Below are 44,355 nucleotides of genomic sequence, written 5' to 3'. Positions count from 1 at the left end.
CAGCAAGCTCCTAACCACAGCAAGCTCCCTCGCCACAGCAAGCTCCCTCGCCACGGCAAGCTCCCTACCACGACAAGCTCCCTCGCCACAGCAAGCTCCCTACCACAGCAAGCTCCCTCGCCACAGCAAGCTCCCTACCACAGCAAGCTCCCTCGCCACAGCAAGCTCCCTACCACAGCAACCTCACCGCGAGGGGCGAAGCAGGTCAGATTCTGAACTGACCGACTAACTGCCCCAGGCGCTGGCCCAGATCCGCCAGGCTGCGGGACGTCTGGGCGCCGAGTTGGGTTTCATCGGCCACGTTGTCCACCGCCACGGCAATCTGATGCACGCTGCGGTTGATCTCTTCAGCCACGGCGGTTTGCTCTTCGGCGGCGCTGGCAATCTGCGCGTTCATTGAATTGATGGTACCGATCAACTGGGCCATGGTGTCCAGCGACACGCCGGCCTGGTTGGCCTGGGCCGAAGTGCCGTCACCGGCATCGCTGGAGCGGCGCATGGCCTCCACGGCGGCTTCGGTGCCTTTTTGCAGGCGGTCGATCATGCCCTGGATTTCCTGGGTGCTGGTCTGGGTGCGGCTGGCCAGGGCGCGCACTTCATCGGCGACCACGGCAAAACCACGCCCGGCCTCCCCTGCCCGCGCGGCTTCAATCGCCGCGTTGAGCGCCAGCAAGTTGGTTTGTTCGGCAATCGAGCGGATCACGCTGAGCACACTCACAATCGACGACACGTCTTGCTGCAGGCTGTCCAGGGACACACCGCTGCTACGGATGTCGTTCACCAGCGCATGGATCTGCGCGATGCTGCCGTCCACTACGCGCTTGGCGGCCTGGCCCTCTGCGTCGGTTTGCTGCGCGGCAACGGCAGCGCCCTGGGCACTGCGCGCCACTTCATGGGCGGCGGACGACATCTGATTGATCGCGGTGGCGACCTGATCGGTTTCGTGACGCTGGCGCTCCATGGCGGTTTCCGAGCGCTGGGCTTGCTCGGACACCTGGCTCACCAGCCCGGTGAGTTGCGCGGTCATTTCGGTGATCTGGCGTACCAGCCCGTGGATCTTGTCGACAAACCGGTTAAACGCGCCGGCCAGGTCGCCGAGTTCATCCTGGCTGGTAATGGCCAGGCGGCGCGTCAGGTCACCTTCACCGGCGGCGATATCGTCCAGGTTGGCCTTCATCAGGCTCAGTGGGCGCAGGATCGTGTTGGCCACCAGCAGACCGACGGCGGCAATCACCAGCAAGACCACGGCAGCCACACCGAGAATGCTCAACAGCACGCCTTCCATGCGCGTCTTTACCTTGGCCTCGACCACGGCGACCTGGGCGTCGATGCCATCCAGATTGACCGAGGTACCGATGACCATGTCCCACTTGGGCAGGTATTCGGTGTAGCCGAGCTTGGGTACCAGCTCGGTCTGGCCGGGCTGGGTCGAGCTGTATTGCAGGTAGTGGGTGCCGTCCTTGCCGACTTTGACCAGGTCGCGGTTGACGTAGACGCCGTTGGGGTCGCGATTGTCCTTGAAGCTCTTGCCCACGCCGTCCGGGCTGTTGCCCTTGAACAGGCGGATGGTCTCGGAATCGTAGCCGAAGAAGTAACCGTCCTTGCCGTAGCTGGTGTTGGACAGCAACTTGACCACCTGCGCCCGCGCCGCCGTATCACCAGGGGCGGCCGCGTCGTAGAGCGGCTTGATGGTGGTCATGGCCACCTCGACGTAACTTTGCAGCGTGGCCTTGGCGTTGTTGAGCAGGCGCTGGCGGGTTTCATTCACTTCGTCGCGCGCCTGGCCCTGAAGCATCCACACGGTGGTCAGGCTGATAACCAGGGCGAACAGCAGCACCGGCACGATGGCAAGGGTCAGGACTTTGGCCTTGAGGCTCAGACGCATGGCTTTTTCTCTCTTGTTAGTGGCGACTTGAGAGGTTAACGGCCAATAACGTGGATTCTGTAGGACAAAGCCGCTGTTGAAGCATCGGTCGATGCATTCAGGATCGATATTTTTCCACCAGTGCCAATGCAATCGCCTCGGTCTGGGCATCGGGAACACCCGAAATACCAGCGGGTCGGAAATGCATTTGAAACGCACGGAGAACCTGCCGGGTTTCGTCGTCCAGCACGCCGGTTTGCGGGATCTTGTAGCCATACGTGGAAAGCGCCTTCTGCAGTGTGCCTGCTTCGACGATTTGGGCCTCAGCGCGCCCAGCGAGATGCTTTTGTACCGTAGCAGCGTCTGGCCAGGCACCTATACCCTGCTCGTAAAATGCCTGCCAGGGAAACAACGGGCCGGGATCGGATTTACGCAAGGGGGCGATGTCGCTGTGCCCGACAACATTTTGCGGCGCGATGCCATAACGCTTGACCAAGTCTGCGGCGAGACGTTCGACCAGCGCCAACTGCGCCTCGGTGTAGGGGAACCACAGTCGTCCGGTCGGCCCCTCTATAAAACCTGCGTTGACGATCTCGATGCCGATGGACGTGTCGTTGAGGTCTGTACGTTTACCCCACTGACTCAGTCCGGCGTGCCAGGCCCGCTTGTCCTCCGGCACCAGCTGCAAGGCCACTGGCCGTTTGTCGTAGATCGGCGGGTTGGACAGCGCCAGGTAATGAGCGCTGGCTACGCCGGTCGTCAACGCAGCGAGGGACTTGCTGTCGTCGAATACCGTGTAGTGCATGACTAAAAAGCGGACTCGCTCGTTCTGGCTCTGGGAGGGGTGCGTTGTATCGACGGCATAGCCGTCTTTGAGGGTGAGATGCTTAGGGCCGGTGGCACAGCCTGTCATCATCAGAATGGAGAGCATAAGGGCCAGTTTTTTCAAAGGAAGTACCTGAGCGACGGGTTCGAGGCTCAAAAACTTACTTCCTACTGAGATGGCCTAACTACCGCACAAGCACGCATCAATCCCAAACCAGAAAAACCCTACATAAGCCTGGGGAATGTTCGATGCGATGCCCTGCGGACTTCGAGCGTTCTAAAGTGTCATCGCGGCCAGCCAGCCAAACGCCAGCAGCGGAAGGTTGTAGTGCAGGAACGTCGGCACCACGGTGTCCCAGATATGATGGTGCTGGCCGTCGATATTCAGGCCGGAGGTAGGGCCGAGGGTGGAGTCCGATGCCGGTGAACCGGCGTCGCCCAAGGCGCCGGCGGTGCCGACGATGCACACAATCGCCAACGGGCTGAAACCCAGTTGCACACACAGCGGCACGAAAATCGCGGCCAGGATCGGCACCGTGGAAAACGACGAACCGATGCCCATGGTCACCAGCAGCCCCACCAGCAGCATCAACAGCGCGCCCACTCCACGGCTATGCCCGATGAACGCCGCCGAAGCTTGCACCAGCGAGCGCACATCGCCGGTGGCCTTGAGCACTTCGGCAAAGCCCGATGAGGCAATCATGATGAAGCCGATCATTGCCATCATTTTCATGCCTTCGGTGAACAGGTCATCGGTGTCGCGCCAACGCACGATGCCCGACACCGAGAAAATCAGGAACCCGGCCAGCGCACCGATGATCATCGAATCCAGCCACAGCTGAATGATGAACGCCGAGGCAATCGCCAGGCCGGCCACCAGCAGGGTCAACGGGTTGTACTGCACCGCCACCTGCTCGACCCGTTCGATTTTCTCCAGGTCGTACACGCGTTTCTTGCGATAGCTGATGAACACCGCCACCAGCAGGCCGACCACCATGCCCAGCGCGGGCAGGCTCATGGCGTGGGTCACGTTGACCTGGCTGATGTCCACGCCGCTTTTGGCCACGTTGGCCAGCAGGATCTGGTTGAGAAAGATATTGCCGAAACCTACCGGCAGGAACATGTAGGGCGTGATCAAACCGAACGTCATGACGCAGGCGATCAGGCGGCGATCCAGTTGCAGCTTGGTCAACACATAGAGCAGCGGCGGCACCAGCAACGGGATGAACGCGATGTGGATCGGCAGGATGTTCTGCGAAGCAATCGCCACCGTCCACAGCAGGCCGATCAACAGCCACTTGACGTGGTTGCCGCCGCTGGCTTCCTGGCGATCGACCAGCAATAGCGCTTTGTCCGCCAGGGCATGGGCCAGCCCGGATTTGGCAATCGCCACCGCGAAGGCACCAAGCAAGGCGTAGGACAAAGCCACCGTCGCACCGCCGCCCAGGCCACTGTTAAAAGCCTTGAGCGTGGCGTCGATGCCCAGGCCACCGGTCAAGCCACCCACCAGGGCGCCAACGATGATGGCGATGACCACATGCACACGGGACAAGCTGAGCACCAGCATGGTGCCGACCGCGGCGATAACAGCGTTAATCATGGTTACCTCAAGACAGAAACGTAAAAGACAGGCATACCCGCGCCTCAGCGACCGTTGAAGGGGCTGCCGGCGTACGGGCTCAAAGAGGTCTTATTAGAGGGCGCGCACTTTGCAGCAGCCGGAGGGCCATGTCAAAAAGCTGTCGACGAGCGCAGGTTTAAATTGACTGTTTGAATAAAGAAAACCCACGGGCAGCCGACAACGGTTCTCCACCTGTATTCACGTTAAGGATGTCTCGATGTCGCTCAGGCAGCTCTCCATTCAATGGAAAATCACCCTGCTCGCAGGCCTCTGCCTGCTGGGGATCGTGACCTTGCTGGTCGGTCTGTCGCTGTATCGCATGGCGCAGAGTTCCGAGCAGGTCAAGGCGTCCAGCATGCAGATGCTCGATGAGGCCGCCCAGGCACGCATCGAGGCTCAAGGTGAAGTGCAGGCGCTGGGCATTCGTCGGCAGTTCATGGATGCCTACCAATACGGGCATGGGTTTTCCCGCCAAGTGCTGTTTTTACGCGAGCAGGCGGAAAAACGTTTTCTGGACGCCTTCGACACCCGCGAAGACCTGACCCGTCAGGTCAGGGCCGCGCTCCAGGCCAACCCCGACCTGCTCGGTTTATCCCTGGTGTTCGAAGCCAATGCGCTGGACGGCAAGGATGAGTTGTTCGCCAATCAGGCGGAACTGGGCAGTAACGACAAGGGCCGCTTCGCCCTGTACTGGTCGCAGCCGACGCCCGGCAAAATTACCTCCATGGCCCTGCCCGAAAGCGACATGACCGACACTTCCGTCGGCCCCAGCGGCGAAAAAGCCAACGCCTGGTTCACATGCCCGCGCACCACCCTCAAGCCTTGCGTGATTGAACCCTACTTTTATGTGATCGACGGGCAGAACGTGCTGATGACCAGCATCGTCTTTCCGCTGATCGTCGACGGCAAAGTCATTGCCTCGTTGTCGGTGGACATCAATCTCAACAGCTTGCAGGCCGTGAGCCAACAGGCCAGCCAGAAGCTGTACGACGGCCAGACCCAAGTCAGCATTCTCAGCCCGACCGGCTTGCTCGCCGGCTACAGCCCGGACGCCAGCAAGCTCAGCCGACGCCTGGACCACGTCGACACGGCCAGCGGCGCACAGCTGATCAGCGCCCTGGCGAGCAGCACGCAGACCCGCAGCCTGCGTACCGAGCAACAACTTAAAGTGCTGTCGCCCTTCGCGCCGATCCCGGGCGGTAAGCCGTGGGGCGTGCTGCTGGACGTGCCGAAAAAAGTCCTGGTGGCGCCGGCCGAGGCGCTCAAAGCCCGGCTGGATGCCGACAATACCCGGGGCACCCTGCTGGAACTCGGCCTGGGCCTGCTGGCCGCCGTGGTCGGTCTGATCCTGGTATGGCTGATGGCGCGCAGCGTGACCCGGCCGATCCTCGGCGTGGCGCATATGCTCCAGGACATCGCCAGCGGCGAGGGCGACCTGACCCGCCGCCTGGCCTACGACAAACAGGACGAACTGGGCCAACTGGCCGGCTGGTTCAACCGTTTCCTCGACAAGTTGCAGCCGATCATCGCCGAGGTCAAACGCTCGGTGCAGGACGCCCGTGGCACGGCCGACCGATCCGCCGCGATCGCCAGCGAAACCAGCGCCGGCATGGAGCAGCAGTATCGTCAGGTTGACCAGGTGGCCACTGCCTCCCACGAAATGAGCGCCACCGCCCAGGACGTCGCCCGCAGCGCCGCCCAGGCAGCGCAAGCCGCCCGCGAAGCCGACCAATCCACCCGTGATGGCCTGACCGTGATCAATCAGACCACCAGCAACATCGGCCTGCTGGCCGCTGACATGAGCACTGCCATGGCGCAGGTTGAAGGCCTGGCCAGCAACAGCGAGAAAATCGGCTCGGTGCTGGAAGTGATTCGCGGCATCGCCGAGCAGACCAACCTGTTGGCGCTCAATGCCGCCATCGAGGCAGCGCGGGCCGGTGAGGCCGGCCGGGGTTTTGCCGTGGTGGCGGACGAAGTGCGCAACCTGGCACGGCGCACCCAGGAGTCGGTGGAAGAAACCCGCCTGGTGATCGAACAATTGCAAAGCGGCACCCAGGAAGTTGTCGGTGCCATGGGCAACAGCTATCGCCAGGCCCAGGGCAGCGTCGAGCAGGTCGGCGAGGCGGTGACCGCGCTGCGCCAGATCGGCAACGCCGTCACCGTGATCAGCGACATGAACCTGCAAATCGCCAGCGCCGCCGAAGAGCAAAGCGCGGTGGCCGAGGAGATCAACAGCAACGTGGCGACGATTCGTGATGTGACCGAGTCGCTGTCGGAACAGGCCAATGAATCGGCGCGAGTGAGCCGGGCGCTGAACAGCCTGGCGAATCAGCAGCAGGGGTTGATGGATCAGTTCCGGGTGTAATGGATCAGTTCCGGGTGTGATGGATCAGTTCCGGGTGTGATGGATCGGTTCCGGGCGTGATGGATCAGTTCCGGGCGTGATGGATCGGTTCCGGGTGTGATGGATCAGTTCCGGGCGTGATGGATCAGTTCCGGGTGTGATGGATCAGTTCCGGGCGTGATGGATCGGTTCCGGGCGTGATGGATCGGTTCCGGGCGTGATGGATCAGTTCCGGGCGTGATGGATCAGTTCCGGGTGTGACGGATCAGCTCCGGGTGTGATGGATCAGTTCCGGGTGTGATGGATGACGACAACCCGTCCAGATGAGGGACTATCTCTGTGAGAGCCGGGCTTGCTCCAATGCCGATCAGTTAAGCGCTGGAGCGGACAGCAAATAACCTGTGGCGAGGAGCTTGCTCCCGCTGGGTCGCGAAGCGGCCCCGGAAAATGGGACTGCTGCGCAGTCCAGCGGGAGCAAGCCCCCTCGCCACAGTAGAGCGCTGCTTCTTGACTGACGGGGGTTAGTTTGAGCGGTCAGGTATCAGATCTGCCGGTGCGGCAGCTCGATCAAGGCTTTGAGCCCACCCAGTTCACTTTCCTGCAACTGCAACACCCCGCCCCACACGTCGACGATATCGCGCACGATGCCCAGGCCCAGGCCGTGGCCGTCAATCTGTTCATCCAGGCGTGCGCCACGGCTGAACACCTGATCACGCTGGATCTCCGGGATTCCAGGGCCATCGTCTTCAACGGCCAGCAGGTAACCGTGCGGCGTTTCGCTCACGCTCAGTCGAACTTCGGCGTCCGCCCATTTGCAGGCGTTGTCCAGCAGGTTGCCGAGTAACTCCAGCAAATCTTCACGGTCCCAGGGCAGTTGCAGGCCGGGGGCGACGTGATAGCTGAGGTCCAGGTGTTCGCCGTGGATCATGTTCAGGGTGGCCAAGAGCCCCGGCAGTTCTTTTTCACAGTCGAACAACGCACCCGGCAGGGTTTCGCCAGCCAGCCGCGCGCGATTGAGTTCGCGATTGAGGCGCTGCTGCACCTGTTCAAGCTGATCGCGCAACAAGTTGCTCAACTGCGGATGATCCCTGAGCGCCTCGCTCGACGCGGCACTCAGCATCACCGCCAAGGGGGTTTTCAGCGCGTGCCCCAGGTTGCCCAGGGCATTGCGCGAGCGTTTGAGGCTGTCTTCGGTGTGCGCCAGCAAGTGGTTGATCTGCGCCACCAGCGGCTCCAGTTCCAGCGGCACCTGGGTGTCCAATTGCGAACGCTGGCCCTGTTGCAACTGCGCAATCTGGTTGCGCGCGGTTTCCAGCGGGCGCAAGGCGCGACGCACGGTGATCCGTTGCAATACCAACACCACCAGCAATGCCGCCAGCCCCAGTACCAGGCCGATCTGGCGCATCAGGCGAAAGCTTTCCCGTACTGGCGTGTAGTCCTGCGCCACGCTGATGGAGATCGGTTGGCCGAAGCGTTTGTAGTCCGAGCGCAAGACCAACAGTTTCTGGCCTTCAGGCCCCAGTTGCAGGTTGCCCTTGAGTCCGGCCTCGGGGAGCGTCGGCAATTCCTGGTCCCATAATGAGCGGGAGCGCCAGTGGGTGTCGGCAAAATCAATGCGGAAATAGTGCCCCGAAAATGGCCGCTGATAGGCGGGTGACAGGCGCTGCTCATCCAACTGCACGCCATTGGGCCCACGCACCAGCGCCACCAGCAGGTTTTCACTGTCGTTGCGCAGGCCGGCCTCCAGATAGCGCTGCAAACCCGCTTCGAACAGCCACAGGCTGGTTTGCGCCAGCACTACGCCGACGATCACCATTACGCTGATCAACCCCAGGCTCAAGCGCCGCTGGATCGACTTCATGCAGGGCCGGCGCCAAACCGGTAACCCTGGCCGCGCCGAGTTTCGATCACACTGCGCCCCAGTTTGCGGCGCAGGTGATTGACGTGGACTTCCAGCACATTGGAGTCGCGCTCGGTCTCGCCGTCATAGAGGTGCTCGGCCAGATGGCTTTTGGACAGGATCTGTTCGGGGTGCAGCATGAAATAACGCAACAGGCGGAACTCGGCGGCCGTGAGCTGGATTTCGTCACCGTCGCGCAGCACGCATTGGCGGCCTTCGTCCAAGTGCAGACCGGCGGCCTGCAGGGTCGGTTGGTTGGCGTGGCCGTGGGCTCGGCGTAACAGCGCCTGAATGCGCAGGTGCAGCTCTTCGGGATGGAACGGTTTGCTCAGGTAATCATCGGCACCAGCCTTGAGACCTTCGATGCGCTCCGCCCAGGAATCACGCGCCGTCAGCACCAGCACCGGCGTGGCCAGGGCCGCCGCGCGCCATTGCGCCAGCACTTCAAGCCCCGGCAAGCCCGGCAGGCCAAGGTCGAGAATAATCAGGTCATAGGGTTCGCTGCGGCCCTGGTACGCCGCATCGCGCCCATCGGCCAGCCAATCGACCGCATAGCCTTGGCGCTGCAGGCCGGCCAGCAACTCATCGGCCAGCGGGACGTTGTCTTCCACCAGAAGCAGGCGCATCAGTCTTCCTTATCTTTGATCAATGTACCGTTGGTGGCATCGAGCTTGATTTCGCGCACTACGCCTTCGGTAGTCACCAGCTCCACTTCATAGGCATATTGGCCGTGCTTGAGCTCCAGCTCCGCCTCCAGCAGCCGGGCTTCCGGGTAACGTGACATAGCCTTGTGCAACAGGAACTCCAGAGGCAGGATCACCCCCTGCTGACGCAGCGCCAGGGCTTCATCCTGATTGAGGTCGCGAGCGGCCAGGCTTGAGCAAAAAGCCAGGAGCGCCAGCAGCACCAGAGTCCCGGCGCGTCGATATACCGTCATTACGTGTCCTGATGATTCTTGAGAACATGCCCGGTGAGCGCGTCCAATTCAACGTCCCATTCAAGGCCATGGGCATCTTCCAGTTCGACCTGGTAGATGTACTTGCCGTACTCCTCGTCCAGATCGGTGCCCAGCAGCGTCGACCCCGGATGCAAGGCCAGGGCGGCGGCTTCAAGCTGATCGAAGGCGACAATAGTAACAGTGCCAGGCAATTTCAGTGGTTTGTCGGGGTCCATTGCCAAGGCCGGCGTGGCCGAGAACGCAATGATACCGACGGCGACCAGCGCTGTGAGGCGCTTCATGATAAGTCTCCGTTTCAGGATGTTTTTCCTACAACGGATCACGGTACGCGCGGCAACTTAACTGAACCTGAATTGCCACCATGGCAATTTGCTGGAGGCGCGCGCTTGCTCTTGCAGGCGCAGCGTTTATAAAGGTGCACGCGGTATCGTTGACGTGTTTCGCGAGCCCGCGCCTACAATCGCTTTGACAGAGACCGGTATGACTGCAATCCACATCAAGTTTCCCGCCCTGACGCTCAAGGCCGGCAAACGCGCCTTTGCACGCATTCGTGAGCAAGGCCTTGCCCCTTCTGACGTCGGCATCCTTCCGGGCGCGGCCGGCGGGCCCAAGGCCCTGGGCATACAAGGCCTGGACCTGGCGCTCTTCGGCGACTGGCTGGCGCGCAAGCCTCGGGAGCGGGCGCTGATCGGTGCGTCCATTGGTTCCTGGCGGTTTGCCAGCGCTTGCCTGCCCGACCCGGTGCAAGGCTTGCTCGACCTGGGCCGCCTGTATAACGAACAGCGTTTCGCCAAAGGCGTGACCATGGCCGAAGTCAGCCAGAGCTGCCGGCGCATGCTCGACGACCTGTTGGCCGGCCGCGATGCTCAAGTGCTGAACAACCCCGACTACCGCCTGAACATCATGGTGGTGAAAAGCCATGGCCTGCTTGCCGATGATCACCGGGGCCGGCTGGGTCTGGGGCTGTCATCGGTGATCGCCGATAACCTGCGCGGCCGCGCACGGCTGTCGAGGCATTTCGAACGGCTGATCATCCACGACCCGCGCCAGGCGCCCCCCGTGCGCCCGCTGAAGGATTTCCCGTCGCGCTTCCTTGAACTGGAGATGGGCAACCTGCGCCAGGCGCTGCTGGCGTCGGGCTCGATTCCCATGGTGATGCAGGGCGTACGCGACCTGCCCGGCGCAGGCGTCGGAACCTACCGGGACGGCGGGCTGTTGGACTACCACCTCGACCTGCCCTACCGCGGCGACGATATCGTGTTGTACCCGCACTTTACCGACCGGGTGATTCCCGGCTGGTTCGACAAAGGCCTGCCGTGGCGGCGCAGCAACCAACAGGGGTTGCAGGATGTTTTGCTGCTGGCGCCGTCAAAGGACTACCTGGCCCGCTTGCCTTACGGCAAATTGCCGGACCGTAGCGACTTCAAGCGTTTCATGGGCGATGACCCGAGTCGCCACAAATACTGGCAGACGGCAATGAGCGAGAGTCGGCGGTTGGGGGATGAGTTTCTGCAATTGGCGGACAACGGTGGGCTGGGCGAGCGTTTGCAAGCACTTTGACCCAGTGGTATGCGCGGCGACGGGTCAAGCTGTTAAACTCGCCGCCTGCCAGATACCTGACCGAGCTGAAAATACTGTGGAAATCTTCAAGGAATTTACATTCGAATCCGCCCATCGCCTGCCCCATGTCCCGGACGGCCATAAATGCGGGCGCCTGCACGGGCATTCGTTCAAGGTGGCGATCCACTTGAGCGGCGACCTGGACCCCCATACCGGCTGGATTCGCGACTTCTCGGAAATCAAGGCGATTTTCAAACCGCTCTACGAGCGTCTCGACCACAACTACCTCAACGATATTCCAGGCCTGGAAAACCCCACCAGCGAAGTGCTGGCCAAGTGGATCTGGACTGAATTGAAACCCCTGCTGCCCGAACTCAGCGCGATTCGTATCCATGAGACGTGCACCAGCGGCTGTATCTATCGCGGCGAGTAAGCGATGCAGTCAGTTACGAAGGAGCACTTTACTGTGGCGAGGGAGCTTGCTCCCGCTGGACTGCGCAGCAGTCCCCTTCTTAGAGAACCCCTCTTAAAGAACAGGGCCGCTTCGCCCCTCAGCGGGAGCAAGCTCCCTCGCCACTGATTTTTGGCCACTCGCAACCATCCCCGCCGACCACTTCCCCTGTGTTTGACGCGCCACTGCCGTCCACCCATGAGCCCGCTCCCTGGCAATGGTAACCTGATGGCCTGATTGAATTTAGCCAAGAGGAACTTGCCCATGCACATCATCAATGCCCGCCTGCGCGACCGTGAAGGCCTGCATGATCTGCACCTGGAACATGGCCGGATCGCCAGCATCACTGCGCAAACAGGCGTACCGACGCTGATGCCTGGCGACCTGGATGCCGCCGGCAACCTGGTGATCCCGCCCTTCGTCGAACCGCACATCCACCTCGATGCCACCCTCACCGCCGGCGAACCACGCTGGAACATGAGCGGCACCCTGTTCGAAGGCATCGAATGCTGGGGGGAGCGCAAAGCCACCATTACTCAGGAAGACACCAGGACCCGCGCCAGGAAAACCATCCAAGCCCTCGCCGCCCATGGTATCCAGCATGTGCGAACCCACGTCGACGTGACCGACCCTGATCTCACCGCGCTCAAAGCCATGCTGCAAGTGCGTGAAGAAAGCTCGCATTTGATCGACCTGCAAATCGTTGCCTTTCCCCAGGAAGGCATCGAGTCGTTCCGCAATGGCCGTGAGCTGATGGAAGAAGCCATTCGCCTGGGCGCCGACGTTGTCGGGGGCATCCCCCATTTCGAGTACACCCGCGATCAAGGGGTGAGTTCGGTGAAGTTCCTCATGGACCTGGCCGAACGCACCGGCTGCCTGGTGGACGTTCACTGCGACGAAACCGACGACCCGCACTCACGTTTCCTCGAGGTGCTGGCCGAGGAAGCGCGCAGCCGCGACATGGGCGCCCGCGTCACCGCCAGTCACACCACCGCCATGGGTTCCTACGACAACGCCTACTGCGCCAAACTCTTTCGCCTGTTGGGTCACTCCGGTATCAGCTTCGTCTCCTGCCCTACCGAAAGCATCCACTTGCAGGGCCGCTTTGACAGTTTCCCGAAACGCCGGGGAGTCACCCGCGTCAACGAACTGCTCGAAGCGGGCATGAACGTTTGCTTCGGTCAGGATTCCATCGTCGACCCCTGGTACCCCTTGGGCAACGGCAACATCCTGCGTGTATTGGAGGCGGGTTTGCACATCTGCCATATGCTCGGCTACCGCAACCTGCAGAACGCCCTGAACCTGGTCACCGACAACAGCGCCCAGGCCATGGCGCTCGGCGACCGGTACGGCCTGGTACCCGGCCGACCGGCCAACCTGTTGGTGCTCTCGGCAGACAGTGACTATGAGGTGATTCGCAGCCAGGGCCTGCCGTTGTATTCGATCCGCAACGGCAAGGTGCTGATGAAGCGTCAGCCCGCGCAGGTGGAGTTTGTCTGACCCGCCAATCCCAAGGGAACCCGGCTCGCTCGACGCGGCCTGATGTGCAAGGATGTCGCGCCGGACATCGTTCGTTGAACGCAGCACCAAGGATCATTCATGACTGCCATCCCCACTAGCGCACCCGTGGTTCCGGGGCGGCTGGAACAAATGTCTACCCGTATCGCTTTTTTCATCGCAGGCTTCGGCATCGCGGCGTGGGCACCGCTGGTGCCGTACGCCAAGGCCCGGGCGCACCTCAACGAGGGCACCCTTGGCCTGTTGTTATTGTGCCTGGGGGTGGGCTCGATCCTCGCCATGCCCGTGGCAGGCGTGCTGGCGTCGCGCTTCGGCTGCCGGCGCGTGTTGACCGCCGGCACGATCATGATCTGCCTGGCGCTGCCGATGCTCGCCACCGTGAGTTCGATTCCGCTGCTGATGGCCGGGCTGTTTCTGTTCGGCGCAGGGCTGGGTACTGTGGATTCGACCGTCAACCTGCAAGCGGTGATCGTGGAACGCGCCAGCGGGAAAACCATGATGTCGGGCTTCCACGGTCTGTTCAGCCTGGGCGGCATCGTCGGTGCGGCGGGGGTTTCCGGCTTGCTGGGGCTGGGCATGTCGCCGCTGCAGGCGACCCTGGTAGTGATCGTCATCATGGCACTGGCGCTGCTCAAGGCCGGGCCGCATTTGCTTCCCTATGGCAGTGAAAGCTCAGGGCCGGCGTTTGCCATTCCTCGTGGCGTGGTGCTGTTTATCGGCTGCCTGTGTTTCATCGTGTTCCTGGCCGAAGGCGCGGTACTGGATTGGAGCGCGGTGTTCCTCAGCGCCGAGCGCGGCCTGGACGAAGCCTATGCAGGCCTGGGTTACGCGGCATTCGCCCTGACCATGACCGCCGGGCGCCTGACCGGTGACGCGATTGTGCGGCGCTTGGGCGCTACCCGAGTGATCGTGGCCGGTGGCACGTTGGCGGCGGCGGGTGTGCTCCTGGCCACGCTGTCCCCTGCCTGGGAAATGGCGCTGCTCGGGTATGCGCTGGTGGGCGCCGGCTGCTCCAATATCGTGCCAGTGCTCTATACCGCTGTCGGCAAGCAAAACGTGATGCCGGAACACATTGCCGTGCCCGCGATCACCACGCTCGGCTATGCAGGCATATTGGCCGGGCCGGCCATGATCGGGTTCATTGCCCATGGCAGCAGCATGGCAACCGCGTTCCTGCTGATCGCAGGGTTGCTGGCAGCGGTGGCGATCAGCGGGAAGATATTGCGCGTATAAACGCTCGCCTGTATGAGCGGCCTGATGATTCAATCCGCTCATACGCCTGCGACGTCCTCAGTTACCCTTTTCTTTCTTATCGTTTTCCAGCCATCGATCGATGCTGTAGTTCTTCAGCCAGCCATCAATGTTGTGGCTGCCGAAAATGTTGGTGCCGTTAGCCTTATTGCTGTCCAGCGACTCGAGCAACCCTGGCCGCTCGACAATATTCTTGGCAACGTACACCTGCTGCTCGCTGTATTTTTTCTTGGGAAAGCCAGTCGCCGGGTCCCGTACGACATTACCGTTTTTGTCGGTTTCATCGGGGTCTTTGCTGATTTCGATAAGCGTGTCTGTCTTGACGTACCGGTGCTTCTCGAAAAAGAAGCTGTAGTCTTCGGACGCATCGCGCAATTGGTCAAACATGCCCCTGAACGCTTGAACGACCTGTGCGTTGGTTTTCGAATGGAATGGGTCCGCACTTTGCGTATTGGGGTTGGTGTTACCCACGACCAGGTCGGATGCCTTGGCCAAGCTTTCAGGCGTGATTTTGCCGCCATCCACCAGAATCGCTTCGTTGAGCCTGGGGCGGTTGAGTATCTCCCTGGCCAACATGATGGTGCGTTCGGAGACGCTGCTGGTGTGCACGTCTTCACCGGCAATTTTTTGCAGCCCGCTCTGCGTCAGATGGCCGTCTTTCTTGAACTTGTCCAGCATGGAAAAGTTGCTGTTCAGATCTGTCGCCAGCAAGTGGTCATCCGAACTGACGTAGGGATTTCCCACATTCGTCATTCCGCCATACAACCCTTGAGCATCAAAATGCCGGTTGGCGCCGTTTACCATCAAGCTGTTGGAAACAAGACTCGAGGTCGTTGCGAGCGGCTGCTGGGTACCCAGCGCCTTGTCGACTACGCTGAGCCGCGCGTAACCACCACCGGTTGGAGCAGGCGCCTGATTCGCACCGGCAGGCCAATTGTGCATGGGAGGTAATCCAGCGCCCCAATTAATTCCGTTAGTCATGTTCATTCCCACCTTATTTAGAGTGCATTACTTGAACCTCGAGTGACCCATCTTCAAAAGCGCTTTGACTGTCAGCGCGAGACAAGTATCGAATATGTGGCTACCCAAAAAATAATGGTTCCAACAAGCCCTTCAGCCTGCTCCGGTAAACCTTGAGCGTTTGTAACCAGCCAGGCGGCGGCCCCGGAAAGGTGGGATGAACGTCAGTAACGGCGTGACCATTTACTCCACAGCGTTTCGAGCAACGACAGTGCAGACCGAGGCGCCGGCCCGTCCTCTGCGGTACGCGAGCCCCTGTCGAAATCCTCGGTGGTGGGCGCTTTGAAACTGAATTTGGGCGAAGAGGTGAGGTTGAGCACTTTTGCTTGAGATCTGCTTGGGCCTTGTTCCGTTGTTGCCAGTGCAGACAGGCTTGCAACAGCGTACTGGGAGTGAGACTGGCGAGGTTCAAATGATGTCGAATTCATAGGCCATTACCTGTTCCAGTAGACGAAGGCATCCATGGGGCCGACCGATGGATGCTTTCTTCGTGGTAAATACTTGCAAATGGTTCCAGCTTCGCCAGGGCGGCGATTGCCTGGCCGGGTACTTACCCGCCGATGCAACGCGTTGGGCCAGGGCTTAGCGCAGCAGCCGATACAGGTCGTCCCGGGTGATCTTGCCATCGCGAAGAAACCCGAAGACATTATCCATTGAGCCCTTCAGTTCCGAACGCGCCATGATCTCTCTCGACAGCTGGATGATGCTGTCGGTTGGGCCATGGCCAGTCAGCGAGCGCGACGCGAACCTGGCGAACGTGTTGACGTCGATGGCGTTTCTATCGGCGCTCCACCACGGCCCTTTCAGCGCGTTGAAGTTATTCAAGACATTCTGAGCAAGTTGCCTGTCATCCTGAAGCTTGAGCGGGTTCGACGAAACGATGAATTTACTGATGTCTTCTTTAGACAGGGATTTATCCAAAGCACCCGTTCCGTTATTTCGGTCAAGGGCATCCATCAGACCCGGGCGCTTGAGCAACTCCCTGGCCAGCCTGATATTCGCGTCCCTCTCCGGGTGGCCGGTCAGGGGGCGACTTGCCATCTTATTGATGTGATCCGGCGTGACTGTCGTCGCGTACCAGGGCTTGAACGCGTTGTATTTGTTCAGCAGCTCCTGAGCCAACACCTCGTTGCTTTGCTTGCCATAATACGGGTCCGGCAGCGTGGGATTGGGGCGTGGGGGTGGGCCCGGCAGCGTGGGATTGGGACGTGGGGGTGGGCACGGACAGCAGGCTGATTTCGAACGCTGCGCCGAGCTATCGAAAACCGGACCGGACTGATTTGCCGACTGCTCGAAACTCGGGCCCGCCGCGCCCGCAGCCTTGGCCAAAGGGCTGGGTTGTGCGCCAGCGAGGGGCTGCGGAAGGCTGTCCGTGGGTGAGGCGTACGCTTGATTGGATGCGGATACCGACATGTGGTGCTCCAGTTCTGATTTAGGGCGGTGCCTTGCTGCTGCAGACGTGCCAACGCTAGGTAAACCGTGGCTCAGCTCTGCACCAGCAGGCCTTTGCTGTGTGGCAGAGCGATGGGAATAGATTCCTCAACGTGTTGAAAACCCCCCAATACCGGTAGGAAGGAGGTCTTGAGGGATGAAGATCGAAGCGCGAACCTTTCCCTGCCCACGGCACAACGCACGCGGGGCAATTGCTGCCGGTCGCTCAAACAGGCGATGAACTTGTGCGCCGCCCTGTCAGTCAGCTAATTGAATTCGCACAGTAAAGGTGGGCAACCCATGCAGCTCTCGTTGGAACAACAAGTGGCCCTGGTCACCGGTGCCAGCTCTGGCATTGGCGCGGGAGCCGCCAAGGCTTTGGCCGACGCCGGGGCGGCCGTCGTACTTAACTACAACTCCCAGGCGGCACCCGCCGAAGCCCTCGCCGCACAAATCAACGCAGGCGGCGGTCGGGCGATTGCCCTCGCTGGCGATGTGTCGAAAGAAGCCGACGTTGAACGCCTGTTTGCCCAGACCCTCGATGCCTTCGGTCACCTGGATATTCTCGTCGCCAACTCCGGCCTGCAAAGAGACGCCAACCTGGTCGACATGAGCCTGGACGACTGGAACACCGTGATCGGCGTCAACCTCACCGGCCAATTTCTCTGCGCACGCGCCGCCGTGCGGATTTTCAACCGCCAGGGTGTGCGTGAGGGCGTGTCCCGCGCCGCCGGCAAGATCATCCACATGAGCTCGGTGCACCAGTTGATTCCCTGGGCCGGGCATGTGAATTACGCGGCGTCCAAGGGCGGTGTGGAAATGCTGATGCGCACCCTCGCCCAGGAAGTCAGCGAGCAGCGCATTCGCATCAACGGGATTGCGCCGGGGGCGATTCGCACGGCGATCAACCGTGCGGCCACCGAAGGCGCAGCAGAAAAAGAGCTGCTCAAGTTGATTCCCTATGGCCGGGTCGGCGACGTGGAAGACGTGGCCAATGCGGTGGTATGGCTGGCCAGCGACGCGTCCGATTATGTAGTCGGCAGCACGCTGTTCATTGACGGCGGCATGAGCCTTTATCCGGAGTTTCGTGGCAATGGTTGATTTGAAGAACGAGCCACAAAGCGCCATTGATGCTCACGGCATCATCGGCGACATGCGCAGCGCGGCGCTGGTGAACGATCAAGGCAGCATCGACTTTTTCTGCTGGCCGGAATTCGACAGCCCGTCGATTTTCTGTGCGTTGCTCGACACGCCCGAGGCCGGCACCTTCCAGCTCACCCCCGACCTGCCCGATGCGCGTCGCGAGCAGATCTACCTGCCCGACACCAACGTGCTGCAAACACGTTGGCTGAGCGATGCGGCGGTGGTGGAAATCACCGATTTGCTGGCCGTCAGCGAAGATGTCGACGACCTGCCTTTATTGATCCGCCGCGTGCGGGTTGTAAGCGGCAAGGCGACATTCCATCTGCGCTGCGCGGTGCGTCATGACTACGCCCGCGCCAAAACCCACGCTGAAGCCTGCGACACCGGTGTGTTGTTCAGCGCGGACGGCCAGCCTGGGCTGCGCCTGGTCGGCAGCCACCCGCTGACGCTGGATGAGAATGCCGCAACGGCCAGTTTCACCCTGGCCCAAAACGAAGGCGCCGAATTCATTCTCGGCGGCCAGGACGACCCACGCGTGACGAATGCCTGCAGCGACCTCTACCTGGAACGCACCTCGAAGTTCTGGCGCAATTGGATCGGCCAATCGAACTACCGCGGGCGCTGGCGCGAAGTGGTCAACCGCTCGGCCCTTGCGCTGAAGCTGCTGACCTCACGCAAACACGGCGCAATCATCGCCGCCGCCACCTTCGGCCTGCCGGAAAGCCCTGGCGGCGAACGCAACTGGGACTACCGCTACACCTGGATCCGCGACGCCTCTTTTACCGTCTACGCGTTCATGCGCCTGGGTTTCGTCGAGGAAGCCAACGCCTACATGCGCTGGCTCAAAGGCCGGGTCAGCGACTGTTGCGGCCAGCCGACCAAGATCAACATCCTGTACGGCATCGATGGCCGCCAGGAACTGCCGGAAACCACCCTGGATCACCTCAGCGGCCACGGCGGCGCCCAGCCGGTGCGCGTCGGCAATGAAGCGTTCGACCAGGTTCAGCTGGATATCTACGGCGAATTGATGGACGCGGTTTACCTGGTCAATAAATACGGCGAAGCCATCTCCCATGAGGGCTGGAAACACACCGTGGAAGTGGTCGACCAAGTCTGCGAAATCTGGAACCACAAAGACGTCGGTATCTGGGAAATGCGCGGCGAGCAGCATCACTTCCTGCACTCGCGCCTGATGTGCTGGGTAGCCCTGGACCGCGCCATCCGCCTGGCCTCCAAGCGCTCGTTGCCGGCGCCGTTTGCGCGTTGGGACCAGACCCGCCAGGCAATCTATGCGGACATCTGGAGCAACTTCTGGAACGAAGAACGTGGGCATTTTGTGCAGCACATCGGCAGCACGGCGCTGGACGGCTCGATGCTGTTGATGCCGCTGGTGCGCTTCGTTGCCGCGACCGATCCACGCTGGCTGTCGACACTGGAGGCGATCAAGAAAAGCCTGGTACGCGACGGCCTGGTCTACCGTTACCGCAACGACGACAGCCAGATCGATGGGCTGCAAGGCACCGAAGGCGCGTTTACCGCCTGTTCGTTCTGGTACGTCGAATGCCTGGCCCGCGCCGGCCAAGTGGAGAAGGCCCACCTGGAATTCGAACAACTGCTGCGCTACGCCAACCCGCTGGGGCTGTACGCCGAAGAATTCGACAGCCAGGCCCGGCACCTGGGCAACACGCCCCAGGCGTTGAGCCATTTGGCGTTGATCAGTGCGGCGACATTCCTGGACCGTAAGCTCAGCGGGGAGAAAACGGTGTGGCAACCATGATTTCAGCAATGCTCAGGAGTCGACCATGACCCCCCTCGCCCCGCTGCTCTACGTGCGCACTTCCATGCTCGATATCGCCTATGAAACCCACGGCCCGGTCGAGGGTGAGCCGGTGATCCTGCTGCACGGTTTCCCCTACGACCCACGCGCCTACGACGACATCGCTCCGGGCCTGGCCGAACAGGGTTATCGCGTGCTGGTGCCCTACCTGCGCGGTTACGGCCCGACGCGCTTTATCAACGAGCAGGTCATGCGCTCCGGTCAGCAGGCGGCGCTGGGCAAGGACTTGCTGGACTTCATGGATGCGCTGTCCATTCCCTGCGCCACCCTGGCCGGCTACGACTGGGGTGGGCGCGCCGCGTGTATCGTCGCGGCGCTGTGGCCGGAACGGGTGCGCGGGTTGGTGACCGCAGACGGCTACAACATCCAGGACATCGCCCAGTCACTAAAACCGCGGGCGCCCGCGACAGAACATCGCTTGTGGTACCAGTATTACTTTCACACCCAGCGCGGCGTGGATGGCCTGACCGCCAACCGGCGGGAACTGTGCGCGCTGTTGTGGTCGTTGTGGTCACCGTCCTGGGCGCAGGGGCCGAGCCTGTATGGGCAAACCGCGCCGTCGTTCGATAACCCGGATTTCGTCGAGGTGGTGATCCACTCCTACCGCCATCGGTTCATGTATGCACCGGGGGACCCCGCGCTGGAGTTCATCGAGCAGGCATTGGCCCTGCAACCGCCGATTTCGGTGCCGAGCATTTCGCTGTGCGGTGCCGATGACGGCGTGGGGCCGCCTTCAGAAGAAGATGACGATGTCGCGCATTTCAGCGGGTTTTATCGACGGCAAATGTTGCCCGGCGTAGGCCACAATATTCCTCAGGAAGCGCCGCAGGTTACCCTGGCCGCTTTGCAGGAATTGCTACACCGGTGAAAACCGTTCGCGATAGGCCTGGGGCGTCACCGACAGCGCCCGCAGGAAACTGCGCCGCAAAGTCTCTTCACAGCCAAACCCGCAGTGCACGGCGATGCGTTTGATCGAGGTGGTGCTGTCCGCCAATTGCCGACGTGCGCTTTCCACACGTATCAACTCCACGGCCCGCGCCGGCGTCTGGCCGGTTTCGGCGCGGTAGTGGCGCACAAAGCTGCGCTCGCTCATGCCGGCCTGGGCGGCCAGGGTGGAAATACTCAGGTCCAACGTCAGGTGCTCGGCGATCCAGGCGTGTAACTCGGCAAAGCGGCTGTCGCTCTTTTGCAGGGACAAGGTCACGCTGAATTGCGACTGCCCGCCAGGACGTTTGAGAAACACCACCAAGTGCCGCGCCACTTCCAGGGCGACGGCGCGCCCGAGGTCCTCCTCCACTAAGGCCAGGCACAGGTCGATACCGGCGGTTACACCGGCCGAGGTCCACAGCGCGCCTTGCTGGATAAAAATCGGGTTGGGCTCCACCGTCAGCGCGGGAAACTTGCGCGCCAGTTCTTCGCAGCGGGTCCAGTGCGTGGCCACGCGGCAACCGTCGAGCAGGCCACTGGCAGCCAGCAGAAAAGCACCGGTGCAGACCGACGCCATGCGCCTTGTGTGACGCGATTTTTCCCGCACCCAATGCACCAGCGCCGGGTCTTCGGCGGCACCGTATACGCCCCAACCGCCGGCGATCACCACGGTGTCGCAGGGCTGATCGACGGCGGGCAGCGGGTCGGCCACCAGCGCCAGGCCTGCAGAGGTCATCACCGGTTTCACCTGGTCCGCGATCACATTCACCGCATAGGGCAAAGGCAAACCACGCTGGCGGGCCAGGTCGTTGGCTGAAGCAAATACCTGCAGAGGCCCGGTGACATCGAGCACCTGGGCATTATCGAACGCGAGGACATGAATGATTCTGGGCATGATTGGCGTGATCTGTGGGCTCAATGGCGTATTCGCCAAAGCCTAGGCCTCTACAGTGAAGCCGTCTACCCCTTCACTGGAGCTTCACTCATGACCTTGCATATCGGTTTCCTGCTTTTTCCCGGCATCCAGCAACTGGACCTGACCGGCCCTTATGACGTGCTCGGTTCGCTGCCGGATGTGAAGCTGCACCTGGTGTGGCAAGACTTGGCGCCCGTCACTTCCAGCACCGGCCTGGTGTTCACGCCGACCATCACCTATGCCGACTGCCCGAACCTGGACGTGCTCTGCGTGCCTGGCGGTGCCGGTGTCGGCGCGTTGATGGAAGACCCCACCACGTTGGACTTCCTCAAGGCCCAGGCGCAAACCGTGCGCTACATGACCTCGGTGTGCACCGGCGCGCTGGTCCTGGGCGCGGCGGGTTTGCTGCGCGGTCGCAAGGCCACCACGCACTGGGCCTACCACGACCTGCTCGCGCCATTAGGCGCCATCCCGGTGCACGCCCGCGTAGTACGTGACGGCAACCTGTTTACCGGCGGCGGGATTACGGCGGGGATCGACTTTGCGCTGACCCTGGCGGCGGAGTTGTACAGCGAAGCGGCGGCGCAATTGGTGCAGCTGCAAATCGAATATGCACCGGCCCCGCCATTTGATGCGGGCCGCCCGGAGACCGCGCCGGAGCATGTGCTGGTGGAAGCCAACAAGCGCACGGCGCACTCGCGCAAAGTGCGTGGGGAGATCGTGGCGCGGGCGGCGGCTCGCCTGGGTTGAGTGCCGGCTTTTCTGGGGGCGCTGGCTTGCCTGGGATTTTGCTGTCATTGCCCATTCCTACATCCTACGACTAGAATGCGAAACATTATCAATTAAGACTGCTGCGCCAGGATGCCCATGTCGAGCGATCACCCACTGGACCATGCCGCCATCGGCCAGCTGTACCACACCCATCATGCCTGGCTGCGCGGCTGGTTGAGCCGGCGCACCGGTTGCCGCGAGCACGCCGCCGACCTGGCGCAGGAAACCTTCGTGCGCCTGCTCAACGCGCGCAAGCAGCAGACATTGCAACAACCCCGCGCTTACCTGAGCAGCATTGCCCGCAGCCTAATGATCGACCAATACCGGCGCCGTGAACTGGAGCGCGCCTATCTGGAAAGCCTTGCGTGTTTCCCGCAGGCCGAGGTGCCCTCCGAGGAAACCCGCTTGCTGATCCTCGACAGCCTGGAGCGCATCGACCGTTTGCTCGATCAACTCAAACCGCGAGTGCGTGAGGCGTTCCTGTTGGCTCAACTGGACGGCCTGACCTGCCCGCAAATCGCCCTGCGGCTGGGGGTTTCCAAGGCCACGGTGGAGCGCGACCTGTCCAAGGCGCTGCATGCCTGTTATCGGTTGCGTTATGCCCAATCCTGACCCGCGCCTGGTGGACCAGGCGATCCAATGGATGATCAAACTGCGCTTCAACAGCGCTGACGACGCCAGCACCGCGGCCTTCGAGCAGTGGCTGCACACCAGCACCGCGCATCAACTGGCGTGGCAACAAGTGGCGACGATGAATGACGACTTCAGCCAATTGCCCGCCCGCATCAGTCGCCAGGCACTGGACGGCGCGCGTCAACGCATCAGCCGACGTGAAGGCTTGAAGCTGCTCGGGCTGCTTGCCGGCGCCGCCGGTTTGACCTGGCTGGGCCGCGACTACACGCCCCTGCCCGCGCTGATGGCCGACTACCGCACCGCCACCGGCGAGCGGCGCTGGGTGGCATTGGACGCGGGCAGCAAGGTCCAACTCAACAGCGCCAGCGCGATCGACGTCGCGCTGAACAGCGAACGGCGGCTGGTGAGCCTGCGCCAGGGTGAGGTGATGGCCAGTACCGGCGCCGATACTCGCCCGTTCTGGGTGCACACCCGCGACGGTTACCTGAGCGCCCTCGGCGCGCGCTTTGTGGTGCGCGAAGAATCCCAAGGCACGCTGCTGGCGGTGCAGCAAGGTGTGGTGGCGGTGTTTGCCGACAGCCATGCCGCTCATGCGCGCCAAGTGATCAAGCCCGGCGAGCCGGTGGTGTTCGACCGCAACGGCGTACGCCCTGCCCCGGCCAACGGCCTCGACCCCTGGGCCTGGAGCGAGGGTGTGATCAGCGCCCACAACATGCGCCTGGATGACTTCCTGGCCGAACTGGGCCGTTACCGAAACGGCTTGGTGCGTTGCAGCGAAGCCGTGGCCGCGCTGCGGGTATCGGGCACCTATCAACTGGACGACACCGATCAAGTACTCACATTGCTGGCCCAGTCGTTGCCGGTCAACCTGACCTACCGCAGCCGCTATTGGGTGACGTTGTCGTCGCGGGCTTAACCGTAAAAATAAATGAGGTGAATTCTCATTGCCGCTCGACCTGTAAGGAAAGGCCGATCAACAGGCCGGATTTTATCCACTTCTTCAGGAGCATCCGCGGTCATGCAAGCGTTCCCCTCCACACGTTTATCCCTCAAGCACGCGGTACAGGCCGCCCTGTTCGGTGTCTGCCTGGGCGGTGCCAGCCTGCCCCTGGCGGCGATGGCCGACAGCGCTGCCGATACCCAGGCCCGTGACTGGCGGATCGCCCCCGGCCCGCTCGCCTCGGCCCTTGACCAATTCGCGCGCCAGGCCGGCATCAGCCTGTCTTACGACGCTACCAGCGTGGCCGGCAAGAACAGCAGCGGGCTCAACGGCAGCTTTGACCGTGAACACGCCTTGGGCCAATTGCTGCGGGGCCAGGGCCTGCAAGCCCAACGTCAGGGCAGCAGCACCTGGCTGCTGCTACCGCAAACGGCCGAGGCCGGCGCGCTGAACCTGGGCGCCACGCTGGTCACCGGTGAACGCCTGGGAGCAATCACCGACGGCACCGGTTCCTACACCACCGGTGCGGTCACCATTGGCAAAGGCGAACACAGCCTGCGCGAAACACCGCAGTCGGTGAGCGTGATGACTCGCCAATTGATGGACGACCAGAACGTCACCACCATCGACGACGTAATGGAGCGCACGCCGGGGATCACCACCTATGAATCGCCCATGGGTGGCAAGTATTTCTATTCCCGCGGATTCAAGATGCTCGGCCAGTACCAATACGACGGCGTGCCGCTGGACATGGGTAAAGACTACGTGCAGGCCGACAGCTTCAGCGCCAACATGGCGATTTATGACCGCGTGGAAGTGCTCAAAGGCGCGGCCGGCATGCTCAAGGGCGCCGGCACCGCCAGCGGTGCGGTGAATTTCGTGCGCAAGCGGCCGCAGGCCAGGCCGACGTCCAGCCTGTCGCTGTCCGCCGGCACGTGGGACAACTACCGCGCCGATGTCGACACCGGCGGCCCGCTCAATGACAGCGGCACGGTGCGTGGCCGCGTGGCATTCAGCCAACAGGATCGCGGCGCCTATATGGATATTTCCAAGCGCAAGGACCGGGCGTTTTACGGCGCGCTGGACGTCGACCTCGATACCGACACCACCCTGGGCCTGGGCGCCAGCTATGAAGACGTTGACGCCAGCCCGTGCTGGGGCGGCTTGCCGCGCTACAGCGACGGGAAAAGCGCCAAGCTCAGCCGCTCCACGTGCCTGGGCCAATCCTGGAACGACTGGCAAAGCCGGCGCGCCACGTTCTTCGCCGACCTCACTCATCACTTCAACGATGACTGGAAAGTTAAAGTCGCCGCCGTGCACAGCCGTAATCTGCAAGACACCAAGTACGCCGCCAGCGAGGGCACCATCGCTTACGGCGACCCGCTGCCCACCGCCAATTCCTATGCGGCCCTGATGGATTACGACCATAAAGACTTCGGCCTCGACGCCTACGTGGACGGAAAATTCGAAGCCTTCGGCCTGGAACATGAGTTGATCCTCGGAGCCAACGGCAGCCGGGGTACCCAGGACGACATCTATGCCATCCAGAACCTGCCCGGACGCCAGAGCATCTACCAGCCCGACCACCACTTTCCGGAGCCGGCCAATGGCACCTTCTGGCCGAACATGTACCGCGGCGGCACGGTCAAGGAAACCGCCACGCAATACGGCACCTACGCCACCCTGCGCCTGCGCCTGGCCGAGCCGTTGATGTTTATCGTGGGCAGCCGCGTGAGCTGGTACGACAATCGCCGCCAGTCCAATACCCTGGGCTGGGGCGAATGGAGCGTGCAGGACGCGCATACCCGGGAGACCGGCGAAGTCACCCCTTTCGCCGCGCTGATCTACGACCTCGACGAGCACCTGTCGGTATACGCCAGCTACGCCGATATCTTCCAGCCGCAGAGTTCCTATGCAACGGCCGATGGCGCGGCGCTCAAACCGAAAATCGGGAACAACTACGAGCTGGGCATCAAGGGCGAATGGTTCGACGGGCGCCTCAACAGCTCCCTGGCGCTGTTTCGTGCGGTCGAGAAAAACGGCGCCGAGACCGACTTCCTGAGTTCTTGCCCGACCTCCGCCGATGGTTATTGCTATACCGACACCGGCAAAGTGCGCGCCCAGGGCGTCGAAGCCGAAGTCAGCGGCCAAGTGCTCGAGCGCCTGCAGGTTTCCGGCGGCTACACCTACACCCAGACCAAATCGCTGAAGAACATCGACAGCAGCCTTGAAGGTGGCGCCTCCAATACCTATGTGCCCCGGCACATGCTGCGCCTGTGGGGCGATTACCAGCTTGAGGGTGCACTGGCCAAGTGGAGCGTGGGGGCCGGCGTCAATGCACAGAGCAGCAATTATCGGGTGCAGGGCATCAAGCTCGAGCAGGCCGGTTACACCGTGTGGGATGCACGCTTGGCGTACCGTGTGGATGACACTTGGACCATCGCGCTGAACGGCAAAAACCTCTTCGATAAAAATTACTATCAAACCGTGGGCACAGCGTCCTGGGGTAATTTTTATGGCGAACCGCGCAATTTCACCGTCAGTGTGAAAGGCGCGTTCTAATCCTCCCTCCCAAGGGCGATTGCTTTACGCAATTCGCCCCTGCGTGTCCCCTTTTTCTGCCACACGAAAAAACCTTTTCGCAGCCGGCAGGAAAATTCTCACATTTGTTTCTACACTCAAAATCACCTCCCCAAAGCCAAGTGCCAGCACCAGGAACGTCAAGCATATGACATGCAAAAACCTGATCTACTCGACAACAATGCCGAACCCACCGGCCCGTCAATGTATTGACTGATCCGCACAAGGAGTCTCTTTTAGCCATTTTTCCCGCAAAACTTCCTTCATTTGGATGGATTCACTTGGATGATGGTTGCGTTTTAACCAGATTTAGTTCGCCGCCTGCTCAGTTGAACAGTCGCAAAGCGGACTTGGTATGCAATGAGGGACGTTTGTATGCGAGAGAAGTCATCAGTTGTCAGTTTGTTTTTGACTCGTGCAGGTTTCGTTGAATTTTTTGTTATTTTTGTCAAGTTGATCCATGGCCTGACCGCCATTCTGCCACCGCTGGTGCTGGCGTTTTTGCTCGACCCGATGGCGCTCGAGATGCGCTCGCGCTTTCTGGGTCTGTTGCTGTTTTTCGCCTTCCTGACGATTATTTTGTTCCAGGCCCTGGGCATCTATTCCGAAGAACTGTTCAGCAACCGCCTGCGCTTGCGCGCCAAAATCGTGGCCTGGTCGTCGGCGTTCTGCATTCTGCTGTTCATGTACCAGATCCTGCAGGTGTTCCCGCAATTGAACCCGCGCAATCTCGTGGCCTGGTACTTCGCAAGCCTGGGGCTGTTCTGCCTGGAGCGCATGATGATGCTGCGCCTGTACCGCAGCCTGATGCGCAGGGGCAAATTCCTGCAACGCACGGTGCTTCTGGGCTTCACCGACACCGCCGTGCATATCGCCGACCACCTGCAACGCAATGGCGATATTCGCTCCGGCCTGATCGGTTTTATCGACGACCGCACCGAACGCATACCCAAGGAGCTGAGCAACCTGCCGCTGCTGGGCAACACCCGCGACCTGGAAAAGTTGATTCGCGCCGAGCAGGTCAACCAAGTGATGATCTGCCTGCCTTGGTCCGCCGAGCAGCGTATCCTCGGGCTGGTCAATCGCCTGCGGCAGATGTCGGTGAACGTGATGCTGGTGCCGGACATGGCCGCCCTGCGCTACGGCCACAGCCACATTACCGACGTGGGCGGTATCCTGATGTTCAACACCTCGCAGTTACCGCTGCGCGGCTGGTCGCCCTTTATCAAGCGCTGCGAAGACCTGTTGCTGGCCAGCATTGCTTTGGTGGTGCTGTCGCCGTTGATGCTGTTGACGGCCGTCGCGATCAAACTCGATTCCAAGGGCCCGGTGCTGTTTCGCCAGAACCGCTATGGCTACAACGACAATGAAATCCGCGTGTTCAAGTTCCGTTCGATGTTCACTGACCAAAGCGACTTCACCGCCGAACGCCAGACTACCCGCCAGGACCCGCGTATCACACGAGTCGGCCGCATCATCCGCAAGACCAGCATCGACGAGCTGCCCCAGTTGTTCAACGTACTGCTGGGCAACATGTCCATGGTCGGCCCGCGCCCCCACGCCACCGCCACCAAGGCAGCGGGCATTCCTTTTGAAGTGGCGGTGAGCGAATACAGCTCACGGCACCGGGTCAAGCCAGGCATCACCGGTTGGGCGCAGATCAACGGCTACCGGGGCGAAACCGATACCCTGTTCAAAATCCAGAAACGCGTCGAGTACGACCTGGAGTACATCTCCAAATGGTCGGTGTGGTTTGACTTGTACATCGTTTTCATGACGGTCCCGGCCGTCCTTTCCACCAAGGAAGTCTATTGATGAACACCCTCAACGGATTGATTCCCTGCATTATTTCCGGTGGTTCGGGCACACGCTTGTGGCCGGTGTCCCGGCAGAACATGCCCAAGCCGTTCATGCGCATGCGCGACGGCCAGAGCCTGCTGCAAAAAACTTTTCAGCGTGCCGCCCGCCTGCCCGGCGTGGAGAGCGTGCTCACGGTGACCAACCGCGACCTGCTGTTCCGCACCCTGGATGACTACCGTGGGGTCAACAAGGCCCACCTGCCGCTGGACCTGCTGCTCGAACCCTTCGGGCGCAACACCGCAGCGGCGATCGCCGTGGCGGCGCTGCATGTGCAGGAACATTTCGGCAGTGACGCGCAACTGCTGGTGATGCCCGCCGACCATCTGGTGCTCGATGAAAGCGCATTCGCCGCCGCCGTTGCCCAGGCCCGCGACCTGGCCGAAGCCGGCTACCTGGTGACGTTCGGCATTCAACCCGACCACCCGGAAACCGGTTTCGGCTATATCGAAAAAGGCGAAGCGCTGAGCGTGGGCAACCGGGTCAAGCGCTTTGTCGAAAAGCCCGACCTGGCCACCGCCCAAACCTACCTCGACGGCGGCAAACACCTGTGGAACGCGGGCATGTTCTGCTTCAAGGCCAGCACCCTGGTGGCTGAACTCAACACCCATGCGCCCGACGTTCTGATCGCCGCGCGTGCCGCCCTCGAACACAGCCAGCACCTGCAGAACAAAACCTCGCGTCAGCGCGAACTCGACAGCGACGCCTTTGCCAGCGCGCCGGACATTTCCATTGACGTGGCGCTGATGGAAAAGTCCGGGCAAGTGGCCGTGGTGCCGTGCGACATCGGCTGGAGCGACATCGGTTCCTGGGAAGCCCTGCGCCAGCTCACTCCCAGCGACGCCCAGGGCAACCAGGTCAATGGCGAAGCGATTTTGCATGACGTGCACAACTGCTACATCGACTCGCCCAAGCGCGTACTCGGTGCGGTCGGCGTGCGTGACCTGATCATCGTCGACACCCCCGACGCGCTGCTGATCGCCGACGCCCATCGCAGCCAGGACGTGCGCTACATCGTGGCCGAGCTCAAGCGCCAGAACCACCCGGCGTTCAGCCTGCATCGCACTGTCACCCGGCCGTGGGGCACCTACACCGTGCTGGAGGAAAGCAGCCGCTTCAAGATCAAGCGCATCGTGGTCAAGCCCCTGGCGTCGTTGTCGCTGCAAATGCACCATCACCGCAGCGAGCACTGGGTGGTGGTCAGCGGCGCGGCGCAGATCACCAATGGCGAGCGCGAATTCCTGATCAACGCCAACGAATCCACCTATATACCGGCCGGGCACAAGCACCGCCTGACCAACCCCGGCATCATCGACCTGGTGATGATCGAGGTACAGAGCGGCGAGTACCTGGGCGAAGACGATATCGTGCGTTTCGATGACATCTATGGGCGTGCGCCCGCCGACGTGAAGAAGTGACATGCGCACCTCGTTGATCATCCCGACCCGTAACGCGTCCAGCCATTTGGCGCGGCTGCTGCCCGCGCTGAAGATGCAGACCCTGCAGCCGGACGAGATGCTGGTGGTCGACAGCGCCTCGAGCGATGACACCGCAGCGCGCTTTCGCGAATACGGCGCGCGGGTCGAGGTGATCGATGCCCGCGACTTCAACCACGGCGGCACGCGGCGCTGGGCCAGTGAACAGGTGAACGGTGACGCCTTGATTGTGATGACCCAGGACGCCATTCCCGCCGCGCCCGAGACCTTCGCCAACCTGCTCGCTGAATTGCAGCAAGACCCGCTCAACGGCGTGGCCTACGGCCGGCAACTGCCGCACCCTGGCGCCGGTGTGCTGGGGGCGCAGTCGCGACACTTCAATTACCCGGCCCAAAGCCGCAGCAAACGCCTGGCCGATGCACCGGAACTGGGGATCAAGACCTGTTTCAGCTCCGACTCGTTTTCCGCGTACCGGCGCAGCGCCCTGCACGCCGTGGGCGGCTTCCCCGCCGACGTCATCGGCAGCGAAGACGCCTACGTCGCGGCACGCATGCTGATCGAAGGCTACACCGTGCGCTACGCCGCGTCGGCCCAGGTGTACCACTCCCACGATTACCGACTCATGGATGAGTTTCACCGCTACTTCGACATCGGCGTGTTCTACGGTCGCGAACCGTGGATACGCCAGGCCTTTGGCGATGCCGGCGGTGAAGGTAAACGCTATGTACTGGCTGAACTCGCAGCATTGCGCGCAGCCGGTGCATTGCACCGCGTACCCGAAGTGCTGGTGCGCAGTGCGTTCAAGTTGCTCGGCTATCGGCTGGGGCATCAGGAACGCCGGCTACCTCTCGCCCTCAAGCGGCGCATCAGCATGTTCCCCGGTTATTGGAGGTGAGCATCATGACCTACAGGAAATCCTATTTGATGAAACGAACCGTGCTCGTCCTGGCCATGATGGCCTTGGCCGCCTGCAATACACCCGCGCGCATCGTCGCGCCTGACGACAAGGCCGTCGAGGAAGGCAAGCGCGCCCTCGACCAACTGGCCCAACTGCCACCGGCAGTGGAGCGCATCCGCGTCGGCGATCAGTTGCGCATCGTGCGCGACGCCGGGGAAATGCCGACACTCTCGGCGTTCAACGTCAGCACGATCTATGAGCTGACGCTGTACACGGTGCAAACCGACGGCAAGATCAACTATCCGTTCCTGGGCCCGATCCAGGTGGCCCGGCGCACTCCGTCCGAGGTGGCGAGCGAGCTGAGCAACAAGCTCGCGCCGGTGTATCGCGAACCGCGGGTGACGGTGAATATCAACCAGGCGCCGGCCAACTCGATCATCGTCGGCGGTGCGGTGAACAACCCGACCGCCGTGCAGATCGCCACGGCCAACACCCTGGAGCAGGCCATTATCGGCGCCGGCGGGGTCAACCCGGCGGGCGACGCCAGCATGGTTGCGCTGCTGCGCGAAGATGCCCAGGGCTACTATCGCGCCTACTTCCTGGACTTCAGCCAATACCTCAAGACCGGTCCCAACGGGCGTAAACAAGTGCCGCTGCAACGCGGTGATGTGGTGTTCGTGCCCAAATCCAATGTGGGCGAGCGCATCCAGGGCGTGGATACCTACCTGAACCAACTGATCCCATTCACCAAGTCGATCGGGGTTGGCTACAACTACACCCGAACCAGCGGCGGCAGTAACTGAAGGAGCGACATCCATGATCGAGATCCGTTCTTTTCGCGATCTTCTGCGCCTGTTCTTCATCTTTCGCAAGGAGTTCAGGCTGGCGGCCATCGCGGCGCTGGTGATCATTTTGCTGGGGGCTTTCCTGCTGCCGGCCAAGTACGAATCCACCGCGCGCCTGTTGGTCAAGCCGGGGCGGGACTCGACGCTGCCGATCGAAATCAGCAACCGCCAGGCGCTGGTCATGCCCAGCACCCAGCGCGACCCGATTGTCGATGAGGAACGCCTGCTGACCGGGCGCCCGATCGTCCGCGCGGTGGCCGAGCATTACCTGGAAGTCATCGACAAAATGCCGCCGCCGGAAGGCTTCTGGAAGCGCACCAAGTCCTATGTCAAAAACGGCATCGGCGCGGTGTTCGACGGCATACGGGTGGTGCTGGAAACCGTGGGCGTCGTCGAAAAGACCACACCGGTGGAGCGCCTCGCGGCGAGCCTGGAGAAGAACTTCGAAGTCAGCCACGCGGCGGGCTCCACGGTGATGGACATCAGCTTCAAATGGGGCGACCCGGAAATCGCCCAGGCGGTGGTCAAGAGTTGGGTCGAGACCTACATCAACGAACGCACCCAGGCCCTGGGCCGCAAGAGCCTGTATGCCTTCTATGAAGGCCAGGCGGCCAACAGCGCGACCGAAATCAAGAGCTACAAGGAGCAGATCCTCACCCACTTGAACCGGATCGGCGCGGCGAGCATCACGGATCGCCTGGAAGATTTATCCGAACGCATCAACGTGCTGCGGGGCGAGACGTTCAACACGAGTCGCTTGATCGCCTCGTCCGACAGCGCCATTGCGAGCACGCGCACCCAGCTCAAGACCCAGCCCAAGGAAGTGACCACGGTTCGCCAGATTGCGCTGAACCCGCAGCAGCAGGATTTGCGTCGTCTGCTCAACCAGAAGCTGCTGGAAAAGGCCGACATGATGCGCACCTACACCGACAACGCGCCGCCGGTCAAAGCCCTGGATGCGTCGATTCGAGCGATGCAGGTCCAGGTCTCGAATGAAAGCAACACCGTGCAAAGCTCGGAAAACCGCGCGCCGAACACCCTCGAGATCCACTTGCAGCGCGTGCTGCTCGACGAGTCCAGCAACAACCTGGCGCTGCGTACCCAACTGGTGCAACAGCAGAAGCAACTGGTCAATCTCGAAGCGCAACGCAAGGAAGCCCTGGAGATTGAACCGGAGCTGGCGCGCCTGTCCCGTGAGCTGAATACCACCGAGCGTAACTACGCGCTGTACGTGGACAACCTGGAAAAATCGCGCATCGACCGTGAGCTGGATAACAGCCAGATCAGCAACATCGCGGTGATCGAGGAAGCCACCCTGAACCCAGGCCGCATCTTCCCGAAAACCCTGCTGATGCTGTTGCTGGCGATCCCGTTCGCCATCGTCGTCGGCCTGCTGGTGGTCTACCTGTGCTACCTGCTCGATCAGCGCATTCACGATGGCGGCTTGGTGGAACGCAAGTTCGGCCTGCCGCTGTGGACCACCCTGCCGGAGCTGGACACCAGCACCGCGCAAAGCACCAATGCGTTCAATGCGAGCATCTACCGACTGTACGGCCTGCTGCAGTTGGATCGCGTGGCCGAACGCGGCATGACCCTCGGGTTGACCTCGGCGCGCCACGGCGAAGGGGTGACTTTCGTGGTGGAGCAACTGCGCCAATTGCTTCAGGAAAACGGCATTACCGTGCGCGTCGGCGGAGCTGCCCAGGCAGCACCAGGCGAAGTGGTGCTGCTGGACGCCTCGGCGCTGCTGGACAACCGCGATGCGTTCGTCAACCTGCGCCGCGCCGACCTGATCGCGCTGGTGGTGGAAGCCCAGAAAAGCACGGTGCCGGTGGTGGAGCACGCGCTGTCGATCCTCAATACGGCGTTCGGCAAAGTCGACGGCATCATCATCAACCGACGTAAATTCGAAGTGCCGGCCAAAGTGCTGCGCACCATCGCCAAATACCGGGGGGCGTTCTGATGCGCATCGCCCTGCTCGCGCCTTTGCCGCCGGAAAAGAATGGGATCGCCGACTATGCGAACCATTTCAAGACGGCACTGGAGCAACTGGGCGTGACGGTGCTGACACCGTTGAGCGGCGTGGAAGGCTCGAGCGCGGCGATCAAGCCCGCAATCGCCGCGTTCGACTGGCGCAGCGTGGACCTGGTCCACGCCGAGCTGGGCGGCGGGCGTCTGGGGGAATTCCTGGCGTTGCGCGAGTTGCGCAAGGCCTGCCCGAGCCTGCCGCTGACGGCCACGGTGCATGACCCCGAGCGCATCGTGTGGCGGCGCGAGCACCTGCCCTTCCCTCTCAACCTGCTGGAGCGCCTGCCCAGCCCGTTGCCCCAGGCGGCCGTGGTGCTGGCGGATCCCTTGACCCTGCGCGAAGAACGCCATGTCGCCCGTGGCCTGACCCGGTTGATCACCCTGACCCGCCTGGGCGCCGATTGCCTCAGCCAGCGCATGCAATTGCCCGCCGGCAAAGTGGCGGTAATCCACCACGCCAACCTGGCGATTCCAGCAGTGGCGTTGCCGCCGCTGGATACGCTGCACCTGCTGTATTTCGGATTTATCTACCGTGGCAAAGGTATTGAAGACCTGTTGCAAGCCCTGGCCGCCGTCTTCGAGCAAGCCCCCGAATTGCGTGACCGTGTGCGCCTGACCCTGGCTGGCGGCACTGCCGCCGAAATGGCGTTTGGCGCGGGCGGCAATTACCTGGAGCAGTTGAACCGCCAGATCGCCGACCTCGGCCTGGCGGGCTCCATCGATTGGCGGCTGAACCTGCCGGCTGACGAAATAGCTCAAACGATCCAGGCCCACCATGTGATGGTGCTGCCGTATCGCGAATCGAAAAAACTCGGCCTGCTCGGTCGCCAGCGTGGCACCAGTGGCGCGTTGTCCTGGGCCGCCGCATGCGGGCGCGGGGCAATTACCTCCGATGCCCGAGCGTTCGCCGAAGAAGTTGCCAGCGGTAACGGCGCGATCTATCCCGAGGGCGATGTGGCCGCGCTGGGCGCGCAATTGTTGCGCCTGGCCCGTACGCCGACGTTGGCCCAGGATTGGGCTGAACGCGCCGGGGCAATCGGCCGCGAACGTTTGTGGCCGCTGACGGCGCAGCACTTCAAACAGCTCTTCGAACAAGCGATTGCGGGGGCCGCATATGGCGCGTAAACGTACGTACTTCATCACCTTTGCGCTGGTCGCCGCGCTGAGCCTGACCGCCTTTATCTGGGGGCGCCAGGCCGACGCCGAGAGCCATGTGCTCAAAGGCAACAAGGTGGTGGTGTGGAAGGATTTCCTTGGCGTCAACGCGCAGTTCCTGTGGTTCAGCCCCGAGCGCTACCAGCTGCAAATCGACCGCCTTAAGGACCTGGGCCTGGAATGGGTGCGCCTGGACCTGCACTGGGACCGACTGGAGCCGGTCGCCGACCAATACCAGGTGGCGACGCTGGATGAGTTAGTGACCAAGCTTAAAGACAACCAGCTCAAGTCGGTGTTTTACCTGGTCGGCTCGGCGCCCTTTATCACCACCGCGCCGGTGGGCGCGCCTTACCAGGATCAATACCCGCCGCAAGATCCGAATGTGTTTGCGATCCGCATGGCCCTGTTGGCCCAGCGCTACCCCAGCGTCGACGCCTGGCAGGTGTGGAACGAACCGAACCTGCTGGGTTTCTGGCGCCCGCAGGCGGACCCGGCCGGTTATGCCGGGCTGCTGAGCACCACCGCCGCCGCACTGCGCGCAGTCAACCCGAACAAGCCGGTGGTCGCGGCCGGCATGGCGTTTTTCAGCGAAATGCCCAACGGCCAGACCATGCTCGACGCCCTTGATGCCCTCGGCGTGCCGAGCCTGAACACCGTCATGTCTTACCACCCTTACACCCAACTGCCCGAAGGCAACGACCCTGCCAACCCCGACTTCGTGGCCAAGACCACCGCGCTCAACCAGAAGCTGCGCAACAGCGGTGTAAAAACCTTGTGGAGCACCGAGTGGGGTTGGTCGAACTACCGCGGTCCCAAAGAAGCCCAGGACATCATCACCCAACAGGGCCAGGCCGATTATGTGATACGCCGCCTGGCGCTGATGAGCGCGCTGGATTTCGACAGGATTTTCCTGTTTACCCTGAGCGACCTCGACCAGCGCGCCAGCGTGCGCGACCGCGCCTACGGCTTGCTCGATATCGACGCCAAGCCCAAGCCGGTCTACACCGCGTTGAAAAATTTTCTCGCCGTCAGTGGGCCGCAACTGACCCCCGGCGACCCGCCCACCGCCGACCAATTGCCCGACGGCCTGTTCAGCATCGGCTGGACCCGTGCCGACGGGCGCAAGCTGTGGTTTTTCTGGTCGGCCCGTGGCGGTAACGCACACTTGCCGAACCTGGCCAGCGCCACGCTGTATGACCCGTTGCGCGGCACGCAAACACCGGTGAGCGGCACCAAAGGGCTGACTGTCCCGGTGAAGACGAACCTGCAAATTCTGTTATGGGATTAAAGCCCGGCATGCGCATTTTATGGATCCTGCCCTACTCGCCCTGGCCCGCCACCAGCGGCGGCAAGACGCGCCAGTTCCACCTGCTGCGCAGCCTGGCGGCGCGGGGGCACCGGATCACCTTGCTGCTGCATGACAAGCATCCGGTGTCGCTGACCGATCGCCACGTGCTCGAAGCGTTTCTTGAGCAATTGATCGTCCTGCCCCGCCGCCCATTGCGCAGCGTAAAAACCCTGGTGGCCGGCCTGTTTGCGCCTTACCCGTTGCTGGCCAGCGTGAATGGTCTGTCGGGGGCGTTGCAGGACACGTTCAACCAATTGCTCAACGAACATTGGGACGTGGTGCAGATCGAGCACACCTACACCTTCCAGCCTTACGAAGATGCCCTGGCGCGCCAATCCCAACCCTTCGTGCTGACCGAACATAACGTTGAGTCGGCGCTCGGCGCGGCAACGTATGACCGCCTGCCGCGTTGGGCGCTGCCGTTCATTCGCTACGACCAATGGCGCTACACGCGCTGGGAGCGGCGGGTGATGCGCCAGGCTGCCCAAGTGGTGGCGGTGACCGACAGCGATGCGCAGGTGCTGGAAACAATCGCCGGCAAACCGGTGCCGGTGGTGGTCAACGGCGTGGACTGCGACCATTTCGCCGGTGCCCACCCAGACCCCTCGACCCGCCGCGTGCTGTTTCTCGGCAACTATGAATACGCGCCCAATGTGGATGCGATCGAATGGGCGCTGGATGAAATCCTGCCCAAAGTCTGGGAACGCTGCCCCGAGGCGCGCATGAGCGTGTGCGGCTTCGGCATGCCCGACAGTTGGCGCCAACGCTGGCAGGACCCGCGCATCGAGTGGCAAGGCTTTGTGCCGAACCTGTTGAACCTGCAATCGACCTGTTCAGTGTTTCTCGCGCCGTTGCGCCATGGCGGCGGTTCCAAGCTCAAAGTGCTCGAAGCGCTGGCGGCCGGCCTGCCCCTGGCCAGCACCGAACAGGGCGTGTCGGGCCTGGATCTGGTGGACGGCCTGGACTACCTCGGCGGGCAAACCGCCGCCAGCCTGGCGGACGCCGTGGTGCGCCTGCTGCAATCGCCCGAAGCCGCCGCGCCCATGGGTGAAGCCGGCCGAGCCTATGTGCGGCGAGCCCACGACTGGAGCGTTGCCGCCAGCCAACTGGAGCAGGTGTACGCCACCCTTTCGCCGCTCAATCAAAAGGAGCCCGCATGCGTATAGGCCTGGATTACCGCACCGTCGGCACCTCGCCGCAATCCGGCATCAGCCGCCAGGTGTATGCCCTGGAAGGCGCCCTGCGCAGCATGCCGGAGATTGAACTGGAGCGGTTTACCGTGGCGCCCCTGGGCGATGAAATGCGTTCACAGGCACACTGCCCGGCCTGGGGGTGCGCGAAAACGGCGATGCACCAGCCGCAGAACCGCTTGCGCTTCGAAGCCGGTTTTCTACCCCGCGCCCTGCGCGAACAGCACATCGACCTTTACATCAGCACCTTCAATATGGGCCTGCCGCTGCCGCCCAAACCCAACGGGTTGCGTACCGTGGTGCTGCTGCACGACCTGTTCCAGATCACCCTGGACAACTACCACGCCAGCCGCGTGAAGGCGCTGCTGTACAAGACCACCGATCGCCTGTCGATTGCCTACGCCGTGCGCAGCGCCGACCGGGTATGGACGCCCTCCCAGTACAGCGCCGACGAAACCGCAAGGTTGTTCCCTCAGGCGGCGGGCAAGATTCGCGTACTGCCCAACCAAGTGGATGGCTTCAACGAACCGCCGGCCGACCTCTCGGCCCGTCAATTGCCCCAGGGCTTCTGGCTGTTGGTCGGCACCCGTGAATTGCGCAAGAACGTGCCGTTCCTGGTGGATGCCTGGCAACAGGCGCGGCGCCAATCCCCCAGCGTGCCGGAACTGGTGCTGGTGGGCAGCCTTGAGCACCTGCCCGAAGCCCAGCGCAAGCTGCCGGGCATTCGTGCGCTGAGTGGCGTCAGCGACGCCGAGTTGCACGGGCTGTACCGCCAGGCGTCACGTGTGTGGCAACCCTCCTACGCAGAAGGTTTCGGTTTGCCGGTGATTGAAGCGCTGAGCGTCGGCACTCCCGTGGCCGTGGCCAGCGGTACCTCGCTGGACGAAATCACCCCGCCGTCGGCGCCGCGCTTTTCGCCCACCGAGGGGCCCGCATTGGTACAGCTGATGCTGAACCTGGCTGAGCGCGGCGATGAAGCCTCGCCCGAACAACACCGCCAATGGGCCGAACGGTTTAACCAACACGCCTATCGCCGGCGCCTGGCCGAATTGATCGAGGAACTGAAATGAGACTCCCCCTCGCAAGCCTCGTCGCGATCCTCTTCGGCGTGCTGTTTGGCGTGATCGCCCTGGCCCTGTCACCGGCCAAGGCGTTTCTCGCCGTGGTCGGCCTGGCGGCGGCGGTGACCATCCTGCGCTTTCCATTCTGGGGCTTGTTGCTGTTCGCACTGGTCGCGACCTTCATGCCCTATTCCACGGTCAACCTGGGCATCCGCAGTACCGTGAGCGAAGCCATTCTTGCGCTGACCTGGGGCGCGGTGCTGTGGCAGGGTTTTCTGGCACGCCTGCCCGACGCGCCGCGCCTGGCTCGTCGCCCCACTGACCAGATGCTGCTGTGGCTGATGCTGTTCAGTGTGTTCCCGTTTATCGTCGGCCAGGTCAGCATCCACGCCGAAACGAGCGGCGTGGCCAACTGGCTGCGCTGGTTGCTCAACCTGTCGGGGGTGTTTCTCACGGCCAAGTTGCTGGTGGATTACAAGCGCCGCGAAAGCCTGGTGATTGCCTTGCTGCTGGGCACCCTGGCGATGCTGGTGATGTCGATTGCGGTGTTCGTGCGCACGCGCTCCGGGGCAGGGATTGCGCCGATACTGGCGCTGCTCAATTACGGCAACTTCGACATGTTGAAATTCGGCCTGGAAGCCATGTCCTCGCGCATGGGCTCGCCTTGGATGCACCCGAACGCCATCGGCGGAATCATGGCGCTGCTGCTGCCTCTGGCCTTCTGCTACGGCATGACCGAACAGGGTTGGAAACGCGCATTGGGCTTGGGCGTAGCGTGCCTGGGGGCGGCGGCGTTGCTGCTGGCCAGCAGCCGGGGGGCGATGGTCAGCCTGGCGCTGGTGCTGATGTGGATGGCCACCCGGCGCGTGCCGTACACCGGACGTTTACTGATGATCGGCGCTGCGCTGACCGTGGCGTTGGTGATGGCTTATCCGCCGTTGCAGGAACGCCTGGCGACTATTTTCTCGTCGAGCAACGCCAGTACCGAAGTGCGTTTTGACGAATACAGCATGTTTCCGCAGGCCGTGGCGGCGTATCCGTTCGGCATCGGCTTCAAAGTCGACCCGCCGGTGCCGGGTACGCAGTTGCTGGGAATCTCCAACCTGTGGCTGAACTTTATCTACAAGACCGGCGTAGTCGGCATGCTGTTGTTTATCGCGGTCACCGTGCGCTGGTGGCGTGAAGCCCGCCCGGAAAAAGGCCCGATCCGCCTGACCAAAGACAACGCGCTGTGGCTGGGCAGCATGGCCGGCATCCTGTCGGCACTGGTCAGCGGTTTGTTTGACCACTATTTCAGTTTTGCCGTAGTGATGGTGGCGCTGTTCTGGCTGATGGTGGGGATTAATGTACTGGAGGCGCGCCGCTTGTTCCCGGCGCGCCTGCCTCAGGTCAAAACCGTGGTGTTTCGCAAGCCGGTGCTTGATGGTGCGCGGTCCTGATGCTTGGCTCCGCCGCCTGGCTGACCGTGGCGACCCTGCTGGGCCTGTGCCTGGGATTTGCGCGCGAGTGGTTGCTGGTGGCGGCCTGGGGCGCGGGCGAGCGCAGTGATGCGTTCCTTGTGGCGCTGTTCTTGCCCGAGGCGCTGCGCATGTCGCTGGCCGGCGGCGTGTTGAGTGCCGCCGCGCTGCCGCTGTATCTGCAACGCCAACACCGCGAACGCCTGGACTGGCTGGCGGTGTTGTTCCCGACGTTGCTGTTGATTGCGCTGCTCACCAGCCTGTTGCTGATGCTGTTGGCGCCGTGGTGGGTGCAGCTGCTCGGCCCTGGGCTGGCGGCCAGCGCCACGGCCATGGCCGCGGGCAATCTGCAGATTGTGGCGTGGTGTGTACCGGGCCTGATGCTGCATGCGCTGTTCAGTGTTCCATTGCAGGCCAGCGAGCGCTTCGTGCTGGCGGGCTTGGGTTCGCTGCTGTTCAACCTGCCGCCGGTGACGTACCTCGCATTGGCAGGCACCGCCAGCCAGCCGCACAGCGTCGCGCTGGCGTGCCTGATCGGCAGTGGCTTGATGCCGTTGGCGCTGCTGCCGTCGATCTGGCGCCAGGGCTGGCGACCCTGGCGCATGCAAGTGTCGCTCGCACCCTTGCGCGAGCTGGGCCAGCGCATCGGCCCGCTGTTGCTGAGCAATGGCGCCAGCCAGGGCCTGGCGTTGATCGAGCGCCTGGTGGCGTCGTTGCTGGGGGAAGGCGCGGTGACGTGGGTCAACCTGGCACGCAAGCTGATGAACCTGCCGCTGATTGCGCTGATGAGCCTCAATCAAGTGCTGCTGGGCATGATGAGCCGACGCCAGGGCGATGAACGCCTGGCCCTGCTCAAGCGCGGCCTGGAAACCGCCAGCGTACTGACCTTGCCGGCCGGCGTCGGGCTGGTGGCGGCGGCACCGAGCCTGGTGGCGCTGCTGCTGCCCAGCCAGGCGGCGGGCTCGCCGCTGCCGCTGTTGCTGGCATGGTTTGCCGTGCCCTTGGTGTTCGGCGCATGGAACGCCCTGCTCGCGCGTTACGCCTACGCCGCCGGCGATACGCGTCAGCCGCTGCGCTGCGAACTGCTCGGCAGTCTGGTCAACGTGCTGCTGCTGGGCGTGCTGCCGTTTGTGGTTGGTTTGGCCGGCATTCCCTTGGCGGCGCTGGCGGGCGTGGTCTGCACCGCGCTGCTGCTGATGCAGCGCCAGGCGTTGCTCAGTGCCCTGCCCTGGGGGCGGCAATGGCTGCTCGGCGCCGTGCTGGTGGGGCTGGCGGCATTGGTGTTATTTGGAATCGAAGACGTATGGCTGCAACTGGGTTTGAGCACCCTGGCGGGCGCCGTGGTGTTGCTGGGGATGGGGCTGTGGCTGAAGCCGTGGCGCAAGGCGTGAATGATCGTTCGGGGCGACTTAAATGAAACATCGTTGGGTTCAAATGGATATCGCCAAAGGCGTCGGTATCCTGATTATCGTATATGGCCACAGTTGGTTTTCCGCCAACTCGCCGGACTTGCAGTACGCGATCCTGGCGTCGTTCGTGCTGCCGTTGTTCTTCTTTTTGTCCGGGGTATTTTTCAAGCCCGAGCAGCCATTCGTGGAAATGGCGGTGCGCAAGGCCGATGGCCTGCTAAAGCCGTTCTTTTTTACCATGCTGGCGTATGTGATCGTACGCGATGTGCTGCGCGGGCAACCGTTGCTGCCGGATATCGGCGGCGTGCTGTATGCATCCGTGGACACCATCCCGTGGCAGGCCTTGTGGTTTTTGCCGCACTTTTGGGTGGCGATCGTGTTCAGTTGGCTGATGCTGCGGCTGATCCAGCGCCTGAAGCTGCCGTTGCTGGCGGCTTGCTTGCTGGTCGGCGCGCAACTGTTGCTCGGCATCTGGATGCTGCCGTGGTTCTGGCAAGTGCCGGTCACCGTGGGAGAGCAGACCTGGACGCTGCCCGGTCTGCCCTTCAGCCTCGACGTGACACTGATCAGCAGCACCTACTTCATCTACGGCTACCTGCTGCGCGATTGGCTGCGTCGGCATGAAGGCTCGCTGTTGACCCTGGTGATTTCGGTGGTGCTGTTCGCCGCAGTGTTCCTTTACAGCCACGACACCATGGACCTGTCGCAGCGCCGCTACGACCACTGGTTGTGGACGAGCCTGCTGGCGGTGATCGGTGTGTACCTGTGCTGGGCGCTGGCGCGGGTGTTGATGGTGTCTACCGTGCTGACTCGGGCGATGACCTACATCGGCCAATCCACGTTGATCCTGTTGATTTTCCATGGGGAGATCCAGCACAAAACCTTCGACCTGATGGAGCGCCTGGGTTTGCATCCGGTCATGGCGGCGTGTGGGGCCTTTGTAGTGGCCGTGGTCGTGCCGTTGCTGATTGGGGAAGTGATCAAGCGGGTGGCATTCCTGCGGTTTTTCTACTTTCCGTTTCCGGTGCGCAAAGCGCCAAAATCTTAAGCACGCTGCGGCGTTGATGTGGGGGAGGCAAGCCCCTCCCACATTTTGGATGTGCATGCTCAATCGTCCAGTTGCGGCGGCGCGGGCTTGCTGCCGGGTTTGCCGGGTTTCGCGCCCTTGGCTGGAGCGGGTTCGACCGGCGCAGGTTCCGGCGCGGCAGCCGCTTCTTTCTCGGCCATCGGCATCTGGTCGATGGCACTGAAGAACTCTTTCAGATCGAGCGTATCCGGCGGCACGTTCTTCTCGAGTTTCTTGTCACCGTCCTTGCCCACCAGGATCACCTTGGTGCCACTGCCGACCCCGAGTTTAAGGGCGCGGATCAGCGCATTGGTTTCAGGCGGTGTGAGCTTTTTGCTGTCCTTGGGGTCCTTGGCGAACTTCTCGCCCTCGGCGCCGATGCTGCCGAACTTCACGGTGTAGAGCACCATGCTGCGCTCTTCGAAGGACTGCTTGGTGGCGGGCTCCTCCAGTTGTTTCTTGAGCGTGGCCAACGTCGGGTTACCCGCGTCGAGTTCTACTACGACCAGCGGGCGGGTTTTGCCCGTCTCCAGCGTGAGCGGATTATCATCGGCAGCCAACAACGGCCCCGTAAAAGCCATCAAGGTAGCCAGGGTCAGCGACCGGATGAGCATGCGCACCTCCTTTGAATTCCATGCAGGGTTCTTGAGTTTCATGTCTGCGACAGTCAAATTCAAGGATGATTCCTACGCTACCTTGAGAAGCGTAGGTCAGGATGCACGCGGTGCAAGGAGTTGGAGGGTGGCGGGGGTCATTGTTTCCTCTGATTACGAGACTTCCCACTGCGGCCAATGCCGGGCGAACACGGGCGCCACGACCGGGTCGGCATCCACGCGCTCCAGGGTTCGCGCAAAGCCCGGCGCCAGGCTGCGCAGTGCCTCGCGCGCTTCATCCCAGCGCGACACCGCCGCGGCCATGATGCCCAGTGCATTGGGCACGTTGTCGGGCGTAAACAACTGGTCGGCAAACTGATTGGCAAACACCACCCAGGCCTGATGCAGATAGCGCCGCGTGCCGGTGGCCAGTTGCGCTTGCAGGGTTTCATCCACGTCGCCCAGCCAGCGTTGCGGATAGTCGATGATGCCGATGGCCGAATAGCAATTGGCAGCGATGTACAACAGGCCGCGCAGGATCTGCGCGCGGTTGCCGGCCAGCAGGTCGGCGTGGGGATACTCAAGGCCGAGATGGATCAGGATGGCAGCGCTTTCGGTCAGCACCTGGCCATCGGGCGTGACCAGGGTGGGAATCTGTTTGAGTGGGTTGATCCGCGCGAGGGCTTCGCTGCCCTCGCCGTCGTGCCAGGAGCTGGCGTCCACGCGATGCCAGGGCACGGCGCAGCGTTGCAGCGCAATCTCGATCATGCAGGAGCCGGATTCGTCGGTGCCATAGAGCGTGTACATGGGTGTTTCCTCCTAAGCGTAGGTCTTGCAGATGGCGTGGCCGATGGCCTAGAACAGGCCCATCTGCCCGCCCACCAGGGTGCCGAAGTCATCGTTCACGAACGGCAGGATCGCGTCGGCCACCGGCTGCAGTTGGCGGGTCACGTAATGATCGTAGTCGATAGGCGCTTGCCGCACTTCCAGCGGCTGCGGCCCATTGACGCTGATTACATAGCTGATCCAGCCGCCGCGCTGGTACTGGCGCGGACGCCCGAGGCGGTCGTTGTATTCATCGGCCAGGCGTGCGGCGCGTACATGCGGCGGAACGTTGCGTTCGTAGTCATGCAACGGCCGGCGCAGGCGCTTACGGTAGATCAGTAGCTCGTCGAGTTCGCCGCTCAAGGTACGGCGCACATAATCGCGGACATACTCCTGATGGGGCTGGCGATGGAAGATGCGCCGGTAGAGCTCCTGCTGAAACTGCCGGGCCAGGGGCGACCAGTCACTGCGCACGGTCTCCAGCCCTTTGTAGACCATCTCTTCGCTGCCATCGTCGCGCACCACCAGGCCGGCGTAGCGTTTCTTGCTGCCCTCCTCGGCACCGCGAATGGTCGGCATCAGGAAGCGGCTGAAATGGGTTTCGTATTGCAGCTCCAGGGCGCTTTGCAGACCGTACTCCGTGTGCAGATGGCTGCGCCACCAGTCGTTGACGTGCCGCACCAGCGCCTGGCCGATG

Annotated in this window: 37 protein-coding genes; 24 read left to right on the top strand and 13 right to left on the bottom strand. The window is 62.3% G+C overall.

Annotation, left to right across the window (positions count from 1 at the left end):
- Positions 1 to 205 precede the first annotated feature (205 nt).
- The 3 genes from Q1V60_RS17560 to Q1V60_RS17550 form a co-directional block, all read right to left on the bottom strand.
- Positions 206 to 1,885, bottom strand: a complete 1,680-nt coding sequence (locus Q1V60_RS17560) for a methyl-accepting chemotaxis protein (RefSeq protein ID WP_300632875.1) — start codon at positions 1,883 to 1,885, stop codon at positions 206 to 208.
- 97 nt (positions 1,886 to 1,982) lie between these two features.
- Positions 1,983 to 2,813, bottom strand: a complete 831-nt coding sequence (locus Q1V60_RS17555; RefSeq protein ID WP_300632879.1) for an N-acetylmuramoyl-L-alanine amidase — start codon at positions 2,811 to 2,813, stop codon at positions 1,983 to 1,985.
- A gap of 153 nt (positions 2,814 to 2,966) precedes the next feature.
- Positions 2,967 to 4,286, bottom strand: coding sequence for a Na+/H+ antiporter NhaC family protein (locus tag Q1V60_RS17550; RefSeq protein WP_300632877.1), 1,320 nt, complete (start codon positions 4,284 to 4,286; stop codon positions 2,967 to 2,969).
- A 241-nt stretch (positions 4,287 to 4,527) separates the two neighbouring features.
- Between Q1V60_RS17550 and Q1V60_RS17545 the strand changes: the two genes are divergently transcribed.
- Complete coding sequence (locus Q1V60_RS17545) at positions 4,528 to 6,675, top strand: methyl-accepting chemotaxis protein (RefSeq protein ID WP_300632873.1); 2,148 nt, start codon at positions 4,528 to 4,530, stop codon at positions 6,673 to 6,675.
- A 520-nt stretch (positions 6,676 to 7,195) separates the two neighbouring features.
- Here Q1V60_RS17545 and Q1V60_RS17540 read toward each other — a convergent pair.
- From Q1V60_RS17540 to Q1V60_RS17525, 4 genes are read right to left on the bottom strand one after another with little or no spacing between them, the layout of a single operon-like run.
- Entirely contained in the window at positions 7,196 to 8,515 is a 1,320-nt protein-coding gene (locus Q1V60_RS17540) for a sensor histidine kinase (RefSeq protein WP_300632871.1), read from the bottom strand.
- Positions 8,512 to 9,180: a response regulator transcription factor gene (locus tag Q1V60_RS17535; protein ID WP_300632869.1), complete on the bottom strand. Its 669-nt coding sequence runs from the start codon at positions 9,178 to 9,180 to the stop codon at positions 8,512 to 8,514. The genes Q1V60_RS17540 and Q1V60_RS17535 overlap by 4 nt, the downstream gene beginning before the upstream one ends.
- Entirely contained in the window at positions 9,180 to 9,491 is a 312-nt protein-coding gene (locus tag Q1V60_RS17530; RefSeq protein ID WP_300632867.1) for a PepSY domain-containing protein, read from the bottom strand. Before Q1V60_RS17530 ends, Q1V60_RS17535 begins: the two co-directional genes overlap by 1 nt.
- Positions 9,491 to 9,793, bottom strand: coding sequence for a PepSY domain-containing protein (locus tag Q1V60_RS17525; RefSeq protein ID WP_300632865.1), 303 nt, complete (start codon positions 9,791 to 9,793; stop codon positions 9,491 to 9,493). The genes Q1V60_RS17530 and Q1V60_RS17525 overlap by 1 nt, the downstream gene beginning before the upstream one ends.
- Positions 9,794 to 9,992: 199 nt before the next feature.
- Here Q1V60_RS17525 and Q1V60_RS17520 point away from each other — a divergent pair, with 199 nt between their 5' ends.
- The 4 genes from Q1V60_RS17520 (at position 9,993) to Q1V60_RS17505 (ending at position 14,274) form a co-directional block, all read left to right on the top strand.
- Complete coding sequence (locus Q1V60_RS17520; RefSeq protein WP_300632863.1) at positions 9,993 to 11,072, top strand: patatin-like phospholipase family protein; 1,080 nt, start codon at positions 9,993 to 9,995, stop codon at positions 11,070 to 11,072.
- Positions 11,073 to 11,148: 76 nt separating this feature from the next.
- Positions 11,149 to 11,505: a 6-carboxytetrahydropterin synthase QueD gene (gene queD, locus Q1V60_RS17515; protein WP_017736453.1), complete on the top strand. Its 357-nt coding sequence runs from the start codon at positions 11,149 to 11,151 to the stop codon at positions 11,503 to 11,505.
- A gap of 282 nt (positions 11,506 to 11,787) precedes the next feature.
- Positions 11,788 to 13,023, top strand: coding sequence for a cytosine deaminase (codA, locus tag Q1V60_RS17510; protein ID WP_300632853.1), 1,236 nt, complete (start codon positions 11,788 to 11,790; stop codon positions 13,021 to 13,023).
- A 99-nt stretch (positions 13,024 to 13,122) separates the two neighbouring features.
- Positions 13,123 to 14,274: an MFS transporter gene (locus tag Q1V60_RS17505; protein ID WP_300632850.1), complete on the top strand. Its 1,152-nt coding sequence runs from the start codon at positions 13,123 to 13,125 to the stop codon at positions 14,272 to 14,274.
- Positions 14,275 to 14,331: 57 nt separating this feature from the next.
- Here the strand turns inward: Q1V60_RS17505 and Q1V60_RS17500 are convergent, their stop codons facing one another.
- Complete coding sequence (locus Q1V60_RS17500; protein ID WP_300632847.1) at positions 14,332 to 15,279, bottom strand: hypothetical protein; 948 nt, start codon at positions 15,277 to 15,279, stop codon at positions 14,332 to 14,334.
- Positions 15,280 to 15,894: 615 nt separating this feature from the next.
- Entirely contained in the window at positions 15,895 to 16,725 is an 831-nt protein-coding gene (locus Q1V60_RS17495; protein ID WP_300632845.1) for a hypothetical protein, read from the bottom strand.
- A 318-nt stretch (positions 16,726 to 17,043) separates the two neighbouring features.
- Between Q1V60_RS17495 and Q1V60_RS17490 the strand changes: the two genes are divergently transcribed.
- Genes Q1V60_RS17490 through Q1V60_RS17480 form a run of 3 tightly spaced genes read left to right on the top strand, consistent with a single transcriptional unit; the run spans position 17,044 to position 20,591 of the window.
- Positions 17,044 to 17,844 carry a glucose 1-dehydrogenase gene (locus tag Q1V60_RS17490; RefSeq protein ID WP_300632842.1) on the top strand — a complete coding sequence of 267 codons (801 nt, stop codon included), beginning with the start codon at positions 17,044 to 17,046 and terminating at the stop codon, positions 17,842 to 17,844.
- Positions 17,837 to 19,663, top strand: coding sequence for a glycoside hydrolase family 15 protein (locus Q1V60_RS17485; protein ID WP_300632839.1), 1,827 nt, complete (start codon positions 17,837 to 17,839; stop codon positions 19,661 to 19,663). Before Q1V60_RS17490 ends, Q1V60_RS17485 begins: the two co-directional genes overlap by 8 nt.
- 25 nt (positions 19,664 to 19,688) lie before the next feature.
- A complete protein-coding gene (locus Q1V60_RS17480) occupies positions 19,689 to 20,591 on the top strand; it encodes an alpha/beta hydrolase (protein ID WP_300632836.1) in 903 nt (300 codons plus the stop codon).
- On the opposite strand, the gene Q1V60_RS17475 is transcribed toward Q1V60_RS17480, so the two are convergent.
- On the bottom strand, positions 20,580 to 21,545 hold the full coding sequence (locus Q1V60_RS17475) for a GlxA family transcriptional regulator (RefSeq protein ID WP_300632833.1): 966 nt from the start codon (positions 21,543 to 21,545) through the stop codon (positions 20,580 to 20,582). The two genes, Q1V60_RS17480 and Q1V60_RS17475, sit on opposite strands and share 12 nt — an antisense overlap.
- A gap of 90 nt (positions 21,546 to 21,635) precedes the next feature.
- Between Q1V60_RS17475 and Q1V60_RS17470 the strand changes: the two genes are divergently transcribed.
- The 16 genes from Q1V60_RS17470 (at position 21,636) to Q1V60_RS17395 (ending at position 42,222) form a co-directional block, all read left to right on the top strand.
- A complete protein-coding gene (locus Q1V60_RS17470) occupies positions 21,636 to 22,316 on the top strand; it encodes a DJ-1/PfpI family protein (RefSeq protein ID WP_300632830.1) in 681 nt (226 codons plus the stop codon).
- 117 nt (positions 22,317 to 22,433) lie between these two features.
- Positions 22,434 to 22,949, top strand: coding sequence for a sigma-70 family RNA polymerase sigma factor (locus tag Q1V60_RS17465; RefSeq protein WP_300632827.1), 516 nt, complete (start codon positions 22,434 to 22,436; stop codon positions 22,947 to 22,949).
- Positions 22,936 to 23,886, top strand: a complete 951-nt coding sequence (locus Q1V60_RS17460; RefSeq protein ID WP_300632824.1) for a FecR domain-containing protein — start codon at positions 22,936 to 22,938, stop codon at positions 23,884 to 23,886. Before Q1V60_RS17465 ends, Q1V60_RS17460 begins: the two co-directional genes overlap by 14 nt.
- Positions 23,887 to 23,988: 102 nt before the next feature.
- Entirely contained in the window at positions 23,989 to 26,472 is a 2,484-nt protein-coding gene (locus Q1V60_RS17455) for a TonB-dependent receptor (protein ID WP_300632822.1), read from the top strand.
- Between the two features lie 393 nt (positions 26,473 to 26,865).
- Positions 26,866 to 28,305 carry an undecaprenyl-phosphate glucose phosphotransferase gene (locus Q1V60_RS17450; protein ID WP_300632821.1) on the top strand — a complete coding sequence of 480 codons (1,440 nt, stop codon included), beginning with the start codon at positions 26,866 to 26,868 and terminating at the stop codon, positions 28,303 to 28,305.
- Complete coding sequence (locus tag Q1V60_RS17445) at positions 28,305 to 29,765, top strand: mannose-1-phosphate guanylyltransferase/mannose-6-phosphate isomerase (protein ID WP_300632819.1); 1,461 nt, start codon at positions 28,305 to 28,307, stop codon at positions 29,763 to 29,765. The genes Q1V60_RS17450 and Q1V60_RS17445 overlap by 1 nt, the downstream gene beginning before the upstream one ends.
- Before the next feature lies 1 nt (position 29,766).
- Complete coding sequence (locus Q1V60_RS17440; protein ID WP_300632818.1) at positions 29,767 to 30,678, top strand: glycosyltransferase family 2 protein; 912 nt, start codon at positions 29,767 to 29,769, stop codon at positions 30,676 to 30,678.
- A 29-nt stretch (positions 30,679 to 30,707) separates the two neighbouring features.
- Positions 30,708 to 31,484 (top strand): polysaccharide biosynthesis/export family protein, encoded by a 777-nt coding sequence (locus Q1V60_RS17435; protein WP_300632817.1) that lies wholly within the window; start codon positions 30,708 to 30,710, stop codon positions 31,482 to 31,484.
- A gap of 13 nt (positions 31,485 to 31,497) precedes the next feature.
- Positions 31,498 to 33,489: an exopolysaccharide transport family protein gene (locus tag Q1V60_RS17430; protein ID WP_300632815.1), complete on the top strand. Its 1,992-nt coding sequence runs from the start codon at positions 31,498 to 31,500 to the stop codon at positions 33,487 to 33,489.
- Positions 33,489 to 34,679 (top strand): glycosyltransferase, encoded by a 1,191-nt coding sequence (locus Q1V60_RS17425; RefSeq protein ID WP_300632813.1) that lies wholly within the window; start codon positions 33,489 to 33,491, stop codon positions 34,677 to 34,679. Before Q1V60_RS17430 ends, Q1V60_RS17425 begins: the two co-directional genes overlap by 1 nt.
- On the top strand, positions 34,669 to 35,997 hold the full coding sequence (locus Q1V60_RS17420; RefSeq protein ID WP_300632811.1) for a cellulase family glycosylhydrolase: 1,329 nt from the start codon (positions 34,669 to 34,671) through the stop codon (positions 35,995 to 35,997). The genes Q1V60_RS17425 and Q1V60_RS17420 overlap by 11 nt, the downstream gene beginning before the upstream one ends.
- 8 nt (positions 35,998 to 36,005) lie before the next feature.
- Positions 36,006 to 37,223 (top strand): glycosyltransferase family 4 protein, encoded by a 1,218-nt coding sequence (locus Q1V60_RS17415; RefSeq protein ID WP_300632809.1) that lies wholly within the window; start codon positions 36,006 to 36,008, stop codon positions 37,221 to 37,223.
- Entirely contained in the window at positions 37,214 to 38,317 is a 1,104-nt protein-coding gene (locus Q1V60_RS17410; RefSeq protein ID WP_300632807.1) for a glycosyltransferase family 1 protein, read from the top strand. The genes Q1V60_RS17415 and Q1V60_RS17410 overlap by 10 nt, the downstream gene beginning before the upstream one ends.
- Positions 38,314 to 39,747, top strand: a complete 1,434-nt coding sequence (locus tag Q1V60_RS17405; RefSeq protein ID WP_300632805.1) for an O-antigen ligase family protein — start codon at positions 38,314 to 38,316, stop codon at positions 39,745 to 39,747. The genes Q1V60_RS17410 and Q1V60_RS17405 overlap by 4 nt, the downstream gene beginning before the upstream one ends.
- A complete protein-coding gene (locus tag Q1V60_RS17400; protein ID WP_300632803.1) occupies positions 39,747 to 41,156 on the top strand; it encodes a lipid II flippase MurJ in 1,410 nt (469 codons plus the stop codon). The genes Q1V60_RS17405 and Q1V60_RS17400 overlap by 1 nt, the downstream gene beginning before the upstream one ends.
- Before the next feature lie 22 nt (positions 41,157 to 41,178).
- Positions 41,179 to 42,222 (top strand): acyltransferase family protein, encoded by a 1,044-nt coding sequence (locus tag Q1V60_RS17395; RefSeq protein ID WP_300632801.1) that lies wholly within the window; start codon positions 41,179 to 41,181, stop codon positions 42,220 to 42,222.
- A gap of 59 nt (positions 42,223 to 42,281) precedes the next feature.
- Here the strand turns inward: Q1V60_RS17395 and Q1V60_RS17390 are convergent, their stop codons facing one another.
- The 3 genes from Q1V60_RS17390 to Q1V60_RS17380 all read right to left on the bottom strand — a co-directional run.
- Positions 42,282 to 42,854, bottom strand: coding sequence for a DUF4174 domain-containing protein (locus tag Q1V60_RS17390; RefSeq protein WP_300632800.1), 573 nt, complete (start codon positions 42,852 to 42,854; stop codon positions 42,282 to 42,284).
- A gap of 153 nt (positions 42,855 to 43,007) precedes the next feature.
- Positions 43,008 to 43,640, bottom strand: a complete 633-nt coding sequence (locus Q1V60_RS17385; protein WP_300632798.1) for a glutathione S-transferase — start codon at positions 43,638 to 43,640, stop codon at positions 43,008 to 43,010.
- A gap of 48 nt (positions 43,641 to 43,688) precedes the next feature.
- Positions 43,689 to 44,355: DNA polymerase domain-containing protein (locus Q1V60_RS17380; protein WP_300632796.1), on the bottom strand; the 667-nt coding region annotated here is incomplete at its 5' end.

The sequence above is a fragment of the Pseudomonas sp. genome (genome assembly GCF_030147005.1).
In the GTDB taxonomy this organism is placed as follows: Bacteria; Pseudomonadota; Gammaproteobacteria; order Pseudomonadales; family Pseudomonadaceae; genus Aquipseudomonas.
Note: the sequence above shows the minus strand (reverse complement) of the source record. Positions and strands in the feature narration are given on the sequence as shown.

What these genes read in the sequence shown, in the direction of transcription:
- Q1V60_RS17530 (WP_300632867.1), bottom strand. Translation starts at nt 9,491, where the DNA reads ATGACGGTATATCGACGCGCCGGGACTCTGGTGCTGCTGGCGCTCCTG.
- Q1V60_RS17410 (WP_300632807.1), top strand. Translation starts at nt 37,214, where the DNA reads ATGCGTATAGGCCTGGATTACCGCACCGTCGGCACCTCGCCGCAATCC.
- Q1V60_RS17425 (WP_300632813.1), top strand. Translation starts at nt 33,489, where the DNA reads ATGCGCATCGCCCTGCTCGCGCCTTTGCCGCCGGAAAAGAATGGGATC.
- Q1V60_RS17415 (WP_300632809.1), top strand. Translation starts at nt 36,006, where the DNA reads ATGCGCATTTTATGGATCCTGCCCTACTCGCCCTGGCCCGCCACCAGC.
- Q1V60_RS17460 (WP_300632824.1), top strand. Translation starts at nt 22,936, where the DNA reads ATGCCCAATCCTGACCCGCGCCTGGTGGACCAGGCGATCCAATGGATG.
- Q1V60_RS17385 (WP_300632798.1), bottom strand. Translation starts at nt 43,640, where the DNA reads ATGTACACGCTCTATGGCACCGACGAATCCGGCTCCTGCATGATCGAG.
- Q1V60_RS17395 (WP_300632801.1), top strand. Translation starts at nt 41,179, where the DNA reads ATGAAACATCGTTGGGTTCAAATGGATATCGCCAAAGGCGTCGGTATC.
- Q1V60_RS17445 (WP_300632819.1), top strand. Translation starts at nt 28,305, where the DNA reads ATGAACACCCTCAACGGATTGATTCCCTGCATTATTTCCGGTGGTTCG.
- Q1V60_RS17405 (WP_300632805.1), top strand. Translation starts at nt 38,314, where the DNA reads ATGAGACTCCCCCTCGCAAGCCTCGTCGCGATCCTCTTCGGCGTGCTG.
- Q1V60_RS17480 (WP_300632836.1), top strand. Translation starts at nt 19,689, where the DNA reads ATGACCCCCCTCGCCCCGCTGCTCTACGTGCGCACTTCCATGCTCGAT.
- codA (WP_300632853.1), top strand. Translation starts at nt 11,788, where the DNA reads ATGCACATCATCAATGCCCGCCTGCGCGACCGTGAAGGCCTGCATGAT.
- Q1V60_RS17560 (WP_300632875.1), bottom strand. Translation starts at nt 1,885, where the DNA reads ATGCGTCTGAGCCTCAAGGCCAAAGTCCTGACCCTTGCCATCGTGCCG.
- Q1V60_RS17540 (WP_300632871.1), bottom strand. Translation starts at nt 8,515, where the DNA reads ATGAAGTCGATCCAGCGGCGCTTGAGCCTGGGGTTGATCAGCGTAATG.
- Q1V60_RS17505 (WP_300632850.1), top strand. Translation starts at nt 13,123, where the DNA reads ATGACTGCCATCCCCACTAGCGCACCCGTGGTTCCGGGGCGGCTGGAA.
- Q1V60_RS17455 (WP_300632822.1), top strand. Translation starts at nt 23,989, where the DNA reads ATGCAAGCGTTCCCCTCCACACGTTTATCCCTCAAGCACGCGGTACAG.
- Q1V60_RS17465 (WP_300632827.1), top strand. Translation starts at nt 22,434, where the DNA reads ATGTCGAGCGATCACCCACTGGACCATGCCGCCATCGGCCAGCTGTAC.
- Q1V60_RS17545 (WP_300632873.1), top strand. Translation starts at nt 4,528, where the DNA reads ATGTCGCTCAGGCAGCTCTCCATTCAATGGAAAATCACCCTGCTCGCA.
- Q1V60_RS17390 (WP_300632800.1), bottom strand. Translation starts at nt 42,854, where the DNA reads ATGCTCATCCGGTCGCTGACCCTGGCTACCTTGATGGCTTTTACGGGG.
- Q1V60_RS17470 (WP_300632830.1), top strand. Translation starts at nt 21,636, where the DNA reads ATGACCTTGCATATCGGTTTCCTGCTTTTTCCCGGCATCCAGCAACTG.
- Q1V60_RS17535 (WP_300632869.1), bottom strand. Translation starts at nt 9,180, where the DNA reads ATGCGCCTGCTTCTGGTGGAAGACAACGTCCCGCTGGCCGATGAGTTG.
- Q1V60_RS17475 (WP_300632833.1), bottom strand. Translation starts at nt 21,545, where the DNA reads ATGCCCAGAATCATTCATGTCCTCGCGTTCGATAATGCCCAGGTGCTC.
- Q1V60_RS17490 (WP_300632842.1), top strand. Translation starts at nt 17,044, where the DNA reads ATGCAGCTCTCGTTGGAACAACAAGTGGCCCTGGTCACCGGTGCCAGC.
- Q1V60_RS17520 (WP_300632863.1), top strand. Translation starts at nt 9,993, where the DNA reads ATGACTGCAATCCACATCAAGTTTCCCGCCCTGACGCTCAAGGCCGGC.
- Q1V60_RS17435 (WP_300632817.1), top strand. Translation starts at nt 30,708, where the DNA reads ATGAAACGAACCGTGCTCGTCCTGGCCATGATGGCCTTGGCCGCCTGC.
- Q1V60_RS17430 (WP_300632815.1), top strand. Translation starts at nt 31,498, where the DNA reads ATGATCGAGATCCGTTCTTTTCGCGATCTTCTGCGCCTGTTCTTCATC.
- Q1V60_RS17500 (WP_300632847.1), bottom strand. Translation starts at nt 15,279, where the DNA reads ATGAACATGACTAACGGAATTAATTGGGGCGCTGGATTACCTCCCATG.
- Q1V60_RS17440 (WP_300632818.1), top strand. Translation starts at nt 29,767, where the DNA reads ATGCGCACCTCGTTGATCATCCCGACCCGTAACGCGTCCAGCCATTTG.
- Q1V60_RS17400 (WP_300632803.1), top strand. Translation starts at nt 39,747, where the DNA reads ATGCTTGGCTCCGCCGCCTGGCTGACCGTGGCGACCCTGCTGGGCCTG.
- Q1V60_RS17495 (WP_300632845.1), bottom strand. Translation starts at nt 16,725, where the DNA reads ATGTCGGTATCCGCATCCAATCAAGCGTACGCCTCACCCACGGACAGC.
- Q1V60_RS17420 (WP_300632811.1), top strand. Translation starts at nt 34,669, where the DNA reads ATGGCGCGTAAACGTACGTACTTCATCACCTTTGCGCTGGTCGCCGCG.
- Q1V60_RS17485 (WP_300632839.1), top strand. Translation starts at nt 17,837, where the DNA reads ATGGTTGATTTGAAGAACGAGCCACAAAGCGCCATTGATGCTCACGGC.
- Q1V60_RS17525 (WP_300632865.1), bottom strand. Translation starts at nt 9,793, where the DNA reads ATGAAGCGCCTCACAGCGCTGGTCGCCGTCGGTATCATTGCGTTCTCG.
- Q1V60_RS17450 (WP_300632821.1), top strand. Translation starts at nt 26,866, where the DNA reads ATGCGAGAGAAGTCATCAGTTGTCAGTTTGTTTTTGACTCGTGCAGGT.